Origin of the sequence: Parendozoicomonas sp. Alg238-R29 (assembly GCF_947331445.1) — a bacterium.
In the GTDB taxonomy this organism is placed as follows: domain Bacteria; phylum Pseudomonadota; class Gammaproteobacteria; order Pseudomonadales; family Endozoicomonadaceae; genus Sansalvadorimonas.
On record NZ_CAMZOG010000026.1, the window covers coordinates 1 to 53,438 of the forward strand.

Annotated in this window: 46 protein-coding genes and 1 pseudogene; 20 read left to right on the forward strand and 27 right to left on the reverse strand. The window is 47.1% G+C overall.

The window, feature by feature from the left end; all coding sequences use genetic code 11:
- The first annotated feature begins 222 nt into the window (after positions 1–222).
- Positions 223–2,538 carry a hypothetical protein gene (locus QMA35_RS08550; RefSeq protein WP_281646727.1) on the forward strand — a complete coding sequence of 772 codons (2,316 nt, stop codon included), beginning with the start codon at positions 223–225 and terminating at the stop codon, positions 2,536–2,538.
- A 502-nt stretch (positions 2,539–3,040) separates the two neighbouring features.
- On the opposite strand, the gene QMA35_RS08555 is transcribed toward QMA35_RS08550, so the two are convergent.
- From QMA35_RS08555 to QMA35_RS08575, 5 genes are all read right to left on the reverse strand, one after another.
- Positions 3,041–3,169: a hypothetical protein gene (locus QMA35_RS08555; protein ID WP_281646728.1), complete on the reverse strand. Its 129-nt coding sequence runs from the start codon at positions 3,167–3,169 to the stop codon at positions 3,041–3,043.
- Between the two features lie 44 nt (positions 3,170–3,213).
- Positions 3,214–3,954 (reverse strand): phosphate signaling complex protein PhoU, encoded by a 741-nt coding sequence (gene phoU / locus QMA35_RS08560; protein ID WP_281646729.1) that lies wholly within the window; start codon positions 3,952–3,954, stop codon positions 3,214–3,216.
- A 12-nt stretch (positions 3,955–3,966) separates the two neighbouring features.
- Complete coding sequence (pstB, locus tag QMA35_RS08565; protein WP_281646771.1) at positions 3,967–4,812, reverse strand: phosphate ABC transporter ATP-binding protein PstB; 846 nt, start codon at positions 4,810–4,812, stop codon at positions 3,967–3,969.
- A gap of 183 nt (positions 4,813–4,995) precedes the next feature.
- Positions 4,996–6,660: a phosphate ABC transporter permease PstA gene (gene pstA / locus QMA35_RS08570; protein WP_281646730.1), complete on the reverse strand. Its 1,665-nt coding sequence runs from the start codon at positions 6,658–6,660 to the stop codon at positions 4,996–4,998.
- Positions 6,661–6,692: 32 nt separating this feature from the next.
- The gene (locus tag QMA35_RS08575; RefSeq protein ID WP_281646731.1) at positions 6,693–8,957 is read right to left on the reverse strand and encodes an ABC transporter permease subunit; all 2,265 of its coding nucleotides are present in this window, start codon (positions 8,955–8,957) and stop codon (positions 6,693–6,695) included.
- 201 nt (positions 8,958–9,158) lie between these two features.
- Here QMA35_RS08575 and QMA35_RS08580 point away from each other — a divergent pair, with 201 nt between their 5' ends.
- Positions 9,159–9,404, forward strand: a complete 246-nt coding sequence (locus QMA35_RS08580; RefSeq protein WP_281646732.1) for a DeoR family transcriptional regulator — start codon at positions 9,159–9,161, stop codon at positions 9,402–9,404.
- A 60-nt stretch (positions 9,405–9,464) separates the two neighbouring features.
- Here QMA35_RS08580 and QMA35_RS08585 read toward each other — a convergent pair whose 3' ends face one another.
- The 4 genes from QMA35_RS08585 to QMA35_RS08600 form a co-directional block, all read right to left on the reverse strand.
- Positions 9,465–10,061 carry a glutathione S-transferase family protein gene (locus QMA35_RS08585; protein ID WP_281646733.1) on the reverse strand — a complete coding sequence of 199 codons (597 nt, stop codon included), beginning with the start codon at positions 10,059–10,061 and terminating at the stop codon, positions 9,465–9,467.
- A gap of 113 nt (positions 10,062–10,174) precedes the next feature.
- Entirely contained in the window at positions 10,175–10,786 is a 612-nt protein-coding gene (locus tag QMA35_RS08590; RefSeq protein ID WP_281646734.1) for a hypothetical protein, read from the reverse strand.
- A 34-nt stretch (positions 10,787–10,820) separates the two neighbouring features.
- Entirely contained in the window at positions 10,821–12,146 is a 1,326-nt protein-coding gene (locus tag QMA35_RS08595; RefSeq protein ID WP_281646735.1) for a peptidylprolyl isomerase, read from the reverse strand.
- Positions 12,147–12,223: 77 nt separating this feature from the next.
- Complete coding sequence (locus QMA35_RS08600) at positions 12,224–13,243, reverse strand: phospholipase (protein ID WP_281646736.1); 1,020 nt, start codon at positions 13,241–13,243, stop codon at positions 12,224–12,226.
- A 192-nt stretch (positions 13,244–13,435) separates the two neighbouring features.
- Here QMA35_RS08600 and QMA35_RS08605 point away from each other — a divergent pair, with 192 nt between their 5' ends.
- Together QMA35_RS08605 and QMA35_RS08610 are read left to right on the forward strand one after the other, a co-directional pair.
- Positions 13,436–14,224 (forward strand): hypothetical protein, encoded by a 789-nt coding sequence (locus tag QMA35_RS08605; RefSeq protein WP_281646737.1) that lies wholly within the window; start codon positions 13,436–13,438, stop codon positions 14,222–14,224.
- 244 nt (positions 14,225–14,468) lie between these two features.
- Complete coding sequence (locus QMA35_RS08610) at positions 14,469–15,458, forward strand: hypothetical protein (RefSeq protein ID WP_281646738.1); 990 nt, start codon at positions 14,469–14,471, stop codon at positions 15,456–15,458.
- 52 nt (positions 15,459–15,510) lie between these two features.
- Here the strand turns inward: QMA35_RS08610 and QMA35_RS08615 are convergent, their stop codons facing one another.
- The gene (locus QMA35_RS08615) at positions 15,511–16,491 is read right to left on the reverse strand and encodes a phosphate ABC transporter substrate-binding protein PstS family protein (RefSeq protein ID WP_281646772.1); all 981 of its coding nucleotides are present in this window, start codon (positions 16,489–16,491) and stop codon (positions 15,511–15,513) included.
- Between the two features lie 223 nt (positions 16,492–16,714).
- Between QMA35_RS08615 and QMA35_RS08620 the strand changes: the two genes are divergently transcribed.
- The 3 genes from QMA35_RS08620 to QMA35_RS08630 are packed head-to-tail and all read left to right on the forward strand — an operon-like array spanning position 16,715 to position 19,133.
- Complete coding sequence (locus QMA35_RS08620) at positions 16,715–17,275, forward strand: TRAP transporter small permease subunit (protein ID WP_281646739.1); 561 nt, start codon at positions 16,715–16,717, stop codon at positions 17,273–17,275.
- Complete coding sequence (locus tag QMA35_RS08625) at positions 17,272–18,642, forward strand: TRAP transporter large permease subunit (protein ID WP_281646740.1); 1,371 nt, start codon at positions 17,272–17,274, stop codon at positions 18,640–18,642. Before QMA35_RS08620 ends, QMA35_RS08625 begins: the two co-directional genes overlap by 4 nt.
- 50 nt (positions 18,643–18,692) lie before the next feature.
- Positions 18,693–19,133, forward strand: a complete 441-nt coding sequence (locus tag QMA35_RS08630; protein ID WP_281646741.1) for an acyl-CoA thioesterase — start codon at positions 18,693–18,695, stop codon at positions 19,131–19,133.
- Between the two features lie 38 nt (positions 19,134–19,171).
- Here QMA35_RS08630 and QMA35_RS08635 read toward each other — a convergent pair whose 3' ends face one another.
- Positions 19,172–19,831 carry a fumarylacetoacetate hydrolase family protein gene (locus tag QMA35_RS08635; RefSeq protein WP_281646742.1) on the reverse strand — a complete coding sequence of 220 codons (660 nt, stop codon included), beginning with the start codon at positions 19,829–19,831 and terminating at the stop codon, positions 19,172–19,174.
- A 117-nt stretch (positions 19,832–19,948) separates the two neighbouring features.
- Here QMA35_RS08635 and QMA35_RS08640 point away from each other — a divergent pair, with 117 nt between their 5' ends.
- From QMA35_RS08640 to QMA35_RS08650, 3 genes are all read left to right on the forward strand, one after another.
- Positions 19,949–21,295 carry a histidine-type phosphatase gene (locus tag QMA35_RS08640; protein ID WP_281646743.1) on the forward strand — a complete coding sequence of 449 codons (1,347 nt, stop codon included), beginning with the start codon at positions 19,949–19,951 and terminating at the stop codon, positions 21,293–21,295.
- Between the two features lie 82 nt (positions 21,296–21,377).
- Positions 21,378–21,638 carry a DUF4404 family protein gene (locus QMA35_RS08645; protein WP_281646744.1) on the forward strand — a complete coding sequence of 87 codons (261 nt, stop codon included), beginning with the start codon at positions 21,378–21,380 and terminating at the stop codon, positions 21,636–21,638.
- Positions 21,639–21,785: 147 nt separating this feature from the next.
- Positions 21,786–22,022, forward strand: a complete 237-nt coding sequence (locus QMA35_RS08650) for a hypothetical protein (protein ID WP_281646745.1) — start codon at positions 21,786–21,788, stop codon at positions 22,020–22,022.
- A gap of 21 nt (positions 22,023–22,043) precedes the next feature.
- Here QMA35_RS08650 and QMA35_RS08655 read toward each other — a convergent pair whose 3' ends face one another.
- Positions 22,044–23,456 (reverse strand): FAD-binding oxidoreductase, encoded by a 1,413-nt coding sequence (locus QMA35_RS08655; RefSeq protein ID WP_281646746.1) that lies wholly within the window; start codon positions 23,454–23,456, stop codon positions 22,044–22,046.
- Between the two features lie 174 nt (positions 23,457–23,630).
- Here QMA35_RS08655 and serA point away from each other — a divergent pair, with 174 nt between their 5' ends.
- Entirely contained in the window at positions 23,631–24,860 is a 1,230-nt protein-coding gene (gene serA / locus QMA35_RS08660; RefSeq protein ID WP_281646747.1) for a phosphoglycerate dehydrogenase, read from the forward strand.
- Between the two features lie 78 nt (positions 24,861–24,938).
- Here serA and QMA35_RS08665 read toward each other — a convergent pair whose 3' ends face one another.
- Both QMA35_RS08665 and nfo read right to left on the reverse strand, forming a co-directional pair.
- A complete protein-coding gene (locus QMA35_RS08665) occupies positions 24,939–25,415 on the reverse strand; it encodes a YHS domain-containing (seleno)protein (RefSeq protein ID WP_281646748.1) in 477 nt (158 codons plus the stop codon).
- A 56-nt stretch (positions 25,416–25,471) separates the two neighbouring features.
- Positions 25,472–26,326, reverse strand: a complete 855-nt coding sequence (gene nfo, locus QMA35_RS08670) for a deoxyribonuclease IV (RefSeq protein ID WP_281646749.1) — start codon at positions 26,324–26,326, stop codon at positions 25,472–25,474.
- A gap of 117 nt (positions 26,327–26,443) precedes the next feature.
- Here nfo and QMA35_RS08675 point away from each other — a divergent pair, with 117 nt between their 5' ends.
- Positions 26,444–27,259: a protein-tyrosine phosphatase family protein gene (locus tag QMA35_RS08675; protein WP_281646750.1), complete on the forward strand. Its 816-nt coding sequence runs from the start codon at positions 26,444–26,446 to the stop codon at positions 27,257–27,259.
- A gap of 51 nt (positions 27,260–27,310) precedes the next feature.
- Positions 27,311–28,081: an SDR family NAD(P)-dependent oxidoreductase gene (locus tag QMA35_RS08680; protein WP_281646751.1), complete on the forward strand. Its 771-nt coding sequence runs from the start codon at positions 27,311–27,313 to the stop codon at positions 28,079–28,081.
- A gap of 222 nt (positions 28,082–28,303) precedes the next feature.
- Here the strand turns inward: QMA35_RS08680 and QMA35_RS08685 are convergent, their stop codons facing one another.
- On the reverse strand, positions 28,304–29,284 hold the full coding sequence (locus tag QMA35_RS08685) for a DUF523 and DUF1722 domain-containing protein (RefSeq protein ID WP_281646752.1): 981 nt from the start codon (positions 29,282–29,284) through the stop codon (positions 28,304–28,306).
- A gap of 516 nt (positions 29,285–29,800) precedes the next feature.
- Here QMA35_RS08685 and QMA35_RS08690 point away from each other — a divergent pair.
- The gene (locus tag QMA35_RS08690; protein ID WP_281646753.1) at positions 29,801–31,192 is read left to right on the forward strand and encodes a tryptophanase; all 1,392 of its coding nucleotides are present in this window, start codon (positions 29,801–29,803) and stop codon (positions 31,190–31,192) included.
- Between the two features lie 343 nt (positions 31,193–31,535).
- Here QMA35_RS08690 and pflB read toward each other — a convergent pair whose 3' ends face one another.
- The 3 genes from pflB to QMA35_RS08705 all read right to left on the reverse strand — a co-directional run bounded on the left by pflB (position 31,536) and on the right by QMA35_RS08705 (position 36,845).
- Positions 31,536–33,815: a formate C-acetyltransferase gene (gene pflB / locus QMA35_RS08695; RefSeq protein WP_281646754.1), complete on the reverse strand. Its 2,280-nt coding sequence runs from the start codon at positions 33,813–33,815 to the stop codon at positions 31,536–31,538.
- Positions 33,816–33,936: 121 nt separating this feature from the next.
- The gene (gene pta / locus QMA35_RS08700) at positions 33,937–36,042 is read right to left on the reverse strand and encodes a phosphate acetyltransferase (protein WP_281646755.1); all 2,106 of its coding nucleotides are present in this window, start codon (positions 36,040–36,042) and stop codon (positions 33,937–33,939) included.
- A gap of 101 nt (positions 36,043–36,143) precedes the next feature.
- Positions 36,144–36,845: a PAS domain-containing protein gene (locus QMA35_RS08705; protein WP_281646756.1), complete on the reverse strand. Its 702-nt coding sequence runs from the start codon at positions 36,843–36,845 to the stop codon at positions 36,144–36,146.
- Positions 36,846–37,246: 401 nt separating this feature from the next.
- On the opposite strand from QMA35_RS08705, the gene QMA35_RS08710 reads away from it, so the two are divergent.
- The 5 genes from QMA35_RS08710 to QMA35_RS08730 all read left to right on the forward strand — a co-directional run bounded on the left by QMA35_RS08710 (position 37,247) and on the right by QMA35_RS08730 (position 41,925).
- Entirely contained in the window at positions 37,247–37,870 is a 624-nt protein-coding gene (locus QMA35_RS08710; protein ID WP_281646757.1) for a YigZ family protein, read from the forward strand.
- Between the two features lie 142 nt (positions 37,871–38,012).
- Positions 38,013–38,882, forward strand: a complete 870-nt coding sequence (locus QMA35_RS08715; RefSeq protein WP_281646758.1) for a hypothetical protein — start codon at positions 38,013–38,015, stop codon at positions 38,880–38,882.
- A complete protein-coding gene (locus QMA35_RS08720) occupies positions 38,879–40,075 on the forward strand; it encodes a DUF4785 domain-containing protein (protein WP_281646759.1) in 1,197 nt (398 codons plus the stop codon). The genes QMA35_RS08715 and QMA35_RS08720 overlap by 4 nt, the downstream gene beginning before the upstream one ends.
- A 149-nt stretch (positions 40,076–40,224) precedes the next feature.
- Positions 40,225–40,353 (forward strand): hypothetical protein, encoded by a 129-nt coding sequence (locus QMA35_RS08725; protein WP_281646760.1) that lies wholly within the window; start codon positions 40,225–40,227, stop codon positions 40,351–40,353.
- A gap of 162 nt (positions 40,354–40,515) precedes the next feature.
- Entirely contained in the window at positions 40,516–41,925 is a 1,410-nt protein-coding gene (locus QMA35_RS08730; protein ID WP_281646761.1) for a hypothetical protein, read from the forward strand.
- A gap of 12 nt (positions 41,926–41,937) precedes the next feature.
- On the opposite strand, the gene QMA35_RS08735 is transcribed toward QMA35_RS08730, so the two are convergent.
- From QMA35_RS08735 to QMA35_RS08765, 7 genes and pseudogenes are all read right to left on the reverse strand, one after another.
- Positions 41,938–42,900 carry an alpha/beta hydrolase gene (locus tag QMA35_RS08735; RefSeq protein WP_281646762.1) on the reverse strand — a complete coding sequence of 321 codons (963 nt, stop codon included), beginning with the start codon at positions 42,898–42,900 and terminating at the stop codon, positions 41,938–41,940.
- Between the two features lie 80 nt (positions 42,901–42,980).
- Positions 42,981–43,214, reverse strand: a complete 234-nt coding sequence (locus QMA35_RS08740; protein WP_281646763.1) for a YgdI/YgdR family lipoprotein — start codon at positions 43,212–43,214, stop codon at positions 42,981–42,983.
- 127 nt (positions 43,215–43,341) lie between these two features.
- Positions 43,342–44,418, reverse strand: a complete 1,077-nt coding sequence (gene fbaA / locus QMA35_RS08745) for a class II fructose-bisphosphate aldolase (protein WP_281646764.1) — start codon at positions 44,416–44,418, stop codon at positions 43,342–43,344.
- Positions 44,419–44,493: 75 nt separating this feature from the next.
- Positions 44,494–45,657: a phosphoglycerate kinase gene (locus QMA35_RS08750; protein WP_281646765.1), complete on the reverse strand. Its 1,164-nt coding sequence runs from the start codon at positions 45,655–45,657 to the stop codon at positions 44,494–44,496.
- Positions 45,658–45,928: 271 nt separating this feature from the next.
- On the reverse strand, positions 45,929–46,435 hold the full coding sequence (locus QMA35_RS08755; RefSeq protein WP_281646766.1) for a RimK/LysX family protein: 507 nt from the start codon (positions 46,433–46,435) through the stop codon (positions 45,929–45,931).
- An 11-nt stretch (positions 46,436–46,446) separates the two neighbouring features.
- Positions 46,447–46,587: pseudogene (locus tag QMA35_RS08760) on the reverse strand (transposase); the annotation flags it as partial.
- A 201-nt stretch (positions 46,588–46,788) separates the two neighbouring features.
- Positions 46,789–47,805: a glyceraldehyde 3-phosphate dehydrogenase NAD-binding domain-containing protein gene (locus QMA35_RS08765; RefSeq protein ID WP_281646767.1), complete on the reverse strand. Its 1,017-nt coding sequence runs from the start codon at positions 47,803–47,805 to the stop codon at positions 46,789–46,791.
- A gap of 203 nt (positions 47,806–48,008) precedes the next feature.
- On the opposite strand from QMA35_RS08765, the gene QMA35_RS08770 reads away from it, so the two are divergent.
- On the forward strand, positions 48,009–48,995 hold the full coding sequence (locus QMA35_RS08770; protein ID WP_281646768.1) for a hypothetical protein: 987 nt from the start codon (positions 48,009–48,011) through the stop codon (positions 48,993–48,995).
- A 64-nt stretch (positions 48,996–49,059) separates the two neighbouring features.
- Here QMA35_RS08770 and tkt read toward each other — a convergent pair whose 3' ends face one another.
- Together tkt and QMA35_RS08780 are read right to left on the reverse strand one after the other, a co-directional pair.
- Complete coding sequence (gene tkt / locus QMA35_RS08775; RefSeq protein ID WP_281646769.1) at positions 49,060–51,066, reverse strand: transketolase; 2,007 nt, start codon at positions 51,064–51,066, stop codon at positions 49,060–49,062.
- Between the two features lie 117 nt (positions 51,067–51,183).
- A complete protein-coding gene (locus tag QMA35_RS08780; RefSeq protein WP_281646770.1) occupies positions 51,184–53,220 on the reverse strand; it encodes a hypothetical protein in 2,037 nt (678 codons plus the stop codon).
- Positions 53,221–53,438: the final 218 nt, after the last annotated feature.

The following is a 53,438-nucleotide window of genomic DNA, read 5'->3' on the forward strand; positions in this document are numbered from 1 at the left end:
GCAGCGGCTGATGATGAATATCTTGAACTACTGCTGCAGGGTGTTATTTGAGCAGATGGCCAAATGAGATTGCCCTGACGCCCCGAGAACCTGACTATATTTACCAACGATTCCGTATCCCATAAACAAGCAAATATACAGAGTCAAAGCCTGCACCCAAAAGGCATCGAGCGACAGGATAAAGTCAGGCTTTCCCTCAAAGACTTTCCGATACAACAACGCATGGTTGCCAAGCGTGAAATTTACGACGGTGAAGAACTGCTATGGTGCTACAACAACAATTCTGTCAAAAGTTCAAGATACACCGCATCTCATGTGCAACCTTTCGATATTGATACCGACGCCAGTTCTGCGGAACGAATAACAAAAGCACTGATTAAAGAGTGTGACTCAATTCAACACATGGAGATCGTTGAAAACCAGCAGGAATTCCTGTTTCGCAGGGCTAGAAGCATGCAAAACAAAACTATTGTGTTTTGTCCGTTTAATGATGAAGAACAACCATTTTGTTGTCTCCTCGATGGACACTGTGGAGACGGCAGAATATTAACAGCAGCTAAAAGCAACATTCATGCACTGAGTGCTTATTTCAAGTGGAGACTGCAAGACGAAACAGAAAACCTGGATAGCCAGTGTCATAAAATACTTAATCGCCTGAAAGAAGCAGGTATAAATCGTATAGATGGGAATGATGTTTCAATTCCGTCTATTATTGATTTCTCCATTAAAATTGGAATTTTCAACCCTGAAAAAAAACAGGGATACTTCCCCCTCCATTGGCTTTCCATGAAAATGAAACTTGAACAGGAAAATTCCGTATGGCTCTCTCTTTTAACACATAAAATTCGATTATCTTTAAGTCGAGTAGATTTCAATCTTGATCAATTAATAAGTAACTTAAAGAAAACGGGCATACCAAATCCATTAAAAGGTGATAAAAATGAATGGGATATCTATGATTTAATCAGTTTAACCGGATACTGTGGAAACTTTATTAGAACAAAAAAATCATCTAAAGAAGCAATGGATTCATATATAAAGAATCCATGCATCACAACAATACGACAAGTCCACATTATGGCAAAGTTTCGCTCAGCGGATGCAATAAAAGCTATTGTTGAGCGAAGAATACTGCACGGTTCTAGAAACAGGTTTTCGGTCATCGTAAAAACTTTTACCAATAGCGGGATTACCATACCTGTGGACGGGCAGTTTGTTGAAGCCACAGCAGATAATTTATCTGCCTTTATAAGACACTATTTCAAAGAGGAAGAAGCGTTGAAAATGCTGCCTTTCGAAAAACTATCTGAGGATGAGATTTCAACCACCATACTAGAAAATAACAATGAACGTATGGGATACATAATGGCGGCACGAAGAGATATTAAAGAGACAGAAGACCCAAAGGAAAAAAGTAGAAAGCTCAAAGGTTTTTTAAAAAAATTAGTGGAAAGCAAGATTGATAAAAAATCAGTTCCAGAGATGCTAAGAGCAGCTCTTAGAGGATTTGAAGATATTGAAGGCGTTAATGAGCCGTATACGTTTGACACCGTGACCAACCTTTTCAAAGAAGACGAAGATATAAGCTGGTTAAAAACCATTTTTTCAGTTCGCTTGGCTGATAACAATGAATTAATAGAATTACTGAGTTCCAATCACAAACCAGGAGGACATCTTACAAGAGAGGCCATAAAGCGACTAAAAGAAAACAGGGAATTATTACCGAGAATTATTATTACTTTGAAAGAAAAATCTTGCGATCCTAAATTTTTTCACATGTTGGCAAGGCGCCTTAATCGACATGAAATCTTTAACGAAGATGGTAATCTCTGGACTACTGAGGAACTAAAATTAACATACAATACCCACGTTTCATCCCCAGAAAGCAAGGTACTTACGTATACAGAATTAAGTGATGATGACTGGATAGAAGCGCATTCTAAAAAAGGCAACAAATTACCGAAAGAATTCGGAAAATTCTTTCTAGATAACATTAGAAACGAACAAGATCCTGATAAAAAACTAGATTACATTCGAAGATATTTCCGCATAAGCCACCGCTTTTCTGATAAAGAAAAAGCATACTCTTTACTGAGTAAACTAAGAAAAATAGATATCCCAGAATTTACACAGCCCTATACTGGACACACTTTGAAAGATCTCTATAAAGACTACCCTGACGATGAAGTTTGGTTAAAGAAGTTCTACCCAATTATTTACAGCAGTGATGATGAACTGCTCGACAAAGTAAAAAACGAATGGGGAAGAAAAACACAAGAAATAACAATGGAACTAATGAACAGGGCAATCCATAACGAAGAGTTAAGAATGAAATTGATTGTTATTAGCCGTGCCCACACGAAATCCAAAGCTTCTCATTTCTATTCAAATATAAAAGGTCAATACAATAGATATGGCTTTAGTCCTCCGGAAGGAGAGACAGAGTGGAATACCCAAAACATCGATATTTTTTACCAAAGGGCATTAAAAAAATATGGTCACCTCGCGGAAGAGTGCAAGGTCACAGAAGAGGCTTGACGCAGTCGCTTTAAGTCAGGCTGGCCGAGAACCTGACTGCTCATCGAGTCTATGAACTACAAAACTGAACACATTCCGACCGACTTATACAATAAGCACACAATCAGGGACTTATGGGAAGAGTGGTAAAAGAAGGGGAAGTTTCATTGTGAAACAGTCATCCTATGATTCAGCGGGAAGTGACTGCAATCTATTGAGGCTGGATTCAAGCAACAACTGCCATTGACGCTTACCTATATGGCAGGAATCCCCTGCGAGCTTACATCAACGCCGTTCACGTTGAGCACTATTGTGCCGGTTGGAGTATAAAGATAATATTCCGGCACGCTGTCGGCCTGTATTTCTTATTGACTCAATGTACATTGTGATAACCACAATGCCATTTGAGGTTGTTGCCATCAAAGGTTAGGAAGAAAACTGGCTGCTTTTAATTTCAACCTACAAACTAAAGTACATCGAGTGTGGGCATTTAAATGTGCCATATTCACTGCCAAGATCGCTATTACAGAAGCCAACCATAGCCATTAACAGAGAAGTACCCTGCGGCATCGATAGCTCCCTTATTCAAGGCTGGCAGGAGTTCTCCGGCAATAGCAGATTTAGCGGTATGGCGGCTTTCAGAGCCAGACACAAGAAAGCCGGAACAAGTCCGGCTCTCCTGAGATATTGAAGTGATCAGGCTTCGGTAGAAGAACGATCGAATACTTCGGCTTTCATTCGCTTCAAACCAATATGTCGAACATCTGTGCCTTTCACCAGATAGATCACATATTCAGCAATATTGCGGGCATGATCACCAATCCGTTCGAGGGAGCGCAGCACCCACATAATGTTCAGAACCCGGCTGATAGCACGGGGATCTTCCATCATGTATGTCACCAGTTCACGCATAGCGGAACGGTATTCACGGTCTACGTTTTTATCTTCCTGAGCAACAGCCAGAGCCATATCTGCATCAAAGCGGGCAAAAGCATTCAAAGCATCCTGCACCATACGGCGAACATGGGTGCCGATATGCCGCGCTTCCACATAACCACGGGGCGCTTCACCATGCTCAGCAAGCTCCATGGAGAAACGGGCAATCTTGGCGGCTTCATCACCAATACGCTCAAGATCAGTTGAAGCTTTGGTGCAGGCGATAACCAAACGTAAATCAGAAGCCGCAGGCTGACGACGAGCCAGAATACGGGCTGCTTCTTCATCGATAGAAACTTCCATAAAGTTTACATCGTCGTCTTTCGCCCGCACGCTGAGAGCCAGATCGCTATCAGCTTCAATCAAGGATTCAATAGCATCAGAAACCTGCTTCTCAACAGCCCCACCCATGGCCAGAAGCTGGCTACGCAGCTCTTCCAGCTCCGAGTTAAACTGTTGGGAGATATGCTGGTTCAGGTCTGAGTTCATATCTACTGGCATTTTCGTTTCCTTTTAGCCGTAACGACCAGTGATGTAATCCTCAGTCTTCTTCTCACGAGGATTAGTGAAAATGGTGTCGGTGTCGCCAAACTCAATCAGCTGCCCCATATACATAAAGGCGGTGTAATCAGACACACGAGCCGCCTGCTGCATGTTGTGGGTAACAATCACGATGGTGAAGCGATCTTTCAGTTCGTTGATCAGCTCTTCAATCTTCAAAGTTGAGATTGGATCCAAAGCAGAAGCGGGTTCATCAAGAAGCAGAACTTCAGGCTTTACCGCGATAGTACGGGCAATAACCAGACGTTGCTGCTGACCACCAGAAAGACCAAGTGCACTTTCATGGAGGCGATCTTTTACTTCTTCCCACAGAGCCGCCCCCTTCAGTGCCCACTCTACGGTTTCGTCCAGAACACGCCTCTTGTTAATACCCTGAATGCGCAGACCGTAAGCGACGTTTTCATATATGCTTTTGGGGAATGGATTTGGCTTCTGAAATACCATACCGACGCGACGACGCAGATCAGACACATCCACTTTCTTGTGATAGATATCCTGCTCATCATGCATCACCTGACCTTCAATACGACAGGAGTCTACCAAGTCGTTCATCCGGTTCAGGCTGCGCAACAGGGTAGACTTACCACAACCAGATGGGCCGATAAACGCAGTCACACGCTTTTTAGGAATTGGCATATTGATGCCAAACAGCGCCTGTTTCTCACCGTAGTAGAGATTCAGGTCTTTAATATCCAGACAGGTTTCTTCCTGCTCCAGAGAAAGCTTCTGGCGGCCACGGCCAAGATGCTCAAGGCTAATGCCGTGGGTTCGTGAATCTGTTTCGGTCTCGGTTGTCATATCCGTGCTCTCTGGAATGGCCGTGTCCTTTACAGCGATGTCTTCTTCCTGGGGCGCTTCTTCTCGAGCAACAGCTGCTTCAGTCATTATTCGCCTTCCTCTCAGATTCTATTGTTATGGCTGGCAGCTTGCTATGAAAATCAGTCACTACATGCTGCCAGCCGATATAATTTGTTATTCGTTTTAAACTTCTAGTGCTTTGTACTTTTCGCGGAGGTGGTTACGAATGGCCACTGCCGAAAGGTTCAGTGATGCAATTACAATCACCAGCAGTAAAGCGGTGGCATAAACAAGAGGCCGCGCTGCTTCAACGTTCGGGCTTTGGAAACCAACGTCGTAAATATGGAAACCCAGGTGCATAAACTTCTGGTCCAGATGCAGGAACGGGTAGTTACCATCCAAAGGCAGGCTTGGAGCCAGCTTCACCACACCCACAAGCATCAACGGAGCAACTTCACCAGCAGCACGGGCAACAGCCAGAATCAAGCCGGTCATCATTGCCGGGCTGGCCATAGGAAGTACTACACGCCACAGGGTTTCTGCCTTGGTAGCACCAAGAGCGAGGCTGCCTTCACGAACAGAACTTGGGATGCGGGATAACCCTTCCTCTGTTGCCACAATAACAACCGGCAAGGTAAGCAGAGCCAGTGTTATAGAGGCCCACATCAAACCGGGAGTACCAAAGGTTGGGGCTGGCAAAGCTTCTGGGAAGAACAAGGCATCCATTTGCCCACCCAGGAAGTAAACGAAGAACCCCAGACCGAACACGCCATAAACAATGGAAGGTACACCAGCGAGGTTGTTCACAGCGATGCGAATCACTCGGGTAACAAAACCCTGCTTGGCATATTCACGCAGATATACAGCCGCAATAACACCAAAAGGAGTCACGATTACAGACATAATAATAACCATCATGACTGTACCAAAAATGGCTGGGAATATGCCGCCTTCAGTATTCGCCTCACGGGGATCATCAGCGATAAATTCCCAAACCTTGCTTCCGTAAAACGCAATCTTGCCACCCAACCCCATAGCATTTGGCTGGTAAGCTCTTACGATTTTGGAAACATTAATATCAACGGTTTGCCCACCAAGGGTTTCAACCAGAACATTGTCGCGAGTAAACGACACATACAGATCACCAAGATGCTTCTCCAGCACCTTGTATTCAGCATCCAGTTCAGCACGCTGACTGGCAATATTGGCAAGTACAACAGGTGTCGCTTCGTTCCGCAGTTCCAAACCACGCTCTTGCAGACGCAGACGCTCCAGCTTGCTGTTTATCGCACCAATATCTTTCTTCTCAATACGATGAATTTCATTGTAGATATTCAGCGCACGATCCATGCTGGCGTTCAGTGCTGCCCAGGCTTCGGAACCAGAAGCAACGACAGAATCACCTTCACGGACTTCTTTCAGGAATCCGTAGAAGTTACCCCATTCACGACGCTCGAGAGCAATGGCATCTTCCGGATACTGAATATTCTCCAGCCAGGGCTGAACAACCCAGGCAAAGTCACTGCCTGTCACATCACGGTTACCGACTTTCACCAGCTGTCGTGTGACCAGTTCCTGGTTATCCAATCCGGTAAAGCCTGCATCTATCAAGCGCTGAACAGGAATCTCTTCATCGTCTGCCAGCTGCCCCATAACGACTCGGCTATTCTGGCCAGGCACCATGTAATCGGCAGTCATGATGGAAGAGGGCCAGAAGTGCCCTAAGCCACGCACTGCAATCAGTGCCAGCAAACCAATGACCATAACGAGGCTGATAGATACAGCGCCAGCGTTCATCCAAACCCACGGTGAACCGCTTTTAAACCAGCTTTTGACAGTTATTTTCATATCTTTTTACCGTCGTTCATTCTTACCGCAGATTAAAGGGAGCTGTACTTTTGACGCAGCCGGTGACGAACCAGCTCAGCCATCGTGTTCACAACAAAGGTGAAGACAAACAGCACCAGCGCGGCCAGGAACAGGATGCGATAGTGAGAACTTCCCACTTCTGATTCCGGCATTTCTACAGCGATGTTCGCTGCCAGAGTTCGCATTCCTTCAAAAATGTTGGCATCCATAATTGGAGTATTACCGGTTGCCATCAGTACAATCATGGTTTCCCCTACAGCCCGCCCCATGCCGATCATTAGCGCAGAAAAAATACCTGGGCTAGCCGTCAGCAAAACAACCTTGGTCAGGGTTTGCCAGGGAGTTGCTCCCAAAGCCAAAGAGCCGTAGCTCAAATGCTTGGGTACGCTGAAAATTGCATCCTCAGCAATAGAGAAAATTGTTGGGATAACGGCAAAACCCATTGCCAGACCAACCACCAGAGCATTTCTCTGGTCGTAGCTAATGCCCAGATCAGCGGTGATCCATGAACGCATGTCACCACCGAAGAAAACACCTTCCAGAGCTCCGCTCATTGCCAGACAAAGCCAGCCAACTCCCAGAACAACCGGAATCAACAGGCCAGCCTGCCAGCCATCAGGTACACGACCGCGGATTTCCAGTGGCAGGCGATCCCAGAAGAATGCAAATAGCAGCACACCAACAGGCATTAATAGCAACAGGCTAAATATGGCCGGTAGATTGTTTTCCACAAAAGGTGCCAGCCACAAACCGGCAAGGAAGCCGAGGATTACTGTTGGCAGAGCTTCCATCAATTCGATAACTGGCTTCACTTTGCGGCGCATGGCAGGAGCCATGAAGTAAGCGGTGTAGATCGCACCACAAATTGCCAGAGGTGCCGCCAGCAACATGGCGTAAAAGGCTGCTTTCAGTGTACCGAAGGCTAGAGGCATCAAACTCATCTTCGGTTCAAAGTCATTGTTTGATGCAGACGACTGCCAGATGTACTCAGGCTCATCGTAGGATTCGTACCAGACTTCTTCCCACAAAGCGCTCCAGGATACTTCCGGGTGCTCATTTTCCATGGAGAAAAAAGTCATTCCGGAAGATGTTCCCAGCAGCAGCGCATCAGCACGGGGAGCGATGCCAATTGAAGTTACGGCATCTTCAGCTATATCTACAGTCAACAACTTGCGGCTGGCCGTGGTGTTGTAGAGACCAAGAACGCCGTCACTATCAAGGGCAAGAAAACCTTTACGGCGATGCTCCGGAACAATTTGAACAATGGCTGCGTTACTTTGCTCAAAGCTGCGAATCCGGGTCAGTTTCTTCTTACCAGTTTCGTTGCGGGCCAAAAACCATTGGGTGATGTGTCCCTGGCTGTCACCAACTAAAAGAGAAATACCACCTAACAGGAACTTGAGATCGGTGACGGTGGCAACACCCTCGGTCAACTCAACAACCTGTTCAATAGAAGGTAACCCGGAGCGGATATCAATTTGTGTCAGCGTATCTTTGCCAGATAGTACATAAAGCCAGTGCAGATCCGGTTCCAGTAGCAGAGTCCGAGCACTTTCACTAACGAAGGGAAGAGTTACGTTTTCACGCTCAAGGGTGACTTCCTCTGTCAGGAAATCCTCTTCCTTGGTGAAACGCACCATATAAAGCTCTGTTCCGCGGGAGCCTGCCAGAACCAGTTGTTCTTCAGAATCTCGTACGGCCACCTGCTCAAGAGGTTTCCCTTCCACCAGAACAATAGCTTCCGCCCCATAAGGATAAACAAGGGATGGAGTAATCAAACGCTTGTCATTTGGCCATGTGGTTTTGTATTCATGTTTGAAAATAATTGCTGAACCATCTGACAAACCTGCCACCAACAGGCTTTCACCGGGAGCAGCTTCCGAAACGGAAACAACCTTTGCACCAGCCGGAACGGGCAGTTGGCTTTTCAGTCTCTCCGAACCATTAATGGCATCGAAGAATAAAGCCTGCCCATTACTGTCGATTTGAAGTCCAATCTCAGCCTGCTCTTCAGTTGTCAGATACAGGCTTTGTGCAGACGTTGTCGGAAGTACATAGCTATGCTCAGCCTTAACGTCTGCTGAGTGAAAGAGTGGCATCACTTCATAAAGCAGATAGATGAATATCAGGAGAATGGCCGCAATAACGCCAAGCCCGCCCGTGGCGATGCCATATCGGGCGGTACGATCTTTCAATTTGCGCATATTGCGATAACGCAGAATAGCCGGCGTGTCGAAGCTGACATCTGGTGCCGATTGCATACTTTGTTCGCTCATAGATTCTTGTTTTTGCCGGTTGAATCCTTTGTATGGGCGAACATTAACTGCCTTATATGACATTTATATTACAGAGCTGTCACATTTCAGAGTGATTCCTGTTGCTGAAATGCTTCAGAGCAAAAACCGAACAAGACAGTTGCCATATGATGCCTTCAAATTCAGGGGGTTACCCCTTAACCGTTCTATGAGTTTTCCGTTTTGAACAGTCGTCAAAAGAATATTTTGAATCGCGTTGATCACCCTGGCTCCGCGAATATTAATAATCTTGCTGAACAGTTTGATGTTTCTATTGGAACTGCCCGTCGGGATTTGCGCCTGCCGGAAAAACAGCCATTGCTCACAATAGCTCTGAAGTATATCAATCGAGGAGACGTAATAATGATGGATGCCAGTCCTGTAATGGATTCCATGAAGAGAACAGAGTGTGGGATAGCAATGACATGAATACGGCAAGACAGGATTCGCACGAATCTGCCATGCCGATAATATTGATCATATTGTCAGTTAATTCATGCCTGTATAGCCTGGAGTCGCCTGCACTCTTTTTACCCAGGCCTGGATAGCAGAATATTTATTCAGATCAAAGCCGCCTTCATCAGCGACATGGGTATAGCCATACAGAGAGATATCAGCTGTAGAGATTTTTCCACCAGCCAGAAACGGTGTTTGCTGTAACCGCTGCTCCATAATGCTCAAAGCTTTATTCCCCCCTTCCTGAAGATTCTCATACTCGTTCTTTCGATATTCAGGCATACCAAGGTACACATTGATATAGCGCGCAACGGCAATATAGGGTTCGTGGCTGTACTGTTCAAAAAACTGCCATTGCTGCACTTTTGCCAGAGTAAATGGATCCTGCGGCAGGAAATCTGAGCCATGGGCCAGATAGTTCAGGATTGCGTTTGATTCTGACAGACAACGCCCGTCTTCCAGTTCAAGAAGCGGAATTTTTCCTGATGATGTTTTTTGCAGAAACTCTTGCGTGCGGGTTTCACCCTTCATGATATCGAGAGCAACCCATTCATGAGGGGTATCTAGAAATGAAGTCAGGAGTTTTATTTTGTAGCAGTTACCGGATTTTATATCACCGTAGATTTTCATAACTCCTCCACTTCATTATTTTTTGCCACACTGCCAGAGACATATCTGTTAGTAAAATCTCCCTTCAGCTTAAAGGTGGCTAACTACATTAATTAAACCTACCACCACCCCTTCTATTCATCACTCTTCTCGGAACCTAACTGCCCGATCAATAATTGCTGTGCAGCTTTCAATTTTTCAAGCTTCTCTATCCCTTCCTGCAGTTGTTCTTCGTCCAGACCTAGCGCTCTAGCCTCTTCAATAGCCTTTTCTATTTCTGGAATACGTTCCACAGTTGCTGCGACAAAAGCCCGTTGCACCTGTTCTTCATTTCTTTGCTCGTAGGCCTGATATTGTTCGGGATTCGCCAACTCTTCCGCCGTGGGTAACTCTCGCTCCCAATCTCGCTCTACAAGCTTAGGGGCACGACTATCACCGTACAGCCGGGTCTGCTGTAAAGATGCGATAGCGCTGGAATCAAAGTGATAAAGTGGCTCGGCTGCCAACGCTAACTCTTCTGGCTCATCTTTAACCGGAAGTTTATTGCCCTTAGAGGGTGAAGCTACCTGTAAATCACCAGCTGCAGATGGCGGAAGATCTACAGGGGCGTTTGCCATAGTTTCAAACTCCGGAGAAACAGCGACGATTACGTCGGGTGCAATACTTTCTGAGGAGGACAGATTAAAACCAATAGCTGCGGCAACAGTTACAGCAACCAGTCCAGAACCAAAAATAATCTTACTCATAAACAGTTGTTTCTCTCATGAGCGTGCCGCGCGATTAAAGATTTTTGCTTATTTCAGGGTTTATCTGCACATCATATTGCTCACGCAGAAAACTCAACAATTCATGATACCCTGCTTTAGCCTTCTCAAGCGCAATCTCCTTTCCCGCAATATATCGGACTGTTTCACTATTAGGGTTGTGGAAACCTGATTTTTGCTTATCAACCAGAACAATCTCCCAGAAGGGGGTATCTCCCGGGCTGCGCACAGGTTTTGATACGACACCAACCTTTTGCATATAAGCCACGCTTTCTAACCAGCCAGGAGTCTTGGATGTTCTTTCCAGCCAGCCAAGGTCGCCTGGTTGCGGCAAGGTTTTATCATCCGCTATGGAGTATTTCTTAACCGCGTCTGAAAAGGCAAGGCCATCTTTGAGCTCTTTGTACACCGCATCAGCTTTCTCCTGACTGTCCAGACGAATATGCCGGCCTTTAACAGCTGTCAGTCGAATAAAATCTTCTTTGTTGGCCTGGAAGTATTCAAGAATTTCATCCTGCGTAACTTTCTCTATCCATTGCCTCAGCCCTTTATTATCACTGTGCATAACATTGTAGAGGCCAAGTTTTTTCTCTACAGCCACGCGCGCAACCCGATCGCTAACTGCTGTTTTCAAAGACGTCACATCATCCGGGCTTAACTCTGATCGAGACTCCAACCACCACAGACTGAAACGCTCCGCCAGTTCAAGCCGGGCTTGTTTATCCACAAAAACCATATCACCACGCGTCAGCGCAATCTTTCCCTGAATATTCTGGGACTGGTAAAGATCGTAGAGAGATACAGAACCTCCAGCGTTCTCCTCAAACTGATACTGCAACACATTCACAGTTTTCATCTGCTGTTGCTGTTCTTCGGAGGCGTGATAGCCCAGTAATGAGCTCTTTCGGAATATTGCTTCGAGCTGTTTGGGTAGCTGCTTGTTATGACCAATGACCAGGCCTGCAAAACCTTCAGGTTTGCTCTCCAGCCATGCTTCCATGTCCTGACCATATAACTGACGAGCCAATACAGACAAACGGTTACGTATGGTTTCTTCATTCTGGAAGCCAACGCTTTCTTTAACCGATAAATCAAACTCCGTCAGGGAAAGTGCAAGCAAACGATTATTTACCAGTTCCTCCAAGACACTGGCACGGGTCTGCCTCATGTCCTGCCGACGGGCTTTGGCAAGAATCATATCCAGGCTTTTTACCGTGAAAGGAGACTGCTCTACAACAGCAGCAAGAGATGGGTTTTTGAGATCATATCGGACTTCGGCCTGAGCAGAAGCGATCGAAAATACGACACCCACAACACACAATGCAGTTCTTATTCTTTGCATGGACTTCACAACCATCAACGAAATAATCTAACAGACAGATAAGCCCATAAGGCTTACCTGCCCAGATACCTCTCGGATCAGAAACGATCCGCCGCATGGTTTAGAATGTGTACAGTCATTGCTATTGCGTGGGGAATCATTTTTTTGGCGACCTCCACACGATCACCGTGATCATTACTGCTCAACACGATGCCACCATTCTGGTAGGAGTAAGCGCCTCCCTCTGTGAGGGTGCCACGAATTTCACGATTGCCCGGCACGGGAGGGGTAATATCCAGCAGTGCAGTTTCAACTAACCCACTGTCGTTCAGGTTTTCTGAATCGTAATAGTCAGCAACCCAAGCTTCCCAACCACCATGACTATGGGCAGATGTTACCCAAGTATGGTGAGGTTGTAACAAGTCTGTGGTATGCAGTGCAAAGCCAAGTGTTTGCGCAGAAGGCTGATCCCAGAACTGGTTGTACCAGTACTGACCCAGATTATCGATAGGCTGGAAGGCCGCCTCTTCAAAGTCTTCATACATATCTTTGCTGGAATACGACTCAAGACGATAGTTTGCTTCGGTAACCCCGTAACTGTTGTACTCAGAATCTTCCCGGCCAAACCAACCCCTCATACCACCCCTGCCATCATCCAGGTGGTCGCTATTCAACCAACCGGCCAACATATTGTCTTCGAGCCCTGGGTTCGGCATTAAGTCGTAGTTATATCCACCAATGTCATTACCATGAACATCCGCGCCGCGGGAATGATTCTGGAAGTGCCACCAGGCGGTATAAGTCGCGACAAAGGAACCAATACCCCAAACCGGTGCCTGAACACAGTCTCCTGTGATGGCACCGCAGATATAAGTGTCTTCAAAATCATCCACATCATAAGCGCCCTGGCCAACAGCATTGGCAAACTCATCAATGGTATACCCGGCCGCCTCGGCAGCGGCCTTCAACCGGTTGTAGTTAGTTGTTTCAGGGTTGGCGGCCATGTAACTGACAGCATCAATAACAATGCGCTTATGAGTTTCCTGAGTAAAAGCTGAGGCATTAGCTGCACAAACGGCAAGAGCTACGGCAGACGCCGCATGGAGGTACTTCTTCATGATCCACCCTGTTTTTTTGTAGTTTTAGGTCAAGGTTCATGCATTATAACAGTGCAGACATACAGAGTTTATTGGCACGAGTGACGGGCAACACACAAAATTAAAGCAGCCTGCCTAACAACCAGGTTATACGAAGAGGCTTCTGTATTCTGTTAAATGCTCTTGTTTTTATTCACAACAAGAGATTTCATTATGCAAGCGACAGCCTCTTCCACACCCGTTGCTACGGTGAAACACGATTTTATCCAACGGTTACAAAAAGGAGAACAACCCAAAGCTTTCAACCGGGCGGTCGCAGAAGCTGCAGTGGACATTGCCAGGGCCTGTCATCAGAAAGGAGATAGAGACCGTACATTACGGTTTGCAGTTCCTCAGTACGATGAAATCGAAGTCGAGGCAATGGCAAAAAAGCTGATCATTAACCATCAGCCAGCAAATTTGAGAAGTGGCACTTTAGGTAGTACCTGCACTCAGGCTCAAAACAAGATACATTCATCATTTCATGCTCACCCTGAATGCAGAGAGTATGCAGTAGACTGCCTATTAAATACTCATCACAAAAAAATCGCAGACAAAATTATCGAGACTTTTGAATCACAGGATGGTTTTAAAAACGGTACGAATTCCCTCCTTACTTCCCATAAGTTTGTAAAAAACTGTGAACTACAACAGCTATCAGTTTCATTTGACGAAGAAAAACAATCATTATCAATACATTCAATATTCTATGCTTCTGTTTTCACTTTTAAGGATGACACCATTGCAGAAGCCAAAGCCTATACGCAGATTGATATCCCGCGATATCACATAAAACTCATGCTTGACCTTAAAGAGGGAAAGGTTAATCCCGTGGCTTCATGCATGTTCGCTACAGAGGATTCATGGGACTACCTGTTGAATGAAACAACAGAGGATTCACCGTATCTAAAAGAGATGAAACCGAACCCTGTTCATAGTGTTGAGTCAGAAGAACAAACATAGTTGTTATGGAAACCAGTCAGGAGTTCTTTAAAAATACAAATAATATGATTACAGAGGTTTTCCCATGCTAGCCGAGTCAATATCAGCCGGGAGTCACAACAGCCATAGATCTGGCCCATCATCTGACTCCCAATGTCATACAGGGTGCTACCAAGGTAGAGGCACAAGCTCGTGCACAGGAACGTGCCATATACCTCAGGAACAGCAATTTCGTCCACCCCATCAGCTTAGAACCTGTGCAAATATGGCTGACGAAGATGGGGAAGCCGTTAGTCGCAATAACAAAGAGGTTACTCTGGAAACTCTTAGCAATGCACTGACAGATATTCTATCCAAAGCCACAATTTCTGATGAAAGCGACATCGAAAACCTGATTGATAAACTTATAATATGCACTTCAGGTTTTCAGAATGATCTACTGTCACTCTACCCAGATGCCTCTGAACGAGCCAGAGTACTGAGTGATCATTTAACCAGCTGGCATTCCCATCATATTTTTCATTTAGGAGAGATGTTTACTCCTGAACTTGCAGCGATTTTAAATACGCGTTTAGAGGAAAATTTCACCGCTGTTACTAACAGTATGATAGAAACAAAGTGCTCTCACTCTGTAAATGAGAAAGCTGTGCCTCTAGCAAGTCGCTCAAGATTGCCTGCAACAAATTCAACACCCAGGCAAACGCAACCTCACCCAGCCACCAACTCAACACAGAAGTTTTATATCGAGCGGCAACAAAGTTTACAGTGCGGAAGACACGCTATAAATGCTTACTACCAAAAAGGCATTTTGCCTTATTGGTATGACTTTGAGAATATGGACCCAGTGGGGATCCTTAATAATATGCGTAATATTGAAACCCAGAGAGGTCTGAGCTCTCACCTGTCCTTATATCAATTCAACCTAATGGAATCACAGCAAGATGAGCCGCTCTCTACTCCTTTCGTTCAGAGAAAAGAGACGCCTAAAAACTTTGATAATGCGAACTGCAAGAGGCTAATCCTATCCATGGAGAACCATCATGTCTGTTTTTTAAGAGGGCATGATAACGAATGGTATCTACTGGACAGCCAAAACCATCAGCACGCACAAAAGATGAAGCCGTCTGAATATATAGCGAACCGTAGAAAAAACTATTCCGATGCTGAATATCTTGCGGCAACGTCACGAGGTACTGTTAATGTTATCTGTGATAACGGCGCAGGTTTTCTTACTGGTTGGAAGATTCTATTGTAAAAGGCCGGTGCCTATAGACACCGGCCTTTTATTGGTACTGGTCAGGTTCTGATTACAAACCCAGAGCCGCCAGCTGCTTATCGACAACCTTGGACGGCAGTGGAATGTAACCATCCTTCACAACAACTTCTTGCCCCTGCTGAGAGAGCACCAGCTTCAGGAACTCACGTTCGATAGGAGCCAGAGGCTTGTTAGGCTGTTTGTTCACGTAAACATACAAGAAACGAGACAGTGGATAAGTGCCGTTTACAGCATTGTCTGGGTTAGCTTCTACGAAAGCCTGACCTTCCTTCTTGGCCAGAGGCACGGTACGTACGCTGGAAGTCTTGTAGCCGATACCTGAGTAGCCAATACCGTTCAGGGAAGCCGATACAGACTGAACAACAGAAGCAGAACCTGGCTGCTCGTTTACGTTGTTCTTGTAATCTCCCTTACACAGAGCCTTCTTCTTGAAGTAACCGTAAGTACCGGATACAGAGTTACGACCGTACAGTTGAACGTCACGACCAGCCCATGGACCAGTCAAACCAGCGTCGCCCCAGGCGTTAATGGCTTTGTCGTTGCCACACTTCAGAGTGGAGGAGAACACGGCATCAACCTGAGCCATGGTCATACCTTTAATGGGGTTATCCTTGTTGACGAATACCGCCAGGGCATCGATGGCAACAGGAACGGCCGTTGGCTTGTAACCAAATTTCTTTTCGAAAGCAGCCAGTTCCTTGTCCTTCATCTTACGGCTCATGGGGCCGAGGTTAGACGTTCCTTCCGTCAGAGCAGGTGGTGCAGTAGAAGAACCTGCAGCCTGAATCTGGATATTTACATTAGGGTAAGTGCGCTTGAAGTCTTCAGCCCACAGAGTCATCAGGTTAGCCAGAGTATCTGAACCAACGCTGGACAGGTTGCCGGAAACACCGCTGGCCTTGGTGTAAGTTGGAATGTCTGCATCCACCTTACTGGCTTGGGCGTTAAAAGAGACGCTGGCAGCTGCCAGAGTCAGAGCAGTCGCCATACTCTTCAGAGAGAGTGACTTCATAATCATTGTTAGCTCCCAGTGTTTGTCTGTTTTTATGTACATCTTGATACGGGATCAGTATCTGCACCTTTGATGACAAATATATGAATGGTTTGTTACAGAAATGCTACAGCAGAAAAATTGCGGGAGTTGAAGGCGCCTATTCTGGCAATTGACCTTAATTACCTAAACAACTAGCGGTATACTGCGCCCCATAATAATAACGAACATGCGGAGCGTTTACGTGTCAGCTTTTTCACACGGTGCTCGACAAATCATAAGGTCTATTGATAATTTCACAGAAACGACCGGCCGCACTATCTCCTGGCTAAACATCGCCCTCATGATCACAATCTGCGCTGTGGTCTTTATTCGCTACGTACTGAATCTGGGCTCCATTGCTCTTCAAGAACTATCCGTTTATATCCACGCAACAATCTTTCTCGGCGCCTGTGCCTACACATTGCGGCACGATGGACATGTTCGTGTTGATATTTTTTATAGAAAATTCAGCCCTCGAACTAAAGGCCTGATTGATGCCAGTGGCTCAATCCTGTTTCTAATACCAGTCTGCCTGTTTATCGGGTTTATAAGCTGGGAATATGTGGAAAGATCCTGGGCTTTAAAAGAAACCTCTCACGATCCAGGTGGCCTGCCAGCAGTCTTCCTTCTGAAAAGCCTGATCCTGTTTCTGGCTGGCACACTCCTTATTCAGGGTTTGGCCGAGTTCCTGCGCGGATTACTGACCTTTACCAATCACAAAACACCCGAACATCCTGAAAAACACCTGAAGGAGGCTGCATGATGGAATACATGCCTCTGTTTATGTTTGCCGCCATTTGCTTTGTATTAATAGCAGGTTACCCGGTTGCCTTCTCTCTGGCGGGTACAGCTCTGGCTTTTGCCGGATTTGGGGTGTTAACCGGTAGCTTTGAAGCCACTTTTTTCAACGCTCTTCCCAGCCGTTTGTTTGGAGTAATGACAAACCAGACCTTAATGGCTGTTCCGCTGTTTGTATTGATGGGCGTTATGCTGGAGAAGTCCCGGGTTGCAGAAGATCTTCTGGATAATATGGCCCGCTTGTTTGGTCGCCTCCGTGGCGGGCTGGGAGTTTCTGTAACTCTGGTCGGAATGTTGCTTGCAGCCAGCACTGGCATTGTTGGTGCTACCGTCGTGACTATGGGTCTGCTCTCTCTGCCGACAATGTTACGCAGAGGCTATGACCCGACTTTGGCGACCGGAACAATCTGTGCAACCGGGACACTCGGACAAATCATTCCACCATCTATCGCACTTGTACTGCTCGGGGATGTTCTCTCCAGCGCTTACCAGCAAGCACAATTGAAACAGGGTATTTTTTCTCCCGATACAGTATCAGTGGGTGATCTGTTCGTTGGTGCCCTGATTCCTGGTCTGATTCTGGTAGTGATGTACATCAGTTATCTGCTTATTATCAGTTTTTTAAAACCTGAAAAATGCCCGCCGGTGGATGAGGACCATCTAAAGGTGTATCTACCCGGCCTGCTGAAAAGCCTCGCCCCACCAATGATATTGATCGCATTCGTACTGGGTTCAATTCTCACGGGTATCGCCACTCCCACAGAGGCGGCAGGTGTAGGTGCATTAGGTGCTAGTCTTTTAGCTCTTTTTAAGCGTCAGATGACTTTTACTCAACTTTCCGATGTTGTCACCAGCACGACTCGCATTACCTGTATGGTCTTTATGATTCTGATCGGCGCGTCTATTTTCTCGCTGGTGTTCCGCGGCTATGGCGGAGAAGAGTTAATTCACTCTCTCTTTGAAAGCCTGCCCGGTGGTGTGTTTGGTGCCACTCTGGTGGTTATGCTGGTGATCTTCGTTCTTGGTTTTATTCTCGACTTTATTGAGATTACTTTCGTCGTTGTTCCCATTGTTGGGCCAGTATTACTGGCAATGGGGCTTGACCCTGTATGGCTTGGCATTATGATTGCCATAAACTTGCAGACATCATTTTTGACACCACCCTTCGGGTTTGCGCTGTTTTATCTGCGAGGCGTCGCTCCGGAGACAATAAAAACAACAGATATTTATCGTGGCGTAGCTCCGTTCATTGTCATTCAGCTGACCCTACTAGGATTACTAGCTGGCTGGCCGGAGCTGGCAACATGGTTGCCAGACAAACTGTATGGGTAATCCTGCGGGGTTCCCGAAAGGTATTAATAATTACAAGAATGAGCCTGCCTATGCTTGCAACAGAATCAGAAACAGAAACAGAAACAGTAGAGCTTGAACAGCTTTCCGATGACGATATAAACCCTGGCCCTAGTGGCGAACTAACGCTGCAAATTCCGGCTATGCCCCGGGATACAAACCCGGACAATGATATTTTTGGTGGCTGGGTGGTTTCTCAGATGGACATGGCCGCAGAGATTACTGCCCGTGCAGTAGCCAAGGGCAGAGTGACGACCGTTGCCATTCACCAGCTGACTTTCCTTCGTCCTATTGAAGTAGGTGATATGGTTAGCTGCTATACCACCGTAACCAATGTAGGTAGCAGCTCTATTCATATAGAAGTTTGTGTGTGGGTTCGGACAGCCAAAGAGCAAGAGCCGCAAAAAGTGACTGAAGGTACCTTTGTATTTGTAGCAATAGATGAAAACCGTAGAACCCGCAGAGTCGGTTAATCATAGATGCTGTTTAACCGGCTCTGTGATTTCAGGTGTTATTCAACGCTTGTCGTGCATTCAAGAACATCAGGGATCGCAGCTTTTAACTGCATTCCTGATTCTAGCGACCCGACTCCCGCAGGAGTTCCAGTAATAACCACATCGCCGGGTTCCAGAGTGAAATATGTGCTGATGTAACAAATTAGCGGAAGAATACCGTTCAGCATCTGGGAACTGTTGCCATCCTGGCGCAGTTTTCCATCAATATGTAATTGAACAGGAATATTTTCCCAGTCTTCAATACGTTCAGCAGGAACAAAACCTGAAAGTGGGCAGGAGCCATCAAAACCCTTGGCCTTTTCCCATGGATGGCCTTTCTCTTTCAGTTTGCTTTGCAGATCCCGGAGAGTGAGATCCAACGCAACGCCAACTCCAGCAATCCCTGCTTTAGCTTCACCTTCCGATACATCTCTCAGCTTAGAACCAATTAAAACGGCAATTTCCGTTTCATAGTCAACTCTGCCAAAACCGGCTTTAAGTATAATTTCCTGCTCAAGGGGAACAATAGAAGAAGCTGGCTTCATAAACAGAAGGGGTTCAACGGGAATAGGATTATTCAACTCTTTAGCGTGTTCTGCATAGTTACGCCCCACACACACAACTTTACCCACAGGCAGTTCAACGGCTTCGCCGTTTAACCAGAAATGTTTGTACATATATCCCCCTCAAACTTCCCAAACACAGGCTTTCTTCTATTCTTGCAACCTGTCGAACTCAGTCGATTTTAGCGATAAAAAATCTGACAGGCTGTCTAGCTTTCTGGAAGGAGCGGTATGAAGTCAAGAAGCATCTTTATTATGCTGGTTTGGTTTTTCATAACTTCAACATCTGCCGCAGACAAAAAAGATAACTGGCAGGACTTTCTGGGGCACACCAGAGCATACCCGGCACCGGCACTTAATGGAGATATATCTCCACCATCTCCGGGGTATATTCTCGTTTCGCAGATTCATCTTTCGCGCCATGGCTCCCGATATACCCTTCATGCAGACGAGATAACCAAACTGCACTCTGCGACCCACCTTACTTTTACTCAGGGAACACCAACTTCGGAAGGCCAAACACTCTTAAAACAAATTGATGCTTTTACCAACTGGTGGCAAGAGCCACCAGAAAAGCTAGCCACTCTCACACCAATAGGTTTTCAGGAACAAATCGAGCTGGGTGAGCGGATGGCAAAAAGATTTATAGAACTGCAACAAACTCCAGGAACACAGGTGAGAGTGCGATCTATTAATTCCGGCACGAAGCGTACCCAAGAAAGTGAAGCCGCTTTCTTGTTTGGAGTCTCAAAAGCTTTTGCGACCCTCACAGAGCAAGCAGTACAAATCAGTAACCATCATTCCTATAGAGATTTAGCTGTTACAAATCCTCACGACTATTACAACTACAAGTTTCACAACCAAAAGGTGAAAGCTTTCGGCATTCAGAAGGTCGAAGAACTCTGGCAGAAGCATCCACAACAGCTGTTCAACTTTGCAGAAAAGCTTGTACAGGGTTTAAACAAAAACGATGCAATAACACTGGTTAAAAGCCTTTACGGCTTTTGCCGTTTAGATGCGCCACAGGGAATGATCTGGCAGTTATGCGCACCTTTTGAGACATTCGCCGAAACTGAAAACAGCAAAGAGTTTTTCTCTTTCCTTGGACAGATAACCCAGACATACAGTTTCTATAGTGTTGGTCCGGCACTGGAAACCAAAGGTGGAGTCTATGCCCTCGGCCTGCCCGTGCTGCAGGATTTTATCTGTTCCGCAAAACAGGCTATTGAAGAGCCAGACACAGCACCTCATATGGACTTGCGCTTCAGCCATGATGTAACCCTTATCTCATTTCTATCGGTTCTCGGACTGGTAAACACCCAAGGCAATAACGATCAGCGACTGGCATCCTTTTCTGCATCAAACCTGATACCCATGTCTTCCCATGTTGTATGGCAAATATGGCAAAAAGGATCCGATATCCAGTTGCGCATGATGTTTAATGAACACCCCATCAGCTTTCAGGTGCCAGAGTGTGACAAGAGCACACTCTGCTCCTGGAGTAGGGTCAGAGAGCATTACACTCAAACACAGTTCCAAACATTGCAACTGCATAAAACAATGTTGAATTTCAGATAAGGAAGCTATTCCCTCACCAGAACCTGCTGGTCTATGATGGGAATGCAAGGCAACGGAAAGTTGCCACTAATGGAGAAAAACCATGAGTGAAGAACTTCAGGTCAGAATCCAGGATTTACACGACATGCTTGAGGGGCAGCCGGTTGATGATTGCACTGCGGCTTCTTTAAAACAAATCACCACCGAGCTACAGCTGGCACTTGCACAAGCTGATGGAACTATCCCCCAGGAAGCCTACAACGAAGAGCTTGAGAAAGAAGCTTTACGTTTTGCCGAAGATCACCCCGCGATCGCTCAGGCTGTACGACAGATAATGAATACCCTGGGAAATATCGGCATCTGACATCTTCAGGTGTACAAACGAACAACTGCTATGCTTTCGGCCCTGCATTTGTTCGCCGATGGGATGTTCAGACATGTCTGACGATATTGCCTTCAAGATCCAACTTGGCTTAATTCTTCCAAAGCTTAAAAGTCAGGCTCCGGGGAGTTGCTTACTATTCTCCGGGAGCTGGTACAAATAATCAGTGCAGGCCACCTTGACGATGAGGGACCTGTAGAGATAGACCAGGTTAAAGAACTCTTTATGAAGGATCTGGAAATCCTTCTGGATAAAGAAATCTTTCCAGTTATTGAGAAAGAGCTGGCTCCTGACGTCGAAGACGCACCAGAAGAAAACAACACTGAAGAAAATGATGAGACTGAAAAGTCACCGGAGCCCGAGTAATTCAGGCTCTTCGAGCCCTCTCTATGACTGATCAAATACCTTGCCCGGGTTCATAATCCCACTCGGGTCAAAGACCTTTTTGATTCCTCTCATAAGCTCAATTTCAACTTCGCTTCGCGTATAAGTCAGATAGTCTTTCTTAAGAAGCCCGACACCGTGTTCTGCGGAAACAGAACCGCCATAACGCTGAACAATTTCAAAGACCCATTTACTGACACGACTACACTGTTGTAGAAATTCACCTTTGTCCAGAGAGTCCGGCTTAAGTATATTCAGATGCAAATTGCCATCACCAATATGACCGAACCAAATGATTTCGAAATCCGGATACTCACGGGAAACAACACTATCAATCTCAGCAAGGAACTCTGGAACCTTGGAAACAACAACAGAAATGTCGTTTTTATAAGGCGTCCAACGAGAAATGGTTTCGCTGATGTCTTCACGACATCGCCACAAGTTCTCCAACTGAGAAAGGTTCTGACTCATAACACCATCCAGTACCCAGCCCTGCTCCATGCAATATTCAAACAATTCCATAGCTGTGTCTGACACAGCATCACTGGTGCACTCAAACTCTAACAAGGCATAAAACGGCGTTGGGGTTTCAAAGGGGCGAGGGATACCACTGTGTTCAATAACCTTACTCAATGCTTGCTCAGAGAAGAATTCAAATGCTGTGAGGTCAATCTTCTGTTGGAAGTTTTCCAGAATCGACATAACGGCATTCATATTCTCAGCACCCAGCATTAAAACTGTCAGATCCTGAGGAGGACGAGCCAGCCGCATTGTGGCTTCAACAACAAAACCCAGAGTGCCCTCACCACCGATAAACAACTGTCGTAAATCGTAGCCTGTGTTGTTCTTGACCAAGCCACCGTTCAACTCCAGAAGCTCACCCGTTCCGGTCACAACTTTTAAACCGGCAACCCAGTCGCGGGTCATTCCATAGCGAATAACCTTAATGCCTCCGGCATTGGTAGAAATATTGCCGCCCAGCTGACTGGAGCCGCTGGAAGCAAAGTCCACCGGATAGAAAAGCCCCTGTTCTTCCGCAAAGCACTGCAGTTGTTCGGTAATAACTCCCGGGCCACAGACAACCGTTCTATCGATAGTATTGAAATCACGGACGGTGTTCATCCGGTCAAACGCTACAACGATCTCACCATTAACAGCCACTGCCGCGGCACTTAAACCGGTACGACCACCAGACGGCACCAGTCCAATACTATGTGCACGAGCAAAGCGAACAACAGCCTGAACCTCTTCAATAGAGGAGGGCAGCACAATAGCCAGTGGTTTGGGGTCATGGAAACGAGTCCAATCCCGACCGTATTGGAGAAGAGAATCATCATCGATCAGTATACGGGGAATCTGGTCGGAAGCTTCTGACAGGGTGGCTTCAAGAAGGCTCACTAACTGCTCTTTATTCATTCTTCTGTGCTGCCTGTTACCGGTTTGCTGAGTGACTTCGGCGCCATTGTACGCATTTGCCGCAACTTTTTCTTTGATCGGCGATAATTTCCGGGAATCCCTATGGTAGACTTGCCATCCCGGTTGAGGGGCCGGGGCTATAAATACAACCAAACGCAGTCAGGAAAAGTGAGCATGGCCACAACTTCACTCGAAAAGGGCAAAATCCGTTTTTTGCTTCTTGAGGGCGTTCATCAGTCTGCCGTGGATTCACTGCAGGCCGCCGGGTATAACAATATCGAGTATCTGAAAACATCCCTGCCGGATGCAGAACTCAAAGAAAAAATCGCCCAGGCACATTTCGTAGGTATTCGATCCCGTACCCAGCTGACCAAAGAAGTATTTGATGCCGCTGAACGGCTGATTGCTGTTGGTTGCTTCTGTATCGGAACCAATCAAGTTAATCTCACTGCCGCCACCGAGCGCGGTGTTGCTGTATTTAACGCGCCTTATTCCAACACTCGTTCTGTTGCAGAACTGGTGTTAGCCGAAGCAATTATGCTGGCTCGCGGTATTCCGGAGAAAAATGCTCTGGCTCACCGGGGAGGCTGGCTCAAGAGCGCTGCCAACTCGTTTGAAGTCCGTGGAAAAACGCTTGGCGTTATTGGTTACGGAAATATCGGTTCTCAGCTCAGCGTTCTGGCTGAATCCTTAGGCATGAAGGTTATTTTCCATGACACTGTGACAAAGCTGCCTCTTGGCAATGCTTCACAGGCTGAGTCTTTGGAAGAACTACTTGCCACATCTGACATTGTATCGCTGCACGTTCCGGAAACAGCTGCGACCCAGTGGATGATTGGCGAGAAAGAGTTAGCGGCTATGAAGAAGGGCAGTATTCTGATTAATGCTTCCCGCGGTACAGTCGTGGATATTGATGCTCTGGCCGTATCCCTGAGAGACAAGCATCTTCTTGGTGCCGCAATTGATGTGTTCCCAGTTGAGCCACGATCCAACAACGATGAGTTTGTATCACCGCTGCGCGAATTTGATAACGTGATTCTCACGCCTCACGTTGGCGGAAGCACACTGGAAGCCCAGGCTAATATAGGTAAAGAAGTTGCAGATAAGCTAGTGCGTTACAGCGACAATGGAACGTCTTTGTCGTCTGTGAATTTCCCGGAAGCCTCTCTGCCGACCCATGAAGGAAACCACCGTATTCTGCATGTGCATCAGAATATTCCTGGAATTCTCAGCCGCATTAACCAGATCTACTCCGAGCAGGGCATCAACATCACTGGTCAGTATCTACAAACCAATGAGAGCGTTGGTTATGTAGTTACAGATTTGGAAGCTCACCACAGTGCAGAAGCTATTGCCAAGTTGAGGGAGATTGAAGGGACAATTCGTTGTCGTGTGCTGTATTAATTGGTTTTACTTAAAGATACTGCCGTGGTGCAGTATCTTTAAGTTTTAACAATGAAGAGACGAGGACATCGCTCGCATTTAATGCATGTATTTTTCTTTTAATTCAGGCCAGGCTTTGTTGGCCTTATCGATATGCCCTTCGTAATTTTTCATCCAGCGTTTGTTAATTGATGGGTTGTGATTCAGATAAAGCTCACCATCAATGATTTTCCAGTGCTGAGGACTCCCCCGGTAAAGCATACTTTTTTCTGACACCGCCCAGGCACAATGCCCGCCATACTTGGGAGCGTATTTTTCAGGATTGGCTTTAAACATTTCCCGATGCTCTTCACTCACAAAACGCCAGTTCACACCGCTCCATTCCCACGAATATTTTCGCTTCCCTTTTACAGCTTTTCCCATCGTGAAATAAGCCACAGTATCAAACCCACCAACGGCAGCATTACCCATAAACGTTGTGTAATACTCGCTGGTAGCCGCATTCGCGCCACCAAAAAAACCTGTAAAAACAAGAACAAAAGCCAGAAGTGAAGATTTCCAACCAAACAAGATCACGGCTATTCCTCCATGAACAACACCATACCCTGAAAGAATAGCCTGTCAGAAATTTGTCACTTTCGGGCTAACCGATAGAGAGCCTGAATTTCATCAGCCCAAATCGTTTCATCAATGGTTTCCAGAACCATGGGAACATTGTTAAAACGAGGGTCTTGCATGATATAGCGAAAGCACTCCCAACCGATTTCACCCTCACCCAAGCTGTGGTGCCGATCTTTTCTGGAACCAAGCGCACCCTTGGAATCATTGAGATGCATGCCTTTCAGGTATTGAAAGCCAACCAAACGCTCAAATTCGGCAAAGGTCTTCTCGCAGGCTTCATACGTTCGAAGATCATAACCCGCTGCGAAGGTATGGCAGGTATCAATGCAAACACCCACACGGCTTTTGTCATTAACACCATCAATCATTATGGCGAGCTGTTCAAAATTCCAACCCATATTACTGCCCTGGCCAGCTGTATTTTCAATAACGGCAATAACCCCTTCAGTACGATCCAATGCAAGGTTTATAGACTCCGCCACTTTCTCGGCACATTCCTCTTCACTGATTGTTCGTAAGTGGCTGCCAGGGTGGAAATTCAGACGGTCGAGCCCTAACTGCATGCAGCGCTCTATCTCGTCGATAAAAGCGTTACGGGATTTCTCCAGTGCTTCAGTTTCCGGATGACCCAGATTTATCAGGTAACTGTCATGGGGAAGAATCTGCTCAGGTGCAAAGCCAAATTCTTCGCAACGCTCTTTAAACAGTTGAATGTTTTTTTCAGTCAGAGGTTTTGCATTCCACTGGCGCTGATTTTTGGTAAACAGGGCAAAAGCGCTCGCACCGAGCTTATGAGCGTTCAACGGAGCATTTTCGACGCCACCAGCGGCACTGACATGGGCACCCACAAACTTTCTTTGTAACAAACCTGAATCTCCAACATATTTGGATATATTATGCCTGAGTTAATCACGCTAACTGAGATGTTCTGAATTTAGCTGGGCTTAAAGACTCCTATGTTCACGGAAGTTTGGAGTCAGACAATGTTACCCTCAGCATTCACATATCCCTGTTCGCCACAGCCCACACAAAGTGCTACGCATTCACCGCCGGACGACATACTCACCAGCTGGTATAGCGAACTCCCAAATCACCCAGATCCGGTTACGCCCCTGACCCTGGAAAACAACGAAATACTCTGGCAAGCAACACGAATATCACTCAACTGGAAAGGCAACTCTCTCTTTGAGGGTGTCGCCAGCGGCACACCTTATGAAGACGATCTGAACAACTTTTATACAGCTGTCACTGAGAACCCTGGATACATTGTTAATCTCGCCAACAGGTTCAGCTATATGGGTCTTGAAAAGGAGAAGAATGAAGAGTTTTGTACGAATAGAAACATCCAGTTTCAATTCGCCGGCTCTTCTTTTTGCGGAACAGGTATGGTGGCAACATCGCGCTCCCTGACTCTCAACAACTGCCCTGACCAAATCCCATCACTGGAAGTCACTGGTTGGGGAAGTATGCAAGGGTTAAACCCCGACGACATTCACCACCTTATTAGCTGGTATCTGCCCTATAAACATAAATCCGGAATAGTGCATTGCTACCAAGGTTTAGGACGAACAGGTGTTTTTATTATTGCTGCCGCGCTATATCAGCAGCATACCCATACGCCTCTTACTCAGGAAGTATTACGCCCGCTCATTGATAATCTGATAACTCAGGCACGAAAACAGAGAGATCCCAAGGTTATTGAATCCGGGGGCCAATATGCCTGCCTTTATCGTTATGGAGAGTGGCTCTGCAAGGGCTTAAATGACAAGCAACCCGACAAACCTGCCGCTTCTTCCTGATCTGCCTGTTTCTATTATTGGTATACAAACAATAAAAACGTGTATTGCATCATGGCAGAAAAACACTCCCAGAAAACGGCCTGGATTATTGGGGCAAGCTCTGGAATCGGTAGGGCTTTAGCCCTCAAACTTGCATCAGGCGGACACCGAATTGCTGTCAGTGCTCGTTCAGCCCAGCAACTTCAGGAGCTGGCTGCAGAGTCTGCCAATATGGCCGGAGAGATCATCGCAGTCCCCCTTGATGCTACCAGTTTTGAGCAGTTTCAACATGCAGCCAAACAGGTTGAAAAAATCCTTGGAAGTGTTGATACCGTTCTCCACAACGCGGCCATTTACAAACCAATGCCTCTCAAGGCTTTCAACGCTCCAGAAGCTAATCGCATTTTTTCTCTCAATATTGAGTCTGTTACTAACGGTTTGGACATTTGCCTTAACGCCCTGACGACAAAGCCACGGCAAATCATTATCACCACCAGCCCATCCGGTTATCGTGGAATGCCAGGTGGCGGTGCTTACGGTGCAAGCAAAGCTGCATTAATGAACCTTGCAGAAGGGTTGCACGCTGAATTGAAAAGCCAGAGCATTGCTATGCGAATCATTAACCCTGGCTTCGTAGAAACTCCACTCACCAGCCAAAACCGTTTCCATATGCCGTTTCTGATGCCAGTGGATAAAGCTGCCGGACGTATTGAAAAGTACTTCTGGAATGGGCCATTTGAAATCTATTTTCCCAAACGCCTTATATTGCCTCTTAAAATCATGCGCATCCTGCCTACAGCATTACTGTTAAGGCTTTCTAAAAAACTGACCCCACCAAATTAAGTTCTGCCCATTATTGCAGTATCTGTGAGGTTACAGAACATTCCGTAACCTCTTCAGATCAACGTCTAACCCTGATTTCGGGGCGGTTTCTGCCCAAGAGATAGCAGCCAGCCCAAGGAGAAAAACCAGTAAAGAACTTTGTAACCGCCCCATTTACATCATCCCATTATTCAAATAAGCATGATATCCAGGCGGTTCATAACGAACGAAAGGGGGATTGTGTTACAGCGTATTTCTCAGCCCCAGCTCTTCGGGGTATGGCTTCAGGTAAACCTGATCCTTCACATACTGGCTACCGTGAATGTTCAGGAAATGACTCAGCATGGTCACTGGTACAATGAGAGGGATCATGCCCGTACGATACTGTTCAATAATCTCCAGCAGTGTCTGCTTGGATTCATCACTCAGATCCTTTTTCATGTAACCCAACAAATGAAGCAGAACATTGGTATGGCTTTTCCTGTTTGCCTTACTGCGCAGAGTTTCCATAAACAGGGAAATATATTCTTCCGCCAGCTCTTCTACAGGCTTTTTCTTACCAATAGATACCATTTGCCCCAACTTCCGATAGTTCTGTGGACTGTGAGCCATGATCAAATATTTATAAGCTGAGTGATACGCCACCAATCCGGCATAGGTTGGTTCATCACGCATTTCCTGCTGCCAGCGATGCCAAGCAAAAACCCGGGCAAAAAAGTTATCTCTCAGAACCGGATCATGGAGTCGCCCCTCTTCTTCAACAGGTAACAACGGTGAAGTTTCCATCAATGTGCGGGCAAACATTCCCGGTTCGCTGCGTCCTAAAGGGTGCCCATTTTGATGATAAACTTTAACTCGATCCATTCCACAGCTGGGGGATTTTTGCATCAGAATATAACCACTAATATCCCTCTCCAGGTTTTTGGCTGTCTCTCGCCCGAAGTCAGCAAGCTTATCAGTGACATCGATATCAGGATGATCTGAACCAACCACTCTGTAATCACCTTCCGCATCACCTACCAAACGTATGGGTTCACGGGGAACGCCCAAGCCAATTTCAACTTCAGGGCAAACTGGTTTCAAATGAAAAAAACGAGTCAGGCTGTTAGCCACAAAACCAGAGCGCTTATGATCGCCGTTATAGCGAACTTTCTGACCAGCCAGGCAAGCACTGATGCCAAGGGTAATTTCTTTTTCTGGTTCTGAGCGTTCTACGATAGCCATGATTTCCCCATCTCCCTGCATGAGCTGCTTTTATGTAAATAATTATAGGGATACTGCTCGTTAGTACAGCTTTCTCTTTAGTTAACTGATCAGCTTCCGACGCTCTTAGGCGTGCAGAAAGTTGATATCCAGTATAAGAAGTAAGAAAACAATTGGGTCAACACCAACAAAGCTAGAACTCACCAGCACTTCTATGACTCTGATGATGGCTCCGATTTCAATTTTTTACGACTAAAAAACACCCAGCCAACTGATTGACGCTAGAATATAACGAGAATTACATTTCCAGCGTACTGGCTAACTCTAAGAATGGTCATGCGAAACAAGAATCCTCTTAATATTAATGCAAGTGTGAAGTGGTTCGTTATCGACGAATCCCGCGCTGCGTTTCGCCTGCACTTTTGATTTCCCCCGGTCAGCTCACTGACCAGTTTTCACTGTCAATTCAGCGCTGCTTTTCACTGCATCCAGAACCCGGCAGCGTACAACTGATACTTTGAATTTATGGAAATCAAAATGAAACGTATCCCTGAACCTTTCCGCATCAAAATGGTTGAACCAATTCGCATGACCACTTTTGAAGATCGGCAAAAGGCTTTGATTGAGGCGGGCTACAACCCTTTCTCGCTGAAAAGTGAAGATGTTTATATCGATCTGCTAACCGACTCTGGCACCGGAGCCATGAGTGACCGCCAATGGGCCGGACTCATGATGGGTGATGAGTCCTATGCTGGCAGCCGCAACTTCTTTAATGTGGATAAGAAAGTTAAAGAGTTGTTTGGTTATGAGTACACTATTCCTACTCATCAGGGTCGTGGTGCCGAGCAGGTGCTGTTTCCCTGCCTGATTGAACGAGTCAAAGGTGACAAACCAGCCTTCATCTCCAACTATCACTTTGATACCACCGCTGCCCATGTGGAACTGAATGGTGCCAAAGCGATCAATACTCTGACTCCAGAAGCCCTGGATACCACGTCTTACTATGACTGGAAGGGCAATTTTGATCTGGAAGCTCTGGTAAAAACCATTGAGCAGCACGGAGCAGAAAATATTGCCGGTGTGATTATTACCGTCACCTGCAACAGTTCCGGTGGCCAGCCAATATCCATGGCCAATATCAAAGCAACCAGTGAAATCGCCCATAAACATGACATTCCCGTTGTTATTGATTCTGCCCGGTTCTGCGAAAACGCCTGGTTTATCAAGCGCCGTGAAGCTGGTTATGAGAACAAAACAATTAAGGAAATCATCGGTGAAATGTACTCCTATGGAGATATGCTCACCATGTCGGCCAAGAAAGACCCCATGGTGAATATTGGCGGCCTGCTCTGCATCCGCAAGGATAAAAAGTTATTCCAATCCTGCCAAATCCGTTGTGTACCCATGGAAGGTTTTGTGACTTATGGCGGCCTGGCCGGCCGGGATATGGAAGCCTTGGCTGTTGGTCTGGAAGAGGGCACCGACGAAGAATTCCTCAATTACCGTATTGGGCAGGTGGAATATCTTGGTGAACGCTTGCGTAAAGGCGGTGTTCCTATCCAGTACCCAACTGGAGGGCATGCAGTCTTTGTTGATGCCAAACTGATGCTGCCTCACATTCCTGGCCACCAGTTCCCTGCACACACACTGGCTAATGAACTGTATCTGGAAAGTGGTGTACGTGGTGTAGAAATTGGCTCCCTGCTGTTAGGGCGTGATCCGGAAACAGGTGCACAGAAACCATCGCCTCTGGAGCTGTTACGCTTAACAATTCCTCGTCGTGTATATACCAATGACCATATGGATTACATCGCTGATGCGTTGACTTCTGTTGCTCAGAGAAGTGAACAGATTAAAGGTCTGAAATTTGAATATGAACCTCCTGTACTACGCCACTTCACTGCACGATTGAAGCCTGTCAGCCACTGATAACAAGGTTCACTAAAGCTTACCGGTGTAACCATAAGGGAGCTGAAACCTTGCTTAAGGAGAGGCAAGACTTTCATCTTTCCAGAGGTAATGATCACTATCGCGACCTATGGTAGATGCCGTTTCAAATAATCGGGTATATCACGCACAGCCAAATAGCTGGCGCCATGATCAATCAGTTCGTCGTAAAGGTTTGCCAGCTTGCCTTAAAATTTCATAGTTGCCTTTGCATGCTGTCACACAAACTTAGCCGACGGGTGACGATCTGAAGGTAATAAGGTGAAGGCAATAAAAAAGCCGCTGAGATTGCTCAGCGGCTTTTCTGTAGTACAGAGCCTATACCTTACATAGTTTCAGTGAAGGTACGGGTGATAACATCCATCTGCTGTTCACGAGTCAGGGAGTTGAAACGTACAGCGTAACCGGAAACACGGATGGTCAGGGAAGGATACTTGGCAGGATTTTCCATCGCGTCCTGCAACATCTCCTTGTTCATAACGTTGACGTTGAGGTGCTGACCACCTTCACGCTCAGATTCGTTATGGAAGTAACCGTCCATCAGACCAGCCAGGTTCTTCTGACGGCTGTTGTCGTCCTTACCCAGTGCTTTAGGCACGATGGAGAAGGTGTAGGAAATACCATCCTTCGCGTACTCAAATGGCAGCTTGGCAACGGAGCTCAGGGATGCAACAGCACCACTGGTGTCACGACCATGCATTGGGTTAGCACCAGGGCCGAAAGGCTGACCTGCACGACGACCGTCTGGAGTGTTACCAGTCTTCTTACCGTATACCACGTTGGATGTGATGGTCAGGATAGACTGAGTCGGTAAAGCACCACGGTAAGTCTTGTGAGACGCAACTTTCTTCATGAAGCGCTCAACCAGATCACAAGCAATGTCGTCTACACGGTCATCGTTGTTACCGTACTTGGGATAATCTCCATTGATTTCGAAATCAACAGCGATACCATTTTCGTCACGCACGGGCTTAACTTCGGCGTACTTGATAGCGGCCAGAGAGTCAGCAGCGATGGACAGACCAGCAATACCGCAAGCCATAGTACGGAACACATCACGGTCATGCAGCGCCATCAGCGCAGCTTCATAGCTGTACTTGTCGTGCATGTAGTGAATGCAGTTCAGGGCAGCAACGTATTGAGTGGCCAACCAGTCCATAACGTTGTCGAAACTGGTCATCACTTCGTCGTAGTTCAGAACTTCAGAAGTAATCGGCGCAGTCTTAGGTGCGATTTGGGTCTTCAGTTTCTCGTCCACACCACCGTTAATGGCGTAAAGCATAGCTTTACCCAGGTTGGCACGGGCACCGAAGAACTGCATCTGCTTACCAACAACCATTGGTGATACACAGCAAGCAATCGCGTAATCATCACTGTCCATATCAGGACGCATCAGATCATCGTTTTCGTACTGAATGGAGCTGGTGTCGATAGAAACCTTGGCGCAGTACTCTTTAAAGCCCTGAGGCAGCTGCTCAGACCACAGAACAGTGATGTTTGGTTCAGGAGAAGGACCCATGGTGTACAGAGTGTTCAGGAAGCGGAAACTGGTCTTGGAAACCAGAGTACGACCATCCAGACCCATACCAGCAACAGATTCAGTCGCCCAGATAGGGTCGCCGGAGAACAGTTCATCATATTCTGGAGTACGCAGGAAACGCACCATACGCAGCTTCATTACGAAGTGGTCGATGTATTCCTGAGCATCAGCTTCAGTGATAGTACCGTTTTCCAGGTCACGCTGGATGTAGATATCCAGGAAAGTGGAAACACGACCCATGGACATTGCAGCACCGTTCTGGCTCTTAACCGCGGCCAGGTAGCCGAAGTAAGTCCACTGAACAGCTTCCTTAGCATTAGCAGCAGGACGGGAGATATCACAGCCGTACTTCTGAGCCATGGTTTTCATGTCACCCAGTGCGCGGTACTGATCGAAGATCTCTTCGCGCAGCTTGATGGTATCTTCCAGAGCTTCACCAGAGCACAGCTTCTCTTCGAGAGATGCGTGCTGGGCAGCCTTATCCTTCATCAGAAAGTCGATGCCGTAGAGAGCAACACGACGGTAGTCACCAATAATACGACCACGGCCGTAAGCATCTGGCAGACCAGTCAGAACGCCGGACTTACGTGCAGCACGAATACCGGCTGTGTAAACATCGAAAACACCCTGGTTATGGGTCTTACGGTATTCAGAGAAAACCTTGTTGGTATCTGCATCCAGTTCACGGCCATAAGCCTTGCAGGAGCTTTCTACCATACGAATACCACCATTAGGCAGAATCGCACGTTTCAGAGGCTTTTCAGTTTGCAGACCAACGATGCTTTCGAGGTCTTTGTTGATATAACCAGCATCGTGACTGATGATGGTAGAAGGCATCTTGGTATCGAAATCAACCGGTGCATGAGTACGGTTTTCTTCTTTAATACCTTCCAGAACGTCAACCCACAACTTGTTAGTCGCATCTGTTGCGCCAACCAGGAAGTTGCCATCACCTTCATACGGAGTGTAGTTCTTCTGGATGAAGTCACGAACGTTAACAGAACCATTCCACTCGCCGTTAACGAAGCCTTCCCAGCTATTGTTTTGGATGTTTTCAGTAGTCATATTATTTGCCCTCGATCGCTGTTATGGCAGCGTCATAAGTCAGGGAACAAGTCACCAAAACGCTGATACCGTAAAGCATCCTCCCGCTTCCGGCCTCAGTCATCCTGGCAACTAAATAGGTTTATGCGCTCTTCGCGTCTTCTTCAGCCTTGGCCTGGATTGCAGTCAGGGCAATGGTATAGACGATGTCATCTACCAACGCGCCACGGGACAGGTCGTTAACAGGCTTGTTCAGGCCCTGCAGCATAGGGCCAACGCTCACTACGTTGGCGCTGCGCTGCACAGCCTTGTAGGTAGTGTTACCAGTGTTCAGATCAGGGAATACGAACACTGTCGCACGGCCAGCAACGGAGCTTCCTGGAGCCTTGCTGTTGGCAACAGATTCAACGGAGGCCGCGTCGTACTGCAGAGGACCGTCGATTTCCAGATCAGGGCGACGTTCCTGAGCGATGCGAGTTGCTTCTCGCACCTTCTCAACATCAGCGCCCATACCGGAAGCACCGGTGGAGTAGCTGATCATGGCAACGCGAGGATCAATACCAAAGGACGCAGCAGAGTCAGCGCTCTGAATGGCAATGTCGGCTAACTGCTCAGCAGTTGGGTCGGGGTTAACGGCACAGTCACCGTAAACCAAAACCTGTTCCGGCATCAGCATGAAGAAAATAGAAGAAACATTGCTGGCTTCCGGCTTAGTCTTGATCAACTGGAAAGCGGGACGAATGGTGTTAGCGGTAGTGTGTACGGCGCCAGATACCAGGCCATCCACATCATTCGCTGCCAACATCATAGTGCCAAGAACAACAGTATCTTCTAACTGGGCTTCCGCCATAGGAGCGGTCAGGCCTTTGCTCTTGCGCAGCTCAACCATAGGCTCAATGTACTGACCACGAATCTTATTCACGTCCATGATTTCCAGCCCTTCAGGCAGGGTAATACCTTGAGCTTCTGCAACATTGCGGATAGTGTCCGGATTGCCCAGCAGAACGCAGTTGGCAATACCACGCTCTTGGCAGATAGCAGCAGCCTTGATGGTACGAGGTTCGTCACCTTCAGGCAGAACAACGCGCTTGTTAGCGGCCTGGGCCTGGCGCATCAGCTGGTAACGGAAAGCAGGAGGAGAGAGGCGCTTCTCACTGGTCGTCGCAATCATGCTCTGCAGAGCATCAACATTAATGTGATCGGAAACAGCTTCCATCACCTGCTCAATACGTTCCAGATCATCGGAACGTACAGCAGAACTCATTCGATCAAGGCGGGTAGCCGTTTTGTAGGAACCGTCTTCAATCATCATAACTGGCAGGCCGGATTCACCCAGAGACTTCTCAACCAGCGCCTGAATACCTTCAGCAGGCTTAACACCACCAGTAATCAGAAGACCAGCCAAAGGCACACCGTTCTGGGCAGCCATGCAGGAAGCCAGAATCACGTCGTCACGATCACCGGAAACAACAACCAGAGCGCCAGGCTTGAGCAGGTGGCTCATGTTAGCGGCTGTGCGGGCACACAGTACGCAGCTGGTTACACGACGGGTTGCGATTTCACCAGCGAACAAAATTTCTGCGTTCAGATCGTTAGCAACATCTTTGGTACGAACAGCAGACAGTTCACTGCGCCATGGGATGTAGCCCAGAGGAAGGGAGGCAGTTTTTTCCAGACCTGACAGAGCGTTATAGGTGTTTTCGCCACCCAGCTCGTCGAAGGTTTCAGTGTTCAGCTTGTTCAGAACGTAGCCAAGAATATTCTTGCCGTTCAGACCACCGTAGTTGTCTGCAGCAATGTTCAGCTGATCAACAATATCACTCAGGCTTTCACCTTGTTCAGCCTGACCAACCAGAATGACTTTAGCATTCAGGTTTTTAGAAATTTCAGCGTTCAGGCGACTCATGTAAGGCGCGTTGCGAGTGGGCACCATACCTTCAACAATCACAACATCTGCGGCTGTGCAAATACGGTCGAAGCTGCTGACGATCTCTTCCATCATGATATCGCGTTTGTTAGCACCCAGAAGATCTTCAGCGCGGCTGAACGGAATTGGATCGGCTGGTTGCTGGGACATGGTCGCATGAACCATTTCCACAGAGTGCTCAGGACCAGCAATTTCGGTCTGGGCGATAGGCTTGAAGAAACGAACACGACAGCCCAGCTTGTCGAGGGCGCGTACGAGTCCAAGGGAGACAGAAGTCAGACCAACACCATAGTGTGTTGGCGCAACATAAAAGGTATGCATGATCTCTCGGGTATCCGGTATATAACCCACTAGTCAGGCTCAGACAGGATCACTACCTGAGCCACCTGAATTCCGGGGAGGCTGGTTGTTTAAAGTTAAACTCAGCCTTCTCCGAGTTTGCGCTGGCGGATGTAAAGATAAACCGTGTGTCGGGAGACACCCAGTTTCCTTGCCACCATTGGCACACTTTCTTTGATGTCGAAAATGCCTTTATCAAATAAAGACATAATGATGTGCTTGTTTTTCACTTTGTTTGACAGCTTTTGATTACTGTTAACTTCAGCGATCGTGCGATCTACAGTGCTTTCCACTAAGTCATCAACACTGGAGGGGAAGTGTCCGGCAACAGGAGTATTATTCATTCCCTGCAGAACAAAAGCCTGCATGAAATCACTGGCCGGTACGCTCATATTGATGTTGATGCACAACATACCCACGGGCTGGTTGCTGCTGTTACGAATCACCATACTAGTGGATTTGAACAGCTGACCATCCTGGGTCTTTTTGCAGGCATGGCGTATATCACTGCCTTCCTGCAAAGCAATTTCGTGAAGTTGCTTGAGAGCTTCTTCGGTAATAGGGCTATCAACGTCTCGTCCGGTTGCCACACCGTTAGCAATTTTCACAACGGAGCGTGCTGGATCTTCCAATGAGTGCAGAGCAACTTCACAAAAAGAACCAAATACACTAGCGACGCCGTCTACCACTGTTTCCATGGAACGGATAATTTTACGATCATCATCGCTGAAGGCTCGGCGCCACATGGAAACATCTTCGGGAACTGCCACTGCATCTTCAATCATCGGTTAAGCCTTAAACCCTGAACAACAGGAATATCAGGTTTCTATATGGCTCCATTCCGCATAATTTTTTTGTTGAAGAACAATGCAAACAGTACGAATGAGCCAAGCGAGAACAGTCTTCAATTTGCGCTCAACTATAGTTGAAAGAGTTGAAATTGGGATTGTTGCAAATCAATAGACTTTTAGTTTTTTACTTCGAGTTGAACATGGAAAATCGTACCTTTTACCTATTGTGACGACCTACCAGCCAACTTAGCAGAGGAAAATACCTGCATACTTTTTGATCACCCATATGTAAACAGGAATTGACCAAGGGCGTTGCGGACTCACTTTTAAGACAATATTCCGATTTTCACTTACAGTTGCCGCTACTACGTAAACTTCAGGCTCTCCAACCCTCAATGACACCAAACTCCTACCTGATTCCAGACAAGACAGCTGAAACAGAAGAAAGTATTAAGAAAAGCCGCTTTATTACTTACATTACCCATACTTGCGGCCGAGAAAAAGCTCAGGAATTTATCCGATCAATGCGACAACAACACCCGGATGCCAGACACCACTGCTGGGCTTTCATTGCTGGTTCCCCAAATGATGCTCAACAATGGGGATTTAGTGATGATGGGGAACCTTCAGGCACTGCTGGCAAGCCAATACTCGCCAGACTGTGTGGTTCTGGTATAGGTGAAGTCTGTGCCATCGTCGTACGTTATTCCGGCGGCATAAAATTGGGAACGGGGGGGCTGGTACGTGCCTATGGTGGTGGAGTGGGTGCATCTCTTGCAGTTCTGGAGACAACTCTCAGGGTTCCACAATCAGAGTTACAACTCTCGTGTAGTTATGACCAGTTGAATGACATCCAACATATTGTTGGTCAACATAAAGGGGCTGTTGTCGAAACAGTTTATGGTTCTTCCCTTGAGTTAAAGCTCTCTATTCCCACCTCACAGGTATCGCTCTTCAAAGACCACCTGATTAATTTTTTCAAAGGAAATATTGTTATAGCTTCCAGCAAGATACATTGAAGTTCTCACGGATTATTAGAAACTCTTTTTGTATTTTTCTACACAACTGCTAGTTTCAAAATTTGTAGTACTCGGCGCTGCTTAAGGGAATAAGCGGTTTGTTGCCAGGCGGCCAAACTCAAACGAGCCAAGATACCTACAAATGAAAAAACTACTCTCGATACTGGCAGTTGTTAGCACACTCGCTACTTTCTCAGTGCATGCCAATACCGGCATTGCTTTCGTTCATGGAACCAGTAATCAAACCAATGCCTACGATGATTACTGGACAGGCAGTTTTATAAATTCAGTAAAACAGGGGCTGCCCAATGCGAGCAATTACACTGTCATTAATTGCGACTTTCAGCAGTACATGTGGCATCCAGATGCTGCAGGTTGCCTTGCAGGACAACTGACCAGCTTTATTCAGCAGAAAAATATTTCCAGCCTGATTGTGGTTACCCACTCAAATGGTGGCAATGTTATGCGCTGGATTCAGTCGAACCCGACCAGTGACTCCCGATACCCTAACATAATCAACGCCACCAGCCAGATTATTGCACTGGCACCGTCAAGTCTTGGCACTCCCCTGGCTGACGCAGCAACGCAGGGCACAGTGTTTGAACAACTCATTGGAGGTTTTTTAGGATACGGCAATGATGCCGTTAAAATGCAGCAGACTGGCTGGATGGCTAACTACAACGCCCAGTATCTCTACGGTACGTCTGGCCGTCCAAATCTGCCTAATACATTCCGGTCTGTTGTAGGCTCTGACGTAGAGTCTGCAGTCTGGGACAGTGATAGTTACTGCGGTGGTTATTCCAGGCAGGTAGGCCTTGAATTCACTCAGAACTGGCTGGACAACTGCTCCGATGGCTTTCTAAATTGCACATCTCAGGCCGGCGCAGGTAGCGTGTGGTTTTATGACAAGAGCCGTACCAAAGGCAAAGAACCTCTCAGTCATAACCAAAGCCGACGGAAGTGCTTCAACCTGGATACAATCCTTCGGGCAGAGGTGCAAAACAGCCTATGAACACGCTTGCCGCACACTCACAACCATTACGCTGGTTTCTGTGTGCAGTAAGTTTTACAGGGGTGGCTTTCGCCACTCTTGTTGCTGCAACAGATATTCCTCAACCTCCGGCGCCAGCAATCACGACTGAAAAACAAACCATCCACATGAGTTTTCCGGGTAACGGCGAGCTCTGGAAGGGAAACTCACACAAGCAGCAGGTTAATCTCAAAAGCGATGAGTACTGGTTTCGGATTTCCGGAGAGCAGCTTTCAAAAGGTGTTGACTTGGATATCAGCCATCCAGGAGCACTGGTTCGGCTCACGTCACTGGTTAAAAATTCCAAACGTGCAATAGCCATTAACCCTGAAGAGCTGGAAATCTATAAAGACTTCGAGAAACAGGAAAAAGCGATTGAAAGCCTTGTCACAGAGGAGCAGTTATCCAGCACTATTATTTTTCAGGGTTCCGCAGCTTTTCGCTTTAATCCAAAATCAGGAACCGGCCGATTCAACCTTCGTTCCACTCAAAGGCTTGTGGGAGATGACTACTACATTATCAATGTGAAAGAAAAAGGCAGTGATCGGATTCTTCATCTATCCACCAGCAACCTGACTTTGTTTGCCGGAGAAAATTTCAACTTTGAAGCATTGATCAAAAAAGAAAAGCAGGCCATCACGGATGCTGAGTATCAAGCCTACCTCGTAAGCCCTTCTGGGCAGACTTACGATCTGAGCCTTCTGGAAGAAAAAGAAGGTCAGTGGCAAACACTGCTCCCTTCCAGCATACAGACTCTGACTCCTGGTGAGCTGTACGAGCTATTCATTAATGTAACAGCTGGCGAAGAAGATCAGTTAGTAAGGCGTTCGGCAAAATTACCTTTCGCGCTTGCTTCACAGACCGCAAAGTTCCAAAACATCATCCCAATTATGACTGCCGGTATAGCTGCCACAATCAACCTGAGTGTTTCTAAAGAAGGGCGCTACGGTTTAAGAGGCTCTATTTACGGAACCAATGCCGAGGGCAAACTGGTATCCATTATGCGCAGCCACTCAGCCTACTGGCTTGAGGCGGGCGGACAAAGCATCAATTTGGCCTATGATGAGAGTATTCTTGAAAAAAGCAATATGCAGCCGCCCTATAAGTTGAAGGATCTTGTACTGATTGATCAGGGAAAACTGGCTGTTCTCCACAAACAAGCACAGGTAGATTGAGCTGACAGACAGGCTCTCTGTGTACAACACCAAGAGCCTGTTTTCACTCAGGGATCCACCATGTTCCCCGCCGCCCGCATGACAGACATGCACGTTTGCTCCATACAAACCCAGCTCTACTACTTATTCCTCACGTTGGCGGCTCGATAATGCCAATACCCAACACTGTTTTGATAGGCAATTTACCGGCAGAAACAGTGGGTCAGCCATGCATCTGTGTAGGCCTACCTAACCTTATTCTGACAGGAAGTTTCACGGTTTTAATGTGTAATATGTAATAGGCCTACCGCCCGAATAACGTCACCTACGGCTCATGGCGGAACAGTTGTGATGGGCTGGCCTACGGTTCTTGTCGGAGGATAGAAGTCAGACAACTACACTAAAAGGAATCAGTAACCGTAGTTCCAAAGGTGGTACTCGCAGTAAACAGGGAGGTTGTTGTGGGTTTCTTTTCTCAAATTGCACATGCTGTTGGTCTCAAACATTCGAGTCTTGGGCATAAATCCCCAGCCAACGCTAACCCGGTTGCTGGTCATAATCGAGGTAGGGATGTTCGACCATATCCTGCCCAGCCTTACTTTCAGCAACATGTTTCCATGCGTCAGAGTGGATTTTCACAGCAAGTGTCTGTTGATTTATTCAGCCGCCCGGTACGTACAGTTCCTCCCCAGAACTACTTTAACCAGCCGCAGGCGATATATGCACAGCAACAGTCATATGTGAACCTTCCACCTAATACAACTTATTCAACGCCCGGATTCTCAGTCTCGCATTATTCATCGCAACCTTATGCTACATCCCAGAACCATGGTTACGCACAAAATAACCTGGCTAGCTGGCCTGCATTCTCACAACTCCAAAACGCCCAATGGACCGTTCTTTCACCTGGGCAAAGTTATCATTCTGAAGCGTTGACGGTTACCAATCGCAGTTCATATAACCCGCAACAAAGAGTAGCGGCTGAATTTCAGCAACATAAGGCTGAGTTAATGGGTGGACATCCCCGAACACAAGACAGCCCCCCGCCCTATAGCCCTCGAAGCTCTCAGCCAACACCTACTAAGCCTTCAAGCTCAGTAAAACCACCAGTTTCACCTCCAACTCCACTGCCATTTGAACGGCCTGCCGTTCCACCTCGCCCCAGAGTAAGAGTGCAACCAAGCGTGCCGAATACTCAAAATGACAACGCATCAATTACTCAAAAGCAGTTGAGTTCAGCTAAAGCCAAACTTGATATTCCTCCTGAGCAAGAACTGTCTAGGGAAACTGTGAAAACAGCATCTGATGCCGCTCTTGAAAAGCTGTCTTCTGATATGAAACTACTAGAGGAGGAGAATGGATCTCTTATACAAGATCTTGCTCCAACTCCCAAAGCAGACGAAATCCTTGCTTCGAAGAGAATCCCCTCAGAAGACATTTCACAGATGGACGATGCAAAAAAACTGAAAATAGCCGGCCTTATGCTTAAAGCAAGAGAAAACCAGATTCGGGAATCTCAACAATTGTTAACCTCAGCGTTAAATAGCCCCGGACGTGTAGAACCCTCTAAGCAGGATATAAATAATGCGCTGGCGTTGTTTGAAATCCCTAAAGATAAGCCTCTGACAAAAGCCGTGTTAGATGATGCTTATGCAGAAGTTCTCGATGACCTGTCTCATTTTACCGAAGAAGTCCGCACTGGCGATGAGGAAGATCTGGAAGGGATCCTGGAACAGACAGGGCTAGCAACTGAAGCTGAACTAAGCCCCATGTCTCAAAGCGATATGCGAGATATGGCCAATCGTCATCTTGATAAAAGGCTGGACGCGATGGATGCCGCATACCAGTTGCTGAAAAAGCTTGTGAGATAAACCTGAAGAGATTTACAGCTTATTCAGCAACCAGCCCATGTAACGCTGACGAATCTCTTCACTCTCATTGACCAGATGGTGCTGACCTTCCGGGATATAAAACACATCAACAGATTTATAAAGTCGCTTGTACACTGGCATGTTATGCTGCCAATCTACAGTTCCATCTTTCTGCCCCTGAATAATTAAGGCATCAAAGCCGCAAGGCTTGGCAATAGATTCAATCTTCTTAATCCACCGACTCATAGCACCAACCCAGCCCACAGGTAGAGTCCGTGACTGCAAAGGTTCCCTGGCAAGAAACTCTAAGAACTCGTGATCGTTGGAATTGTTTGAGCGAGATCTTGGAACACTGCTTATAAACCGCCGAACCAGCTGATACTGAATTCGTCCCCAGCGCCACAAAACAGGCCGTATCAATGGTGCGAACAAAATCACTTTATCGATAGAGTATTCATCTTTGGTGCAACGTTCACCTGCCAAAAATTCTGAAACTATCGCTCCTCCCATACTTTGACCACTGAGATGAAACGGCTTTGGCAGGTCTGCTTTTTTGCACCAATCCAGGCACATCCTGAGAACGCGGGTATAGGAACTGAAAGAATCAATATTGGCCCGATCACCACACGACAAACCATGTCCTATCTGATCATAAGTAAAAACTGAAAACCCCTGCTCCAAATAAAAACGAATGATATGACCGTAAAGGCCAACATGATCAAAGTAACCATGGAGAAGAACAACGGTTCCTTTATTGGAATGCTGCCTCCAGAGATGGCAGGAGATTTTTAAATCTCCTGACCGGAGAAAACCTCCACTGTAGAAAATATCTCCCGAGATATCAGAGAATTCCAGTCCATAAGCCTTCAGGTAATACGCCCGGCCATCTTCAAACTCCTGTGGGACAGGAGATAACAACTGCATATTTTTACGCAGTGATTCCAGTTTTTCACTGTCAGGAATGGCTCGGGACACGCGTTAGCTTCCAGAAGTTTTAAAATCTTCTGAAAGTATACTTTCGTTCTGTGTTTAACCGCACCCTGTCAGGTCATGTTTTATTTGCTGTGGATACTTTCGATCAAATCCCTGTTCAGTTCCATTTCTCGCCCGTCTGGAGTTTTGAATTCATAAAAGCCAGTGTCGTCATCATAGTCAGGCTGGCCGGTGGAGATAAACTCTCGGCCATCTTTCAGCTTAACGACATGAGGCGTTGAACAAGCAGTAAGAAACACGGAAGCCAGAATCATCCCGGCGGGAACACACTTCACAAAACTGTCAAAACCAGACACTGCCGACTCCAGTAACAGGAAACCAGAGCTGCAAATATAGAAGAGCATAAGGAGAAAGGCAGGGAATCAGCGACAGCGCTTGGTAGAACCAAACACTGCCGCTAAGAAGAGCTTAAACAGTCAGTCGTTACAGAACATCGATACTGTTCAGATCACGATGAGCCTGTTCCAGACGAGCGGCCATAGAAGTCTGGCCCTTACGCAACCATGCGCGTGGGTCGTAGTACTTCTTGTTAGGCTTGTCTGCACCTTCTGGGTTACCCAGCTGGCCCTGCAGGTAAGCTTCTTTTTCCTTGTAGTAATTCAGAACACCTTCCCAGGTTGCCCACTGGGTATCGGTATCGATATTCATCTTCACCACACCGTAAGAAACGGCTTCCTTGATTTCCGCTTCGGTAGAACCAGAACCACCGTGGAATACAAAGTTAAGAGACTTGGCTGGCAGGCCGAACTTGTCGGAGCAGTACTTCTGGGAGTTATCCAGAATCTTTGGCGTCAGCTGAACGTTACCAGGCTTGTAAACACCGTGAACGTTGCCGAAAGAAGCTGCGATAGTGAAGCGATGGCTAACAGGGTTCAGCTGCTCATAGGCATAAGCAACATCTTCAGGCTGAGTGTAGAGCATGGAACTGTCCATGCCGGTGTTATCCACACCATCTTCTTCACCGCCGGTGCAACCCAGTTCAATTTCCAGAGTCATGCCAATCTTGGCCATGCGCTTCATGTATTCCACGCAAGTACCAACATTCTCTTCCAGAGACTCTTCAGAAAGGTCAATCATGTGGGAGGAGAACAGCGGCTTGCCATTCTGCTCAAAGAACTCTTCACCTGCATCCAGCAGAGCATCGATCCATGGCAACAGCTTACGGGCAGCATGGTCAGTATGCAGAATCACAGGTACGCCATAGGCTTCTGCTACTGCATGAACATACTTGGCACCAACAACAGCTCCCAGAACGCCTTTAGGACCTTCTTCTTTCACGCCCTTACCGGAGAAGTAAGTCGCGCCACCGTTGGAGAACTGCACAATAACTGGTGACTTGGCTGTAGCGGCTGCTTCCAGCACAGCATTTACAGAATCGGTGCCAACAACGTTCACCGCAGGCAAAGCGAATTGGCCAGCCTTGGCAGCATCGAAGACTTTCTGTACATCGTCACCAAAAAGCACACCTGGTTTTACCAGATCGAGAATTTTCTGAGACATATGTCTTTTCCTGTTTAGAAAATCAAAACAATACAAAAGAAGAGCAGATTGTCTGAGACAATCTGCTCTTGGGAATCATTCTGCGCGCTGTTCCAGCATGGCTACAGCAGGCAGTTTTTTGCCTTCAACATATTCAAGGAATGCACCGCCGCCAGTGGAGATGTAAGACACTTGTTCCTTAATGCCATATTTATCCACAGCTGCCAGAGTGTCACCGCCACCAGCAATGGAAAAGGCTGGAGACTCAGCAATAGCCAGAGACAGTGATTTGGTACCCTCGCCAAACTGATCGAATTCAAAAACGCCAACAGGGCCATTCCACACGATTGTGCGGGCATCTTTCAGGACATTAGCGAAAAGTTCAGCGGTTTTAGGACCAACGTCGAAGATCATTTCGTCGTCCTGAACATCTTCAGCCATCTTCACAACGGCAGGTTCGTTCTCGTCAAACTTCTTGCCCACAACCACATCGACTGGCAGAGGAATATCGCACCTCTCCATCAGCGCTTTGGCCTGAGGAATCAGGTCCGCTTCATACAGAGACTTACCCACAGGCTTGCCAGCAGCCGCCAGGAAGGTGTTCGCAATACCACCACCTACAATTAACTGGTCACACACTTCGGAGAGAGACTCAAGAACAGTCAGCTTGGTGGAAACCTTGGAGCCACCAACAATCGCGGTCATTGGTTTAGCTGGCGCATCCAGGGCTTTAGCCAGAGCATCCAGCTCACCCTGCAGCAGAGGACCAGCACAGGCGACATCTGCAAATTTGCCAGCACCGTGAGTAGAAGCCTGAGCGCGGTGTGCAGTACCAAAAGCATCCATCACGTAAACATCGCAAAGTGCTGCCATTTTTTTGGACAGCTCTTCATTATTCTTCTTTTCACCTGCGTTGAAACGCACGTTCTCAAGAATGACCAGCTCGCCTTCAGCAACTTCAAAGTTGCCATCGAGCCAGTCTTTAATCAGGCGTACCTCTTTACCCAGCAGTTTGCCAATGTAATCAGCAACAGGCTTGAGGGAGAAAGCTTCATCATATTCACCCTCGGTAGGGCGACCCAGATGGGAGGTTGCCATCACCTTAGCCCCTTCGGCTAAGGCGAGCTCAAGCGTAGGTAGAGATGCGAGAATACGAGCATCACTGGTCACCTGACCATTTTTCACCGGAACATTCAGGTCTTCCCGAATAAGCACACGCTTCCCGGAAAGGTCAATGTCGGTCATCTTCAGCACAGACATGATGAAAATCCTTCTAATTTAACTTCAGGTAATAACCGGGGGCTTCGGATAAAAACCCGGCAGGTGCCAGACATTCGTGATGGGTAGGTATTATTGGTATTCATGTGAGTAACCGAGCTTCTTGCAAGAAGACACTGAACCTCATAACCCGATCCTGTCGGCACAACAGTGATGTGATGAAACGCTCCGAAAACAAGCTGCGTACATTAACACAGCACAATTGGTTTCGTCAGTCACAGTGCGTGATTTTACGTGCCAATATCCACGAAAATCAGGGTTTAAACTCGGGCAATTCAACATCAACAAGATAATTACCAGCCAACCAGTTTCTGCCAAGTAGCAAAGGATAGGTCATCTTTTCCCTTTCACTGAGATTGGCTTCCACTACCTTCCGACCTCCGGCGTAAGGAATTGTCAGCTCCACCACATAACGACGCTCAGAACCATTGCTGGAACGAATTTTGACCGTATCCACAATTCTGGCTCGCCCGGTCACCTGCTGCCCTTTCTCATTAGCGGTTTTAAAACGAACAATTTTTCCGAGATTGTCTCTCATTTCCTTGGCTGGGTTATCAATCTGAAGATCCCAAGCATGCAGAGAAACATTGGTAGAGCCTGTATCTGTGCGGGCAAGATAAAGCTGATTAGCCTCTTCTATCTGTACATAAACCGTTGGTCCAACAATCGTCTTACCTCCACAGGTTTGGGGAGACGATGAAGGATCAGGAGTGGCAACGGAAGTGGCTGCACTGAGCAACAGCCCTATATAACAGAGCATATATTTCATGAGCGGAACGGGTTCGCCCACCCTTTCTGGCAGCTTGTTCTATCGGAGAAAAGCCACTGTTGTTCCTTAATGTGGTTTTCCATATCGCCCCGCAGACAATATCGTCTGTCGTATAACCACTTTGCAGAGCCTGGCAGCGTGGAAAACGAGTGATGAGAGGATTGCAATCTGTCATGGGTGATTTGGTCGTTATGTTTGGCGTAAGCAACTGAACAATAACAAAAAACCATCTCGCCTTTCTTATTTTGGTGAAATATTCGGGCTAGTACCAAAGAGCTTTTTGTCTAAAATATCTGGTTGTTGGGTTACGCCACTTCGTGACTAACCCGATCTACCAATTGAAGTTACTTGTTCAACCATTCGCAGGAAACATCTAACATTCTGTTGGCAAACCCCCACTCGTTATCGAACCAGCAGAGCATCTTCACCATTCGCCCTCCGATAACTCGTGTCTGGGTGCCATCAACAATGCCTGAGCGTTTGTCGTGGTTAAAATCTACGGAAGCGTGAGGGTCGTTACTGTAACCAAGTATTCCTTTCAAACGCCCACTCTCTGACGCTTCCTGCATCAAACTGTTGATGTCGTATTCCGTGACGTCCTCCTTCAGATTGACAGTCAGATCCATAGCCGAAACATTTATGGTTGGAACACGCATGGAAAGCGCTTTGAAACACCCTTCCACTTGTGGCAGTAAGCGGTCGATACCTTTAGCCAATCCAGTATCAATAGGGATAATGGAGTGCAGGGCACTACGGGTTAGACGAAGATCACTTTGGTGATAAGCATCAATCACTGGTTGATCATTCATAGCTGAATGAATGGTGGTAATTGTGCCCTCACTGATGCCCCACTGCTCATCCAGAAGCTTAAGCACTGGCACAATACAGTTGGTCGTACAGGATGCATTGGAAACTATCTGTTGATCGCTTCTGAGCAGTTCTTCATTGATACCGTAAACAATGGTAGCATCTACATCTGGCTGCGCAGGTTGGGAGAACAACAGTTTCGGTGTTCCGCTTTCAAGGTGTAGCTCTGCGGTTTCACGATCTTTAAAGGAACCGGAACATTCTAACAACAGGTCAACTTCCTGTTCTTTCCAGGAAAGTTTTTGCGGGTCACTTTCCCGAAGAATGCGAATACAATCATTATTAATAATCAGCTCATCTTCGGAATGGCTCACTTCACCCGGGAAACGCCCGTGGGTTGTGTCGTACTGGGTGAGGTAAGCAATAGTTTTGGTATCTGCCAATTCATTGATAGCTACAACTTGAAGCTGATCCCGATACCCATTCTCGTACAATGCCCGCAAGACGCACTGCCCGATACGACCAAAGCCGTTAATCGCAATCCTGTAAGCCATGGTTTGCCATGTTCTATGTGTTTATTTGATTGTTAGCAATAGTACCCTGAGCAGCCACCGACAAACATATAGTACTAACAATAATTAGTAGCACCCCGTGCCCTGCCTTTTGATTAGCCCACCTAACTAAATGGGAACTTTTTATCGTCTCATCACTCCAATGACCAGCGATGTTATTTATACCAGCAGGGAAAGAGAATATTATGGAATGGTTATGGAACATGGCAGGTTGGCGGAGCTATTCACATCACCCTCAGCAATCACCACAGGCGCTAGAAAAAGGAGCAGCTTACGGGAAAAGTGTTCAAGCCACAGAAGCAGACAGCTCACGAAGAGTATACTCAGACCTCCCTGGACGGCTTGAAGGGCAGAATACAGCCAGAAATCCACAAAAAACAGCAGTTTCTGCCAGCATAGCCTCTCCTCCTCATGGGCAAGTCACTATTGATCTACAGAAGGCACGTGAGCTCTGGAAAAACCAATTTGAGAGTATTTTTAGTGCTATTAAGGAGAGTAACAAGAGTTTGGAACGTATGTGCAGCGCTCTTCTTTCCAAGAAGATTATTTCACGCCAAGATTTTACTGAATACACAAAAACAGGAACTGATATCACTAGGCGGGACTACACAACGAGATTATTAGTACTGTTCAGCACACGGTACGATAATTCAAACGTGTGGATGGCTTTTCTTCAGGCACTATCCCTGACTGGTGAATCTGGAAAAACTGTGGTGAATGATATAGCCACACAACTGGGCATACCACTTCCCACCCTGACACCAGAAGACGACCTGGTAGCCGAAGGACTGGACATTGTATCGTCTTACCAAGTCCCCCTTGCAGAGAGCATAGCCACCTGCAGTGTATCGGAGTGTGCGACAAACCGATGTTCTGAGATTATCGAGTGTCTGCAACTGAATGGTGACATTCTTGCCTGTGTTGCCAGAGAAATGGTAAAGGCGCATTTTATCGATGAGAATGATATCGAAACGGCTGCTTACACAGCAGCCTCAGGAGGAATCAACCAAGCCTTAATGTTGTGGACTAAAGCCCAAAACAGTATTACCACTCTGCAGAACATGGCCGTTTTTCTGAAAGCCCTTAATGCGACCGGCAACATTTCATGCCAGGCGTTAGCACGGCTTATAGCCCAAGACACCGGTATGAGTACCAGCGCATACTTGCCGTAATAAAAAAGCACCCGCAAAATGCGGGCGCTTTGAGTTGGAATCGGATTGCTAAGCGGATCTGAAGTTAGTCCAGATCTTCCAGCATATCTTCAGCAACAGTCAGCACATTTTCGACAGTAAAGCCGAATTCACGAAACAGGTCAGCAGCCGGTGCAGATTCACCGAAAGTGGTCATACCGATGATGCGTCCGTCCAGCCCAACATACTTGTACCAGAAGTCTGCGGCAGCCGCTTCGATAGCGATACGGGAGCCAACTTCAACAGGCAGAACGCTCTGACGGTAAGCAGCATCCTGTGCATCAAACACTTCTGTAGAAGGCATAGATACAACACGCACCTTCTTGCCTTTAGCAGCCAGCGCTTCGTAAGCGTTCACAGCCAGCTCAACTTCGGAGCCGGTGGCGATAATGATCAGTTCTGGTTCACCAGCACTGTCTTTAAGGACATAACCACCACGCTCAACATTAGCCAGCTGCTCATCGTTACGATCAATGCAGGGCAGCCCCTGACGAGAGAAAACCAGTGCACTTGGGCCGGTCTTGTTCTCAACAGCATGCTTCCAGGCCACTGCAGATTCTACGGTGTCACATGGGCGCCAAGTGTTCAGGTTAGGAGTCGCACGCATACTCGCCAGCTGTTCAATTGGCTGGTGAGTCGGGCCATCTTCACCCAAGCCGATGGAGTCGTGGGTGTAAACCTGAATCTGGCGAATCTTCATCAGTGCCGCCATACGCAAAGCATTACAGGCGTATTCCATGAATACCAGGAAGGTAGCGCCGTAAGGAATAAAGCCACCGTGCAGCGCCATGCCGTTCATCATGGCAGTCATACCAAACTCACGCACACCGTAGTGCATGTAGTTGCCGCTGGCATCTTCACCGGTGATGGACTTGCAGCCATTCCAGATTGTCAGGTTGGAGCCCGCCAGGTCAGCGGAACCACCCAGGAATTCTGGCAGCATTGGACCAAAAGCGTTCAGAGTATTCTGAGAAGCTTTTCGGCTGGCAACCTTGGCACCTTCGGCCTGACAGCTACGGATATATTCGGCAGCGCGATCAGAGAAGTCTGCTGGCAGTTCTCCAGAAACGCGGCGTTCGAACTCGGCCGCCAGCTCAGGGTGTTGGGCTTTGTAAGCTTCAAAGCGGGTGTTCCATTCAGATTCGGCAGCAGCACCTTTTTCACGGCAGTCCCACTCCTTATAAATATCTTCGGGAATTTCAAAAGGGCCATGTTTCCAACCCAGCTGCTCACGGGTCAAGGCGATTTCATCATCACCCAGAGGAGCGCCGTGGCAATCTTCTTTGCCACTCTTATTTGGGGAACCAAAACCAATAACGGTTTTGCAACAAACCAGTGTTGGCTTGTCTGTGTTGCGTTTGGCCTGAGCGATAGCTGCAATCAGGGCTTCAGGGTCGTGGCCATCAACAGCAGGAATCACTTCCCAACCGTAGGATTCAAAACGCTTCACGGTGTCGTCGGTGAACCAACCTTCCACTTCACCGTCGATAGAAATGCCATTGTCATCGTAGAAGGCAACCAGCTTGCCCAGGCCCAGAGTACCAGCCAGAGAACAAACTTCATGGGAAATACCTTCCATCATGCAGCCATCGCCGAGGAACACGTAGGTATTGTGATCAACGATGTCATGACCAGGGCGGTTGAACTGAGCAGCCAGAACTTTTTCAGAGGCCGCCATACCAACAGCATTGGCAACACCCTGACCCAACGGGCCAGTAGTGGTTTCGATACCAGGTGCATAACCATACTCTGGGTGGCCAGCAGTCTTGGAGTTCAGCTGACGGAAGTTCTGCAGATCTTCAATATTCAGGTCGTAGCCTGTGAGATGCAGCAGGGAGTACAGAAGCATGGAGCCGTGACCATTGGACAGCACAAAGCGGTCACGGTCGGCCCACTCAGGGTTGTTTGGGTTGTGCTTGAGAGTGTCTCTCCACAGCACTTCGGCAATGTCAGCCATGCCCATGGGGGCACCGGGGTGGCCTGATTTGGCCTTTTGGACGGCATCCATGCTCAGGGCACGGATAGCGTTTGCACATTCGCGGCGGGTAGTCATCGAACCAGTGGCTCCACTTGAGAAAGTATTACGAGGGTAGGCCGGAAAATCCGGTATTCTAAATGCTGAGAGCAAAAACGTGAACCAAATAGGTACTTTTCTATACAAGCCTTCAGGTTACCGCCCCTTCTCCTTTCTGGAAAAGCACCACTTCACGCCACTGGTGGCTAACTTCAGCACCCCCCGAGCCCCGACCTGAACAAAAGGAACCAGACTGGGGATGATATAGATAGCCGTCCATGCTGTGGCCAGCTTTCCTACAAAACCGGCCCACATAGGATCGAAACCGGTGATCATTCCTTCAACCTCTGCTTCCGTACCGCTACCAATAGCGGTGCAGTTCGTTGTATTACCGGTTGAATCTATGGTCGCGTTAGCAAGGCTGGTTGTGATGTACACCTCCACGGGTCTTTGAAAAACCCATAGTGTGACCCATAAAGCTGTCATGCCTCCATAAATCAGAGCATGAGTGGTGTACCCTGCATTGCGTTTAACAATTAACCCGTCAACAATATCAGCAATTCCTGCGCTCAGAGGAATATCAGAATCAACCCAGGTAATATCTTCCTCATTTTCTGACTTGCGTAGCAGATGTTTAATAAACATCTGATCGTCCCGAGGCAGTCTCTGAGTTTTTGTAAAAAACTGATAAGCCTCCCAATTCGCTAAAGCGCAGGTTTCACTATCCAGAAACAGGCAATCATCGACTTTACACACATGGCACGAAGCTCGATAAATGAGCTGACTTCCCAGCCTATCCAAGATTGTTTTAAGAAATGTATTCATAAAAACAGGGCCAAGATAGATAGCGGCGATCAATATATGGGGAAGGTAATGCTGGCCGTTAACCTGATAGGTTACAACCTCTCCGGTCAAGGTTTCTCCCTTTTCACAAGTCTCCAGTGCTACCACGATGATGGCTGTCACACTGTCACCAGGAATGCGATAGAGAAGATAAGCAGTTCCGGTATAAGCTCCCCAGGCAAGAACTGTATTGATATAACTGGAAACCTGAGTCAGGCTCCGGCCCAGCTTCATCATCGTCTCTTTGCCAGCTCGACTTTCGAGTATCTCCTTGGGATTAATGCCATTACGTTTCAGCACTCCATTAAGGATTTCCATCATCACCCCTTTGTGAGCTCCGGAACGCGACATGAAATCCTTAAGCAGTGAAATGCTCATGTCGTCTTCAGGTTTCACAACACCTGTCAGCAGTTGCACCTCCTGAGGCAAATCAATACTGGTCTGCTCATCAGCAGGCTTTCGCTCCTCTTCATGGGATACCGTTCGCTCAAATGGCGACAGAGATCTATAACCTTCATCCAGTAATGTGATGCCATCTAGTTCTTTCGTAATCTGTTGGAGTGAATGGTTTTCCTGTGGCAACGTCTGTGTTGTATTGATCAGCTCAGTGTTTACAGCAGCTGTTACAGGAGTGATAGACAGTGCCTCCATACTACGAATAAACCCCGCATCCACATCCGAATTTTTAGCCGTCATAACCAATGCTTCCGCTTCTTGCACAAGGTCATTGACCTGAGGAGCAGTTTTTATTAAACGCTGCCTGAGTCGACCAAATTCAAAAGATCCTGACGGGCTCGGAAAAACCGGCCGTTTTTGAGCCTCCGATGGGCTTTCCGGTTTCGAAGGTATCACCTGACTCCCGGAAACATCAGCAAGGTCTGGCTTCTCTTGAGTCTTCAATGTGCTTTCTGGTTTTAAAGATTCCATCTGATTCCCAAAAACATCAGAAACACCTGACTTATCTCGGGTTGTTGGTGATGTTTGTGGATCAGAAGATATATATCCGGAATCCGTTCTTTTTACGCAAGAAGGGTCAAAAAAACCTCCAGATGAATGTGGGGATAAAAAGTTAGGCCCACACTTTCGCAGTTGCCTTGCGTTTCGCTTGGTCAAGGCACCCTTTGATACGGCTCCGTTTGTAACAAAATTGGCTTTGGCTACAAACGCCAAACCAACTGATGGCAAGTGCATATCCGACTCAACCAGAGTCCCTCCCAACATGCTATCCGCCCACTGATATCCCGCATTACTGGCCAAACCATAGAACTTGGGAAAAGAAACAGCCCTCTCCAAAATGCCAGAAATAGCTGGAGAGGAAAAAGCGACCAGCGTTACCATGAATCTGGGCAAATAACATATCGCCTTGCAGCTCTGCTTCAAACTGTCAGGCCCCCTAACGCAAAAACACGACCAAAGCAGTTTAGCTTCTGGTCGTGTTCTCTACGAAAGGGATTCCGGGAAAAGGGGATTAACCCTGATACTTCTCAGCCGTCAGACATACAATTTCAACGACCACATCAATACTCTTTAATACTCTTTAATACTCTTTAATACTCTTTAATACTCTT

What these genes read in the sequence shown, in the direction of transcription:
- tkt (WP_281646769.1), bottom strand. Translation starts at nt 51,066, where the DNA reads ATGACTACCCGCCGCGAATGTGCAAACGCTATCCGTGCCCTGAGCATG.
- QMA35_RS08750 (WP_281646765.1), bottom strand. Translation starts at nt 45,657, where the DNA reads ATGTCTGTGCTGAAGATGACCGACATTGACCTTTCCGGGAAGCGTGTG.
- QMA35_RS08605 (WP_281646737.1), top strand. Translation starts at nt 13,436, where the DNA reads ATGCAAGCGACAGCCTCTTCCACACCCGTTGCTACGGTGAAACACGAT.
- QMA35_RS08590 (WP_281646734.1), bottom strand. Translation starts at nt 10,786, where the DNA reads ATGAGTAAGATTATTTTTGGTTCTGGACTGGTTGCTGTAACTGTTGCC.
- pstA (WP_281646730.1), bottom strand. Translation starts at nt 6,660, where the DNA reads ATGAAAATAACTGTCAAAAGCTGGTTTAAAAGCGGTTCACCGTGGGTT.
- QMA35_RS08575 (WP_281646731.1), bottom strand. Translation starts at nt 8,957, where the DNA reads ATGAGCGAACAAAGTATGCAATCGGCACCAGATGTCAGCTTCGACACG.
- QMA35_RS08685 (WP_281646752.1), bottom strand. Translation starts at nt 29,284, where the DNA reads ATGGCTATCGTAGAACGCTCAGAACCAGAAAAAGAAATTACCCTTGGC.
- QMA35_RS08705 (WP_281646756.1), bottom strand. Translation starts at nt 36,845, where the DNA reads ATGATTGAAGATGCAGTGGCAGTTCCCGAAGATGTTTCCATGTGGCGC.
- QMA35_RS08690 (WP_281646753.1), top strand. Translation starts at nt 29,801, where the DNA reads ATGAAACGTATCCCTGAACCTTTCCGCATCAAAATGGTTGAACCAATT.
- QMA35_RS08715 (WP_281646758.1), top strand. Translation starts at nt 38,013, where the DNA reads ATGAAAAAACTACTCTCGATACTGGCAGTTGTTAGCACACTCGCTACT.
- pta (WP_281646755.1), bottom strand. Translation starts at nt 36,042, where the DNA reads ATGCATACCTTTTATGTTGCGCCAACACACTATGGTGTTGGTCTGACT.
- QMA35_RS08595 (WP_281646735.1), bottom strand. Translation starts at nt 12,146, where the DNA reads ATGCAAAGAATAAGAACTGCATTGTGTGTTGTGGGTGTCGTATTTTCG.
- QMA35_RS08675 (WP_281646750.1), top strand. Translation starts at nt 26,444, where the DNA reads ATGTTACCCTCAGCATTCACATATCCCTGTTCGCCACAGCCCACACAA.
- fbaA (WP_281646764.1), bottom strand. Translation starts at nt 44,418, where the DNA reads ATGTCTCAGAAAATTCTCGATCTGGTAAAACCAGGTGTGCTTTTTGGT.
- QMA35_RS08765 (WP_281646767.1), bottom strand. Translation starts at nt 47,805, where the DNA reads ATGGCTTACAGGATTGCGATTAACGGCTTTGGTCGTATCGGGCAGTGC.
- QMA35_RS08680 (WP_281646751.1), top strand. Translation starts at nt 27,311, where the DNA reads ATGGCAGAAAAACACTCCCAGAAAACGGCCTGGATTATTGGGGCAAGC.
- QMA35_RS08630 (WP_281646741.1), top strand. Translation starts at nt 18,693, where the DNA reads ATGCTTGCAACAGAATCAGAAACAGAAACAGAAACAGTAGAGCTTGAA.
- QMA35_RS08635 (WP_281646742.1), bottom strand. Translation starts at nt 19,831, where the DNA reads ATGTACAAACATTTCTGGTTAAACGGCGAAGCCGTTGAACTGCCTGTG.
- QMA35_RS08725 (WP_281646760.1), top strand. Translation starts at nt 40,225, where the DNA reads ATGCCAATACCCAACACTGTTTTGATAGGCAATTTACCGGCAGAAACA.
- QMA35_RS08755 (WP_281646766.1), bottom strand. Translation starts at nt 46,435, where the DNA reads ATGCTCTGTTATATAGGGCTGTTGCTCAGTGCAGCCACTTCCGTTGCC.
- phoU (WP_281646729.1), bottom strand. Translation starts at nt 3,954, where the DNA reads ATGCCAGTAGATATGAACTCAGACCTGAACCAGCATATCTCCCAACAG.
- pflB (WP_281646754.1), bottom strand. Translation starts at nt 33,815, where the DNA reads ATGACTACTGAAAACATCCAAAACAATAGCTGGGAAGGCTTCGTTAAC.
- QMA35_RS08645 (WP_281646744.1), top strand. Translation starts at nt 21,378, where the DNA reads ATGAGTGAAGAACTTCAGGTCAGAATCCAGGATTTACACGACATGCTT.
- QMA35_RS08640 (WP_281646743.1), top strand. Translation starts at nt 19,949, where the DNA reads ATGAAGTCAAGAAGCATCTTTATTATGCTGGTTTGGTTTTTCATAACT.
- QMA35_RS08600 (WP_281646736.1), bottom strand. Translation starts at nt 13,243, where the DNA reads ATGAAGAAGTACCTCCATGCGGCGTCTGCCGTAGCTCTTGCCGTTTGT.
- pstB (WP_281646771.1), bottom strand. Translation starts at nt 4,812, where the DNA reads ATGACAACCGAGACCGAAACAGATTCACGAACCCACGGCATTAGCCTT.
- QMA35_RS08610 (WP_281646738.1), top strand. Translation starts at nt 14,469, where the DNA reads ATGGCTGACGAAGATGGGGAAGCCGTTAGTCGCAATAACAAAGAGGTT.
- QMA35_RS08720 (WP_281646759.1), top strand. Translation starts at nt 38,879, where the DNA reads ATGAACACGCTTGCCGCACACTCACAACCATTACGCTGGTTTCTGTGT.
- QMA35_RS08710 (WP_281646757.1), top strand. Translation starts at nt 37,247, where the DNA reads ATGACACCAAACTCCTACCTGATTCCAGACAAGACAGCTGAAACAGAA.
- serA (WP_281646747.1), top strand. Translation starts at nt 23,631, where the DNA reads ATGGCCACAACTTCACTCGAAAAGGGCAAAATCCGTTTTTTGCTTCTT.
- QMA35_RS08550 (WP_281646727.1), top strand. Translation starts at nt 223, where the DNA reads ATGGTTGCCAAGCGTGAAATTTACGACGGTGAAGAACTGCTATGGTGC.
- QMA35_RS08625 (WP_281646740.1), top strand. Translation starts at nt 17,272, where the DNA reads ATGATGGAATACATGCCTCTGTTTATGTTTGCCGCCATTTGCTTTGTA.
- QMA35_RS08615 (WP_281646772.1), bottom strand. Translation starts at nt 16,491, where the DNA reads ATGAAGTCACTCTCTCTGAAGAGTATGGCGACTGCTCTGACTCTGGCA.
- QMA35_RS08655 (WP_281646746.1), bottom strand. Translation starts at nt 23,456, where the DNA reads ATGAATAAAGAGCAGTTAGTGAGCCTTCTTGAAGCCACCCTGTCAGAA.
- QMA35_RS08770 (WP_281646768.1), top strand. Translation starts at nt 48,009, where the DNA reads ATGGAATGGTTATGGAACATGGCAGGTTGGCGGAGCTATTCACATCAC.
- QMA35_RS08585 (WP_281646733.1), bottom strand. Translation starts at nt 10,061, where the DNA reads ATGAAAATCTACGGTGATATAAAATCCGGTAACTGCTACAAAATAAAA.